The organism is Pseudomonas sp. JAI115 (assembly GCF_014200835.1).
Taxonomy (GTDB): domain Bacteria; phylum Pseudomonadota; class Gammaproteobacteria; order Pseudomonadales; family Pseudomonadaceae; genus Aquipseudomonas; species Aquipseudomonas putida_A.
This window is the reverse complement of record NZ_JACHCY010000005.1, coordinates 402386-457952: the sequence shown is the minus strand read 5'-3', so window position 1 is coordinate 457952 and position 55567 is coordinate 402386. Positions and strand designations below refer to the sequence as shown.

The following is a 55567-nucleotide window of genomic DNA, read 5'->3' as shown; positions in this document are numbered from 1 at the left end:
GCGCTGGGTTGTCGATAATCTAAGGCCGGTGGGAAGATCACTGTTAGGCGTCTTAACAGCGGGCGTCCGTTCAGGTTCGTACGCCAAAAACCTTGGTACGTACCAATCCGATGTGGACATGAGCAGGCAAAGTTTTTGCGCATTGATGCCAATGGCCGCGTCCGACACTGGCACCTTTTTTTTCGCGTCACGGACACACATCACATGCTCAGGAAAGTCAGACCTGAGCGCCCTGCACTTGAAGTAATCCGCCAAGTCGGTGGTTGTCAGTTGAAACCTGCTGCGCGCAATCAAGGGCTGCGCCACCGTTCCCACCCACCACGCGCCAGCGGTGAGAAACTCGAGGCGCTGGCCCTCATCGACTATTTCGGAGAACAGACTCCAAAGATCATAAGAGGCCGCTTTGTGGCTGCATCCTATTTCCTCGGCATAGTGAGCCACCAACGCGCAAAGCAAAATGGGGGCTGTTCGTTCTCGGGTTGAGCGATAAGTTGTTGGGGTCGAGGTGTGTGAAAAGCTTTCCAAACATTGCGCCTACACAATCTCCAGCAGAAAGGAACGGCCAGCCGGGCGGCTGGAGGCGCCATTCACCCGTCTGGCTAGGCTGGCCGTTGATTGATTCTAACGTGTAAGTCAGTCCTACGACCGCTCTTTACGCTCGCAGGCCAAAGTCACCCGTCACGACATTGCTGCCTGACTCCAGTGTGTCTAAATAGTCTGCATACCACTGAAGCATTTTTTTGCGTCCGTCTAGGTATTGGGCATGGTTGTAGGTGCCTCTGACGGTGTTTCTATCCGTATGGGCGAGCTGGGTTTCTACCCAAGCGCTGGAATAGCCCTGATCGTGAAGAATGGTTGACATGGTGTGTCGAAAGCCGTGGCCGGTGGCCTTTCCGTCGAATCCGCTTTTTTTCAACAGCTGATTGATAGCGGCTTCGCTCATGGGTTTGCCGGGATCGTTTCTACCGGGAAACACGAGGGTGTAACCGCCAGAAATTTTTTGCAGCTCTCGCAGCGTTTCAAGGGCTTGCCGTGACAGCGGTACGAGGTGTGTTCTACGCTTTTTCATGCGCTCGGCGGGAATTGTCCAGATCCCAGCATCTAAATCAAATTCGGCCCATGGCGCCGCTCGCAATTCAGATGTTCGCACCCCTGTCAGCATGAGGAGGCGCGCGCCCAATCGGACTAGCAAACTGCCTTCATAGCCACTAATGGCTTGCAAAAGCGGCGGCAGTTCGTGGGCTCGAAGAAAGGGATAATGCTCAGGAATCGGGGCCTGTAAGGCGCCGCCGATATCGCTCACTGCGTTGTATGTGGCCCGCCCCGTAACGATGGCGTATCGATACACCTCCGCGCAGCGTTGGCGTACCTTACGCAGTTTCTCCAGCGCTCCGCGTGATTCAATTTTGCGGAAGACGGCTAACCATTCAAGAGGCTTTATCTCCTCGATGGGTCTGCCGCCTACATGTGGGAATATGTCATTCTCAAACGCGGTCAGCGTGTCAGCAGCATATCCTTCAGACCAGCGAGCCGATTTGTGCTCGTGCCATTCAATGGCCAGTGCTTTAAACGTCGTCGCTCGCGCTGTCGCTGCCATCAATCGATCTACTTTACGCTCTATGCCCGGATGCTTGCCCTGTGCCACAAGCGCGCGAGCTTTGGCGGCTAATTGCCGCGCTTCAGAGAGCGTCACCCGATCAACGGTGCCTAAAGAAATATGAGACTGTTTCCCGTCAAGGCGGAAGCGGAATCGCCATGATTTGCCTCCGGCAACCCGAACCCACAGGCACAAGCCATTTCCATCAGGCAGCCCATAATCTGTAGCGCGTGGACTGGCACCTTTAACTTGCAATGCGGTGAGCGGCATGCGACTGAGTACCCTAAACATTATTGAATAGAGAAAGATACTCAAAGGGTACTCGTTCAGCAAGCGCACGCTGTGCACTTCTATAAACGAGCAGAAACAAAAAGCCCCGCACTAGGCGGGGCTTTCGGTAGGTTCTGGAACGTCTGGAGACTTTCGAAAACTCTTTATTGGTGCCGGCACCAGGAGTCGAACCCGGGACCTACTGATTACAAGTCAGTTGCTCTACCAACTGAGCTATACCGGCGTGTGGGCGACGATTATAGCGATTGGGTTGGTTCTGTAAACCCCTGAATTCAGACTATTTTTACGCAGGCGCTGGATCAGGCTTGGCGTGAGCGGTGTCGCCGAGTTTTTAGCCGCAAAACCGAGGTGCTACGCGATCAAGCCAGAATGAGCGTGAGGGCAGGATTTCTGCACCGTTCATGCACCCATTTCACCCGTTTATGTCGTTTTGATTGGAAGCTTATGCACAACGGATCGACGCAACTGCAGTATTGCAGGGGATTTTGTGGACACGTTCTCATTTTGTGCGCAAATCCCTGTTTTACAGGTTTTTTATCAACATGAACAAAAAATGACCAATGCTGTTTAAGCGGTCTAACGGCCGTGAATATTGGATCCACGGGAAAACCATCAACAGAGTTATCCACAGGCTGTAAAGATTTCAAGCGCGCTCGGCCAGCAGCATGAAATTACGCGGAGTCAGCGGTGCGTCGCAGAAGGTGCCGAGGCTTACGACGTATCCCTGTTCGGCGAGAAAAATGGCTCGATCAAGATTCAGCCAAAGCTCCAGCGGTCGTCGGAACAGTCCGCGCAGTAATTCCAGGTTGCGAACTTCGGCCAACCGCTGCCAACCGGCCGCTTCCAGTGCCTGCCAATCTGGTGTGCTGATTGTGGATAACTCTTTCAGCGCTGCCAGATCGCGGCAGTAATCGGCGAAGGGTTTTTCCAGCCAGGCGCTGGGCAGGGACGGGGTGGGCAGGTATTCGTCTACTCCGCGCACTTGTCGTTGCAGCAGATCAAAGGCCAAACGTCGGGCCATGGAGGTGTCGCGCTGACGTCGGACTCTTGCACCGGCGGTGACGGTTTCGCTCATGGGCAGCGCCAGATCTTCGAGCGAGAGCTGTAGGGCGGATCGCAAGCCCGCTGAGGACAATGCCTGGTACTCGCTGCGATCGATCCGGTTGTAGCAGCACGGGGCGATGGCCATCTGCTGACATCCGGCAGCGCTTGCCAGTTGCATCAGGCGCACATGCAGGTCGCCGCAGGCATGCAGGGCGACCGGGGTGTGCTGAGCGCTTATAACGCTCGCTGCGTCTGCCGCCAGTACATCCTGCTCGACATGCAGGGCGTGCAAATGATGGCGCTGACTTAATGCCTGACCACTGGCGACCAACGCCGGATCGTATTCGACACAAGTCAGTTGTTGCCCCGTACCCAACAGGCGTCGGCCCAGATGTCCCTTGCCGGAACACCAGTCCAGCCAGTGCGTCGGCTGCGAGGCGAAAGACAAGCGACTGGCGAACGCCTCGATCTGCTGCCACTTGCGCCCCGGCACATCGACATTCAATCGATGGCCTGGGGTTTCCAGCGCATGCTCCGGTAGCTCACCAACCGCGCTCAGCTCAATCGACAATGCCGCCAATGAAGCGAACGGCTCCGGCGCATCGACGAGATCGGCAGGATGGTTATGCGCCCGCTCTGCATCTTCCAGCGATCGTCCGCGTAGCCACTTGGACAATTCGGGGTAGTCGGTTTCCCATGGAAGCGAAAGATGGGTGAACGGACGAGGTTTCCACAGCGCCTGATGCTCAATCAGAAAAGCATCCAGCGCGGTGAAGCGGGCGAGTAGGGCCTCGCCCGTCAGCACGTGTGAAGTTTCAACGCCCTTGGCAGGCATCGACGCGCAGCCAGCGCTCCAGCAGCTTGAAGCCGCGCACCAGCACGTAGGACATCAGCAGATAGAACACGCCGGCGGCGAAGAAGATTTCCACCGGCAGGTAGGTGCGAGCAATGATCGTGCGGGCCATGCCGGTCAGTTCCAGCAGGGTCACGGTGCTCGCCAGCGCGCTGGCCTTGAGCATCAGGATCACTTCATTGCTGTAGGCCGGCAGGCCGATGCGCGCCGCTCGCGGCAGCATGATGTAGAACATCGCCTTGGGTTTGGACATGCCCAGCGCTCGCGCCGCTTCGATCTCGCCGGGTGGAATCGCCTGAATCGCGCCGCGCAGAATTTCGGCGATGTACGCCGCCGTGTGCAGGGTCATGGTCGCGGTAGTACACCAGAACGGATCGCGCAGGTAAGGCCACAGCGCGCTGTTACGCACTGCATCGAACTGCGCCAGGCCGTAATAGACGAGGAACAGTTGCACCAGCAACGGCGTGCCACGGAAAAAGAAGATGTAGGCGTAGGGCAAGGCGCGCACATACCACAGCTTTGAGGAGCGGGCGATGCCCAGCGGAATGGCCAGCAACAGGCCGGCAATCACGGCAATCGCCACCAGCTCCAAGGTCAGGGTCGCGCCCTGCGCCAGTTTTGGCAGCCATTTGATGATCACTTCCCAGTTCATGAAGCGCTCCTCGCAAAGCCGCGAGCGGCGCGTTTTTCCAGGAAGTGCATGCCGGTCATCGCCAGCACGGTGAGGCCCAGGTACATGACCGCCGCCACCAGATAGAAGGTGAACGGTTGTTTCGACACGGTCACGCCGATCTGCGCGTGGCGCATGATTTCTTCCAGGCCGATCACCGACACCAGCGCGGTGTCTTTCATCAGGATCATGAACAGGTTGCCCAGGCCGGGCAGGGCGATGCGCCACATCTGCGGCATGATCAGCTTGGTGAAGATCCGCCATTTCGACAGGCCCAGCGCCACGCCGGCCTCACGGTGGCCCTTGGGAATGGCGAGGATCGCGCCGCGGAACACTTCCGTGGCGTAGGCGCCGAAGCACAGGCCCAGCGCAATCACGCCGGCGGCGAAGGCGCTGAGTTGCAGGTCGGGATTGCCGAAAAACTCACCGAGGCTGCGCATCAGGTTGACCGTACCGAAGTAGATCAACAGCGCCCAGAGCAATTCCGGGACGCCACGCACCAGCGTCGAATAAGTGCCGCCAAGCCATTGCAGCGGCTTGTACGGGGAAGTCTTGGCCAAGGCGCCGAGCAGACCGAGCACCAGTCCCAGGCACAGGGCCGTCAGCGCCAGTTTGACGGTCATCAGCGCACCGGCGGCGAGGGCCGGGCCGAATCCGTAGAGGTCGATAATCATGGATTTCTTTTCAAATCGCGGCAGGCAAGGCCGGGAGCCGGCGCCGTCGGATCACGGTGCCGGTCCCGCAGGTCAGATCAATAGATGCTGAACGGGAAGTACTTGTCGTTGATCTTCTTGTAGGTACCGTCAGCGACGATTTCCTTCAGCGCGGCGTTCAGCTTCTCACGCAGTGGATCACCTTTGCGCACGGCGATGCCGATTTTGTCGCTTTCCACGACCGCGTCGCCCTTGAACTCATAGTTCTTGCCGGCGTCGCTTTTCAGCCAATCGTAGTTGGCGTACTTGTCGGCCAGGATGGCGTCGACACGACCGGAGGTCAGGTCCAGGTAGGCGTTTTCCTGGGTGTCGTAGAGTTTGACTTCGATATCGCTACCGTAGGTGTCCTCCAGCCAGGTACCGGCGAGCGTTGCGCGCTGAGTGCCGATGATCTTGCCTTTGAGCGAATCCTTGTCAGTTTTGAACTCTTTATCTTTCGGTGCGATGAACTGCAGTTTGTTCGAGTAGTACGGGTCGGTGAAATCCACCGCGCCCTTGCGCTCTTCGGTGATCGACAGCGAGGAGACCAGGAAGTCGAACTTCTTGGCGTTCAGCGCAGGAATGATGCCGTCCCAATCGGAGGTGACCACGCTGCACTCGACTTTCATCTTGGCGCACAGGGCGTCGCCGATGTCTTTGTCGAAGCCGACCACGTTGCCGCTGGCGTCTTTGTTGTTGAACGGCGGGTACGCCGCTTCGATGCCCATCTTCAGGGTCTCGGCCATGGCTCCGGCGCTGAACGCGAGGGTGACGGCGGCGGCCAGGAAGACCTTTTTAAAATTCTGCATGCATGTTGCTCCGTTAGCGGTTGCTGGACATGAATTGTTTGCAGCGCGCCGAAAGCGGGTTTTCGAACACCTGCTGAGGCGATCCTTGCTCTTCCACCAGCCCCTGGTGGAGGAACACCACTTCGCTGGAGACCTGACGGGCAAAGCCCATTTCGTGGGTCACCAACAGCATGGTGCGGCCTTCTTCGGCCAGTGCGCGGATGACACTAAGTACTTCCTGAACCATTTCCGGGTCAAGGGCGGAGGTGGGCTCGTCGAACAGAATCACCTTCGGCTGCATCGCCAGCGTGCGGGCAATCGCGGCGCGTTGTTGTTGACCGCCGGACAGTTGCGCCGGGTAGGCGTGGCGCTTGTCGGCGATGCCGACCTTGGCCAGCAGCGCTTCGGCGACTTCGATTGCCTCGGCCTTGCTCTGGCCGAGCACGCGGCGCGGGGCTTCGATGATGTTGTCGAGCACACTCATGTGCGGCCACAGATTAAAGTTTTGAAATACAAAACCTATCTCGGAACGCAGGCGATTGATCTGTTTGCCATCAGCGGCAACCAGTTCGCCATTCTTGGCGGGCTTGAGCTTGAGTTCTTCCCCGGCCACCAGAATCTGACCCTGGTGCGGGTTTTCCAACAGGTTGATGCAACGCAGGAACGTGGACTTGCCGGAACCGGAGGAACCGAGGATCGAGATCACATCGCCGTCGCGGGCGGTCAGCGAGATGCCTTTGAGCACCTCAAGCTGTCCGTAGCGTTTGTGCAAGTTGCGGATTTCAAGCGCGGGCGTGGCCTCAGCCATGTGCGTTCCTCATATATGTTGCGCTCCTGCTGTTGGCGGGCCTTCCTGGCGAGGCGGCCAAGCTAGCATAGCGTTTCAATGGCAGCCAACAGCGCTACGGGCGGTAAGCGGATGGCGTGTGGCAGGTTGTCGCATCGGCACAGCAGACTGTCGCCCCATCAACAACCGAACGGGTGTTTGATCGTGCAAACCCGTGGGCGTCGCGTAAAAAAAGGCGCGATGTTGCCAGCTTTGGCGGGGTGTTGGAAGCGCTATCCGGCCGAACGTTCCTGAATCGCCCTTTTATTGTGCATCCCACACTTTTTCAGTGTGTTTCTGGTGCGCTGAATCGTCTGAAAAGTGAGTCGCAGGGTAACGCTCTGGCGAATTGCCATTCATTCCAATGACTTGCGATGACTGTCCGGTCTCGCTGAAAACCGCGGCCCAGAAGAGTTTGAAACATTTTGGCGCATTTATTGCGTGCAGAATCTGGAACGCCCTGTTGGTTTCTTTTTACGAGAAGGAAAACCAGACAGGACGGACGCAATCGCTTTCCTCGCAAAGGTAGTTCCGATGAGCAGTACCCCAAGCTCCAATGGCCTCGAACAGGGGCTCAAACCGCGTCATGTGACCATGTTGTCGATCGCCGGTGTTATCGGCGCAGGTCTGTTCGTTGGCTCCGGCCACGCGATCGCTGCCGCCGGCCCTGCCGTGCTGCTGGCCTACGCCGCCGCCGGTACCCTGGTGGTGCTGGTGATGCGCATGCTCGGTGAGATGGCTGTCGCCTCGCCCGACACCGGCTCGTTCTCGACATACGCCGACCGCGCCATCGGGCACTGGGCCGGTTTCACCATCGGCTGGTTGTACTGGTGGTTCTGGGTATTGGTGATTCCGTTGGAAGCCAACGCCGCCGCGACCATCCTCCATGCCTGGTTCCCGGGGATCGAGATCTGGGCGTTTGCACTGATCATCACCATGCTGCTGACGGTCACCAATCTGTTCAGCGTGAAAAACTACGGTGAATTCGAATTCTGGTTTGCCTTGATCAAAGTCCTGGCGATCATCGGCTTCATCGCGCTGGGTCTTGCGGCCGTTTTCGGCTTCCTGCCGAACAGCCAGGTCAGCGGTGTTTCGCACCTGTTTGATTCCGGCGGCTTCCTGCCAAACGGCATGGGCGCGGTGCTGGGTGCAATCCTGACCACCATGTTCTCGTTCATGGGTACCGAAATCGTGACCATCGCGGCTGCGGAATCGAAGAACCCGGGCAAGCAGATTTCCAAGGCCACCAACTCGGTGATCTGGCGGATCGGCCTGTTCTACCTCGTATCGATCTTCATCGTTGTGGCCCTGGTACCGTGGAACGATCCTACGCTGGCCAACCTCGGTTCCTACCAGACCGTGCTTGAGCGCATGGGCATTCCGAACGCGAAAATGATCGTCGACATCGTGGTTCTGGTCGCGGTCACCAGTTGCCTGAACTCGGCGCTGTACACCTCGTCGCGCATGCTGTTCTCCCTCGGCAAGCGCGGTGACGCACCGGCCATGTCGACTCGGGTCAACAAAAGCGGTACGCCTTACTGGGCCGTCATGCTGTCGACCGGCGCGGCGTTCCTCTGCACCTTCGCCAACTATGTGGCCCCGGCTGCCGTGTTCGAATTCCTGCTGGCCAGCTCCGGCGCCATCGCGCTGCTGGTGTACCTGGTGATCGCGTTCTCGCAACTGCGTATGCGTAAACAACGCATGGCTCGCGGCGAGAAAATCGTCTTCAGCATGTGGCTGTTCCCGGGCCTGACCTACGCGGTGATCATCTTCATCGTCGCCGCCCTGACCATCATGCTGTTCCAGGAAGCCCACCGCGTGGAAATCCTCGCAACCGGCCTGCTGAGCCTCATGGTAGTCTCCGCCGGCCTGCTGGTGGCGCGCCGCCGCAAGCTGGAAAACCGTGGTGCGGTGGTGCTGAACTGATCCGCAACGCGTAATGCAAAACGGCCGCTGTCAGTGATGACGAGCGGCCGTTTTTGTTTGTGCGCGGGGTTTATTCGCCCTTGTCTTCCTGGGTGTCCAGCGACTTGCCGTAAGTATCCAGCGCAATCCCGAAATCGGTGATGAACTGTGGCTCGGTCAGCCAGGCCTGGGCGGTTTCGATGTCCATGCCGTCGGCCCACATACGGTAGTCGATCAGCATGTCGGCGGCCAGGTGAGTGGCGGCCATGCCTTCGTTCTCGGCATTTTCCATGTCCAGCAGCTCTGGATGGTCAACGATGATGAACGCCAGTTCGCGCAGCAGGGTCAGCAGCATTTCGTTGCGACTGACGGCTTCGGCGTCGCGCATTTTGCTGAACATTGCGAGGGTGTATTCCGGGATCGGCTCGTCCAGATGCCCGAGGTTGTCGTCCTGGTCCAGCGGCTTACGGCCGACCATGCGGATGTGCTTGGCTTTGGCCTTGGCGCGTTTGGCGCGTTTCTGTTGCTTGTTCAGGGATGCCATGGGAACTCAGTTCTTCTGTTGGGTTTGTGCGGCGATCGCGTCGGACGCCGCCACATAGTCGGCCTGGAAGGCCGGGGATTCGATCCACGCCAGGGCGCCGGCTTCGTCGGTTTCCTGGGACCACTGGCGATACTCGATCAGCGCGGCGAGGATGAAATCCATCGCGCCTTCTTCGCCTTCCTGCTCGTAGACCAGTTCCAGCAGCGGGTCTTCGAGGAACGCGGTGCACATGGCTTGCTGGCTGATCTTCTCGGCGTCGATCATTTTCTTGAACAGCTCGGTCAGGTCCACCGACTCGAAGTCGATACGGTCATCGTTCGGGTCGAGTTCGACCGGCGCCTCGGCGCGTTTGCTGCGGTTTTGCTTGGCCTTGGTCTTGGCCCGGGCGGCGCGTTTTTGCTGCTTGTTGGCGGAGGCCATGGTGTGTTCCGTCGTGCGTTGAAAGGGCTCAGCTGCGTGGCACTGGCCGCCCGGGTGTGTCGGGGGCCAACTCGCCGGTTTGCAGCCAGGTCAGAGCAATGGGCCATAGTGTGGCTTGGTATGCGCTGCGAAAAAAGGCGAAATGTCCGACTTGTTGTTCGCCGATGTCCTGCGGCGCGATGCGCAAGTGGGTTTTGTGCGCATGACTGAAGTAGCCGAGCAGGCGTTCGATGGCCGGGATCGTGCCGTAAGGGTCGTCGCTGATGCTGATCGCCAAGGTCTTTGCGCGGACATTGGCGAAGGGCAGTCGACCGCTTGCTTTCAGCAGTCGGCGGCCGCTCGGACGCTGCTCGTAGCGCGCGGCAGGCGTGCTCCAGTCGCGTACGACGCCTGCTGGCGTGTCCTCGAGCCAGCCGAGGCGTTTGCCCGGGAAATAGCCACAGAGCCGCGTCAGCAGCGGCATCAGCAAATGCCATTTACCAAACATGCGCCAGCGCTGTGCCGGCGCATAGTCGCGCCAGTAAGCGAACTGCGCGCCGACTGTCACCAGTCGACGAATGACCTGCCCGGACTCGCCGAGCCCAGCCGCGCAACCGCCGAAACTGTGGCCGACCACATCGATTGGCTGGCCGGGAAACTCCCGTTGCGCGCGTTTGACCATCGCCTCGAAATCCAGCGCGCCCCAATCGGTCCATGAAGCCTCGAGGCCTTTCAGGGTTGCCGGACGCGATTCGCCGATGCCTCGGTAGTCGTAGGTGATCACGTCGAAGCCGTTGGCGAACAGGTAATCGGCGAAGCGCGAGTAGTGGCGGCAGCGGACCGAGGTGGCGGCGTTGATGATGACTACCGGGCGTTGCGCATCGGGCAGGGCGTGACGCCAGGTGAAACCGCCGAGCACAAAGCCATCGGCGGCAACGTCCTTGAAGGCCTCACCTTGTTCGCCAGTCAAAACCGATGACGTTGACTGTTTGTCTTGCGTTGCTGGCGCATCCTGACAGCTCATCGCTTTCGACCCTTTCGCGGAGCTGTCAACAATAGCCTTCGCGCCACACGGGAACAATCCGCCGTTTCTATTCAGCGGATTGCAGGAGCAGGCGTTCTTCGATCAGAGCCTGTTCCCGATTGAGTTCGGCGCGCAGCTCTTCCTCACTCGGCAGTATGGTTTTGTAACTGCTGGCGAACAGTTGCTCATTGCCCTTGAGCATTGAGTAACGCGCGACCGAGTCATTGCTCTCTGCACACAGAATGATCCCGACTGTCGGCTTGTCGCCTTCGCTGCGCTTGAGTTCGTCGTACATGCGCACGTACATGTCCATTTGTCCGACGTCGCGAGCGCTGAGCTTGCCGCGCTTGAGGTCAATGATCACGAAGCATTTGAGTACGTAGTTGTAGAACACCAGGTCGATGTACAGATCGTCACCATCGGTGCTGATGCGTTGTTGTCGAGCGACAAAGGAAAAGCCTTTGCCAAGTTCCAGGAGAAAGCCCTGCAGGTGGTCGATGAGAGCCTGTTCGAGACGACTCTCCCTGACTTTGCCAGCCGACGGTAGCCCAAGGAATTCAAGCATGACGGGATCACGTATGAACTCGCGCGGATGGGGTTTCATGGCTGCAATGTTGGTGGTGGCTTCTTCGATCACATCGGCCTTGTCCCGACTCATCAACAGTCGCTCGTAGTAGAGCGTATTGATCTGGCGATCAAGGGCGCGGCTGGACCAGTTCAGGTTGGCAGATTCTTCCATGTACCAATGACGAGCCTTGTCACTGGTGACGCCCAAAAGCCGCCGATAGTGTGTCCAACTCAATTCGGAACGCACTGCGTTCCAAATGGGAAACAACTGATAAAAACTCCGCATATAGCGCAGATTTCGATCATCAAACCCCCTCCCGAACTGCGCCGTCAGATCCTTTGCCAACAAGGCCAGCAACCGCTTGCCATACCCCGCCCGCTGCGCCCCTTGCTGTTCAAACTCGACAATATGCCGGCCGATCTGCCAACAGGTCTGGACTTGAATCGTATCAACCGCACGCAGCACTTTTTGCCGCGCCTGGCGGATCAGTTCGCCCAACTCTCCCAGCAATGAATCGATTTTCGGGTCTTGCGCATCATCAGGTTTTAACGGGCTCATCGAGTCTTCCGCATCATTGGAAACAGACGCAAAAGCATGCCGGGATTCACCGCTCGGCGATGTCGGGCGAGCCTGTGAAGTCAGCAGGAAGGCGGGATGGGTAGTGCAGGACGTTGCCGGCAAAAGGCGTATTGATAGCAATGGTCTGTAGTCCATTTCGTACATGCGCCAAGTACCAATCAATCTAAAACAAGCCTTGCGGTGCCAAATCTAAAAAAGGGTAACGATTGGGTTCTTCAGAACCCGGGAGTCGCCATCATGAAAAACATTCGTTCATTCATGCTGCCGCTCGCTGCTGTCGGTTGGCTGCTGTTGCCTGGCATGTCCCAGGCCGCCAACCTGGAACCGATCGACAGTGCCGGCGTGCAAGTCCAGCAACAACAGCAAAACGGCATCAACTACCTGTCCGGCGGGATTGGCCTGGACGAGTCAAAAGCCATTCAGCAAACCCCCGGCTACAACCTGCACATGACGTTCGCGGTGGGCGCGCAAGACCAGTACACCGCTGATGTCGATGTGGTGATTCAAAAGTCGCCCGGGCAAACCGTGCTGACCCTCAGCCAAACGGGGCCGCTGGTGTACGTGCAACTGCCACCCGGTAAGTACACTGTGGTCGCCACGCGCAATGGCGAAACACGGCGTGACGTGACAGACGTTGGCAGCGGCACTGCACGCAATCTGGTGTTCCACTGGAATGACGCTGGATAACCTCGGGTGCATTGAGGAATCGAGGCGCGGGTATCCCGCGCCTTCCTTTATCCCCGCGTACGCTTGGCCTGCTGCTTGTCACTGGGCTCTTGCGCCATTCGGTGAATCCACAATCCGATCCAGCCCACGGCTATGAAAAACAGGGTGCCAACGCACTGCGACACGATCTCGAACCAGAACATTCGGGGTTGCTGCGCGAGGGTGTAGGTATGGCGCGGGCCGGTTCGGTTCCAGGTAGTGATGGAGCCGCTGATCAAGCTGTGGATGATCAGATAAGTCGACGCGGCGATGAGGAAGGCGATCAGTACGCCGACCAGCACCGTCAGCCAGAATGCCACCCGGCTCTGGCGATAGGGTGGCGGATGGGGCAGGGGCACGCGGGTTCTTTTCTGGTTCATCGAGCGGATGACCCTCTTCCATAAGGTGCGGCCAAAGTAGCGCGGATTGCCTTTGTTCGAAACCCGTCGCGCATTTGCGCAGCCCAGAAAAAAGACTGGATTGAGCCGCCATCAAATCACAGGCATAAAAAACCCTGAATCTTGCGATTCAGGGTTTTCGGTATTTGGTGCCCAGAGACGGAATCGAACCGCCGACACGGGGATTTTCAATCCCCTGCTCTACCGACTGAGCTATCTGGGCAACGGGGCGCATTAAAAGGGTTTTTCGGATTTACGTCAACGACTTTTTTAAAATTTCTTAAATTAATTCCGTCGCTTACGATCCGCCCCCCGATTTTGCGGGTTTACTCCGCAGGCGGAACGTAGCCTTCCGCCTTGGCGTAATCCTCGCCGGAGAAGTACTTGTCCATTTCGCCCTGCAGATATTTGCGGTCTTCGGCGTTCATCATGTTCAGACGCTTTTCGTTGATCAGCAGGGTCTGGTGTTTCTGCCAGTCAGCCCAGGCTTTGGCCGAGACGTGGTCAAAAATATCCTGACCTTTGGCGCCCGGGAAAGGAGCGCGTTCCAGCGCGGGCAGTTCTTCTTTGTACTTGCGGCACATGATGGTGCGGGTCATGACGACTCTCCTGCGTTCAATACGGCGGCCGCGCGTTCGAGCAAGGTTTTGACCGGGGCGGCAAGGCCCAGGCGCGGCGGGGTGGCGAGGTTATACCAGAGCCAGTCGGCCTCGGCCACGTGCTGACCGGCCTCCTGCACCTGAACCAGCCAGGGTTCAATGGACAGCTGGAAATGGCTGAACGTGTGGATGAGGCTTGGCAGCGCCTGCTGCTCGCCCATGGTCAGCGAGTGCTGGTCGGCCAGATGTTGCAGGTCGTCGAGATCGTCGAGTTCCGGCAGGCTCCATAAACCGCCCCAAAGCCCCGTGGACGGGCGGCGATAAAGCAGAATCGCGCCTTCGCCGTTGGCCAGCAGCGGCATCAGCGTGCGTTTTTGCGGGATGGCCTTGCGCGGCTTGGGGATCGGGTAGCGCGTCTCCAGGCCGAGCATGTGCGCCTCGCAGCCCTTTTCCAGCGGGCACAGAAGGCAGCTCGGTTTGCTGCGCGTACACAGCGTGGCACCGAGATCCATCATCGCCTGGGTGTAGGCGTTGACCCGATCGTGCGGCGTGAAACGCTCTGCGTTGGCCCACAGCTGTTTGGCGACCTTCGGTTCCCCCGGGTAACCCTCTTGCGCGGTAAAACGCGCCAGAACGCGTTTGACGTTGCCATCGAGGATAGGCGCGCGCAGGCCCATGCTGATGCTGGCGATGGCGCCGGCGGTGGACAGGCCGATCCCCGGCAGATCCGTCAGCTTTTCGACGTCCCGCGGAAATTCGCCGCCGTACTGACTGACGACGATCTTCGCGGTTTTTTGCAGATTGCGCGCGCGGGTGTAGTAACCGAGCCCGGTCCACAGGTGCAGCACTTCGTCCTCCGGCGCTTCGGCCAGCGCTTGCACCGTTGGCAGCGCGGCCATGAAGCGGTCGAAGTAATTGAGCACGGTGCTGACCTGGGTCTGCTGCAACATGATCTCCGACACCCACACCCGATACGGATTGATGTCTTGCTGCCAAGGCAAATCGTGGCGGCCGTGGCGGTCAAACCATTCCAGCACCGCCGTGGAAAACTGCTCCGCTGTCATCGCTTGAACAGCCCCTTCAATGCGTTTTTCAATTCCGGGCTGACCTTGTCGCCAAGTTTTTCATCGATCTTCTCGCTGAGTTTGTCACCGGCCATTTTGGTCGCGACCTGGCCGAGGCGTTCGTTGTCCACACGGCAGGCCTTGGCGCCCAGTTCCAATGGGCCGCGGCAGCGCAGCGGCCACTCGATGCCGACGAATTTCTCGCCGACCTGACAGGCCGGATCCGGCATCGCGCTGGTGTCGCCTTCGACGATGATGCCGACGCGGTAATCCATGCCCAGCACCCGCAGGTCGATGTCGCCATCGCCGTTGACGGTCATGCCGGGGATGCGCACTTTCAGGTCCGGGTTGCTGGCGATGCCGTTGCGGAAGGTCAGGTTGCCCTTGAGTTCCTGGAACGGCGTGTCCTTGCCCCGTGGCTCGCCGCTGAGGGTTTTGCGGTTGAGGGTGGCGATGCCTTTGCACAGTTGCTGTTCAAGGTTGGCATTGAGCAGCACACCGTTGTTGATCACGAAGCTGGCGTTGCCGTTGAGGGTTTCGATCAGCGCCTGTTGGCTGTTGCCGCTGCCGGTGAGGCTGCTGGTCAGCGTGACCAGACCTTTGACCGGCGGATTCTTGCCCTGGCTTTCGAGGATTTTCTCGGCCGGCACGCGGTTGATCCTGGTTTGCAGGTTCAGCACCGGCGCACTTGGGCGTACGTCGAGGGTGCCCTTGGCTTCGAAGTCGCCGTTGTACAGGCCGCCACGCAGATTCTCCAACGTCAGCAGGCCGCCCTGGCCGGTGGCTTTGAGCGCGGCGTTTTGGATCGGCAGTTTGTCGAGGGTCAGTTGGCCGAAGCTCAGATCGGCATCAACGTCGAGTTTGGCCAGACGCTCGACCGGCAGCAGACGCTCGGTGCTCCAGGCGCTTTTGCTTGGTTTGTCCGGCAACGGTGTGCTGCCAGCGCCGGCCATGGCATCGGCTTCGGTGCTGGCGACTTCGGCCTGACGCACTTGCGTGGCGTTTTTGGCTTTTTCCGATTTCGGCGGCAGGTAGCGGTCGACGTCGAACGTGTCAGCCTTGAGGATCGCGCGCAGCGACTGCTTGGCGAAATCTTCCACGGCAATGCGCCCGCTGAAGCTGCTGTCGTCGAGTTTCAGGTTGATGTTGTCGAAGGCGACGCTGGTTGGCGTGGCGGCCACGCGGCTGACCAGTTCGACCTTGCTCAGGCTGCCGGGCGCCATGGCTGGCAACGTCTGGCCGATGCTGTCGACAAATTTCGCCAGATCGAACTGGGCGATCGAGATTCCGCCAGTGATCTGCGGGGTCTTGTCGAGGTCGTTGGCTTTCAGCTCACCGAGGGCACGCAACTGGTTGGCGGAGATCTTGATCCCGGTCCATTCGGCGACGTTCGCTGCCTTGTCCAGGGAAATCTGGCCTTGGGCGGAGAAGGTCATGGCCTTGCCTTGTAGTGGGTCGCCGGTCAGTTCGCCGGACAGTTTCATGTCTTCGAACTTGTAACGTTGCAGGGCGCGTTCGATGCGCAGCTCGCCGTTGAGCTCGGTGCGCACCCGCAGCACGGGCTGATTGGTGCTGAGGAACGCCGTGGCTTTCAGCGGAATGTTGGTCGAGTCGTGTACTGCACCGGTGCTCAGCTGGATGCTTTCGGCGCTGTACTGCTTGCCGGTCTGCTCGTCGGTGTATTCAACACGGGCGTTGTTGACGGTCAGGCTGTCGATGTCGAGGCGGATCGGCTGCGGCGGTTTTTCCGGCTGGACGGGGGCCTCTGCAACAGGCGGGCCGGCAGGCGTCGGGCTGCCGGCAGGCGTGGCAGGAGGTGGCAGCTTGCCGATGTCTTCCCAGTTGCCGTGGCCGTTCTTGTCGCGTTTGAGGCGCAGGTTCAGGCCTTCGACGCGCACATCGCTCATCTGCACTTCGCGGCGCAACAGCGGCAGCACGCGCACGGACAGGCCGAGCATCTGCAGGTCGGCATACGGTTCGGTCGGGTTGATCAGGGTGGCGATGCTGGCCTCATGCAGTTCCAGGCCGAGCCACGGGAACAGGCTCCAGCCGATATCGCCATTGAGCGTCAGCTCGATGTGGGCCTTGTCGCGGGCTATCTGGCGGATCTCGTCTTTGTAGTCGTTGGGATCAAACAGGTGGGTCAGGGCGAAGCCCGCCGCCACAATGATCAGCAACAGCCCGAGAAGTACCAGACCCAGGATTTTGCCGAACGCTTTCATGGGCGAGTCCTTGTAGTTAGTCGAATTCGTAATTTAGCCGGGGAGTATAGCGCTGCATCCGCCCGGTTCGGGGCGCTGTCATGTCGCGATCACGTCCAGCGGCAATTGCAATCTGGCGGCCAGCGCCTGGATTTCAAGGTGCCCGGCCGGTGCCAGCAGGCGCAGTTGGGCACCCGCTTGCGACGCCATTTTCTGTGCTTGGTTCACCAGTCTCTCGGCTACCCCACGGCGCCGGGTGACTTTTCGTACACACAAATGTGACAAGTACCAAATCCTGTCGTGCCTTGTCAGGCGTGCTGCACCGAGCAGGCGATCGTTGAAACGTCCTGCAATCAAAGAGCCGTCAGCCAGGCTGTTTTCGATCAGTTGAGCGTCCCCGGAATACGGTGCGAACAGCCATTGCGGAGCGTCACGATAGATTTTTTGCAGGTCCTGTTGATCCTGGTAACTGGCATCGTTCAGCGCTTGGACAGCGATCGGCATGGCTTTTTCCTGTGGGGACGAGATCAGATGACATGAAAAAGGTGATATCAGTTTGGTTTTTCTGTCACGTGCAAATGGTAACCTTCGCCGGTTCGTCCGTCCTTCTGCGACTTAACGTCGCGCCTTCAAGGAGCTTCACCCGAAAAAACGGTCATGCCTGCGTGCATAAAGGCCGAGGGTGAGCAGTGGCTGGCGAACCATACTAATAATTGGGGGATACACAATGAGCACGAGCATCACGGCGGACGGCCTTCGCGCCGACCAGCCTGCGTTCCTGTCCAAGGAACGCATCATCGCCAAGCCCGGTTTCAACCGCTGGCTGGTTCCACCGGCCGCTCTGGCCATCCACCTGTGCATCGGCATGGCCTACGGTTTCTCGGTGTTCTGGTTGCCGCTGTCTAAGGCATTGGGCGTCACGGCCCCGGTGGCTTGCGCACCGGACATGAGCTTCATCGCTCAGGTCTTCTCTTCGCAATGCGACTGGCCGATCTCCATGCTCGGCTGGATCTACACCCTGTTCTTCATCTTCCTCGGCTGCTCGGCAGCAATCTGGGGTGGCTGGCTGGAACACGCCGGGCCACGCAAGGCCGGTGTGGTGTCGGCACTGTGCTGGTGCGGCGGTCTGCTGATCTCTGCACTGGGTATCTACACCCACCAGATCTGGCTGATGTGGATCGGCTCTGGCGTGATCGGTGGTATCGGTCTGGGCCTGGGCTACATTTCGCCGGTCTCGACCCTGATCAAGTGGTTCCCGGACAAGCGCGGCATGGCGACCGGCATGGCGATCATGGGCTTCGGTGGCGGCGCGATGGTCGGTGCACCGTTGGCGACTGCGCTGATGAGCCACTTCGCTTCGCCTGCCGGTGTCGGCGTGTGGCAGAGCTTCGTGGCCATGGCGGCGATCTACTTCGTGTTCATGATCGGTGGCGCCCTGGCTTACCGTGTGCCGCCAACCGGCTGGAAGCCTGAAGGCTGGACTGCTCCGGCGAAAAAAGCCTCGAACGCGATGATCACCCACCGTCACGTGCACGTGAATGTGGCGTGGAAAACCCCGCAGTTCCGTCTGGTGTGGCTGGTGCTGTGCCTGAACGTGTCGGCCGGTATCGGCATCCTCGGCATGGCCTCGCCACTGCTGCAGGAAGTGTTCGGCGGCAAGTTGCTGGGCGTTGACGTGCCGTTCGGTCAACTGGATGCCGGGCAACTGGCTTCGATCGCTGCGATCGCTGCCGGCTTCACCGGTCTGCTGAGCCTGTTCAACATCGGTGGCCGCTTCTTCTGGGCTTCGTTCTCGGACTACCTGGGTCGCAAAAACACTTACTTCGTGTTCTTCGCCCTCGGTTTTGCCCTGTACGCGCTGATCCCGAACATGGGCCATCTGGGCAATGTTGCACTGTTCGTGGCGGCGTTCTGCATCATCCTGTCGATGTACGGCGGTGGTTTTGCGACCGTTCCAGCGTATCTGGCCGACCTGTTCGGCACGCAAATGGTCGGTGCGATCCACGGTCGTCTGCTGACTGCCTGGGCTGCGGCCGGCGTGCTCGGCCCGGTGCTGGTGAACTACCTGCGTGAGTATCAGTTGAGCATCGGCGTTGAACGCGCTGCCGCTTACGACATCACCCTGTACATCCTCGCCGGCCTGCTGGTGCTGGGTTTCCTGTGCAACCTGATGGTGCGTCCGGTGGCCGACAAGTACTTCATGACCGACGCTGAACTGGCCGCCGAACAGGCGCTGGGTCACGACAAAGGTGCTGATGCCAGCACCGTGCTGGAGTGGAAAGCCGCACCGGGCAGCAAGCCGCTGGCAATCGCTGCATGGCTGGTGGTGGGTATTCCGTTGGCGTGGGGCGTGTGGGTGACCCTGCAGAAGACGGCGGTACTGTTTCACTAAGTAAAAACGTAATACCCCTGTAGGAGTGAGCCCTGCTCGCGATAGCGGTCTGACAGTCGACAGAAATGTTGACTGTGAGGCCCTCATCGCGAGCAGGCTCACTCCTACAGTTGTTTTCGGGGTGGCTGTAATGGCTTGTATGGACATGTCTACCCGCGACAGCCGGGCGTTCTATCCGTCAGCCATCTCACGTCGCGTGTTTCTGTTTCGGCCTCGCGTGCCTATAATGGCTGCCTTTTTCGCCCAATGATTTTGCGGAGCTGGTGATGGCCGAACGTAAGGCGTCTGTCGAGCGCGACACTCTGGAAACCCAGATCAAAGCCTCGATCAACCTTGATGGCACCGGAAAGGCCCGATTCGATATCGGTGTTCCTTTTCTTGAGCACATGCTGGATCAGATCGCCCGTCACGGGTTGATCGACCTGGATATTGAATGCAAGGGCGATCTGCATATCGACGACCACCATACCGTGGAAGACGTCGGTATCACCCTCGGCCAGGCCTTCGCCAAAGCCATCGGCGACAAGAAAGGCATCCGTCGCTACGGTCATGCTTACGTGCCGCTCGATGAAGCGCTGTCGCGTGTGGTGATCGACTTCTCCGGCCGTCCAGGCCTGCAGATGCACGTGCCCTACACCCGCGCCACCGTGGGCGGCTTCGACGTCGACCTGTTCCAGGAATTCTTCCAGGGCTTCGTCAACCACGCACTGGTCAGCCTGCACATCGACAACCTGCGTGGCACCAACACCCACCACCAGATCGAAACCGTGTTCAAGGCTTTCGGCCGCGCGCTGCGCATGGCCGTCGAGCTGGATGAGCGCATGGCCGGGCAAATGCCATCGACCAAAGGCGTTCTGTAATGCAGACGGTTGCAGTTATCGACTACGGCATGGGCAACCTGCACTCGGTGGCCAAGGCCCTCGAGCACGTCGGCGCCGGCAAGGTGCTGATCACCAGCGATGCGGACGTGATCCGCGAAGCCGACCGCGTGGTGTTCCCCGGCGTTGGTGCGATTCGCGATTGCATGGCGGAGATCCGTCGTCTCGGTTTCGACGCACTGGTGCGTGAAGTCAGCCAGGATCGTCCGTTCCTCGGCATCTGCGTCGGCATGCAAGCCCTGCTCGACAGCAGCGAAGAGAACGACGGCGTCGACTGCATCGGCCTGTTCCCGGGCGCCGTGAAGTTCTTCGGCAAAGACCTGCATGAAGACGGCGAGCACCTGAAAGTCCCGCACATGGGCTGGAACGAAGTGCAGCAGAAGGTCAGTCACCCGCTGTGGCACGACATTCCGGACATGGCGCGTTTCTACTTCGTGCACAGCTACTACATCGCTGCCGCCAATGCGCGGCAGGTAGTCGGTAGCGGTCATTACGGAGTCGATTTCGCTGCCGCGCTGGCCGAAGGCTCGCGTTTCGCCGTGCAATTCCACCCGGAGAAGAGCCATACCCATGGCCTGCAATTGCTGCAGAACTTCGCCGCGTGGGACGGTCGCTGGTAAATGGCTGCCAAGAAGTCCAAACCGCCGATCCTGACCCTCACTCCCGAACAGGAGAACGAGGTCAACCGCAAGATCCAGCGGTTCATGGAGGATCGGTTCGAACTTGACCTGGGTTCGTTCGAAGCGGCGGAAATTCTTGAGCTGTTTACCCGCGAAATTGCTCCGCACTATTACAACAGGGCGATTTTCGATGTGCAGACCCACCTCAAAGAGCGGTTTGAAAGCATCGAAAGCGACCTGTGGGCGCTCGAGAAAAACTGATTTCCGAGCCAAGCTGAACATTCAAATTTGAAGGTTTGCCAGATGCTGATTATTCCCGCTATCGATCTTAAAGACGGTGCATGCGTACGTCTGCGCCAGGGCCGCATGGAAGATTCCACAGTGTTCTCCGAGGACCCGGTGAGCATGGCTGCCAAGTGGGTGGAGGGCGGTTGCCGCCGTCTGCATCTGGTCGATCTGAACGGCGCATTCGAAGGCCAGCCAGTCAACGGCGAAGTGGTGACCGCGATCGCCAAGCGCTACCCGAACCTGCCGATCCAGATCGGTGGCGGTATCCGCTCGCTGGAAACCATCGAGCACTACGTCAAGGCGGGGGTCAGCTACGTGATCATCGGCACCAAAGCCGTTAAAGATCCGGCGTTCGTCGCTGAGGCCTGCCGCGCGTTCCCGGGCAAGATCATTGTCGGCCTGGATGCCAAAGACGGGTTCGTCGCCACCGACGGCTGGGCTGAAATCAGCACCGTGCAGGTCATCGACCTGGCCAGGCAGTTTGAAGCCGACGGCGTGTCCTCGATCGTTTATACCGACATCGCCAAAGACGGCATGATGCAGGGCTGCAACGTACCGTTCACCGCTGCGCTGGCTGCAGCGACGAAGATCCCGGTGATCGCCTCCGGCGGTATCCACAATCTGGGTGACATCAAGTCGCTGCTCGACGCCAAGGCGCCGGGCATCATCGGTGCAATCACTGGCCGGGCGATCTACGAAGGCACCCTCGACGTCGCCGAAGCGCAAGCTTTCTGCGATGCGTACCAAGGCTGAGGACTGACCATGGCGCTGGCCAAACGCATCATCCCTTGCCTGGACGTGGACAACGGCCGGGTCGTCAAAGGTGTGAAGTTCGAGAACATCCGCGATGCCGGCGACCCGGTGGAAATCGCCCGTCGTTATGACGAGCAGGGTGCCGACGAGATTACCTTTCTCGACATCACCGCCAGCGTCGATGGCCGCGACACCACGCTGCACACCGTCGAGCGCATGGCCAGCCAGGTGTTCATTCCGCTGACCGTCGGCGGTGGCGTGCGCACCGTGCAGGACATCCGCAACCTGCTCAACGCCGGTGCGGACAAGGTCTCGATCAACACCGCTGCCGTGTTCAACCCGGAATTCGTTGGTGAAGCGGCGCAGCATTTCGGCTCGCAGTGCATCGTCGTCGCCATCGACGCGAAGAAGGTCTCCGGCCCGGGCGAAACCCCGCGCTGGGAAATCTTCACCCACGGCGGGCGCAAGCCGACCGGTCTCGACGCCGTCGAGTGGGCGAAGAAGATGGAAGGCCTGGGTGCCGGCGAGATCCTGCTGACCAGCATGGATCAGGACGGCATGAAAAACGGCTTCGACCTCGGCGTGACCCGCGCGATCAGCGATGCGCTGGGCATCCCGGTGATCGCTTCCGGCGGCGTCGGCAACCTGCAGCATCTGGCCGACGGTATCCTCGAAGGCCACGCCAGCGCGGTACTGGCGGCGAGTATTTTCCACTTCGGCGAATACACTGTGCAGGAAGCGAAAGCGTATATGGCCAAACGCGGCATCGTGATGCGCTAAACCGTACAGGCCAGTGGACAGCATGGCGTACCCAAGGCACTCTTGGGCACGCCATGGATTCCGGTAGCCCGACATGATCAAACGCCTGCTTCTTGTTCTCGCCAGTGCCTCTGTGTTGTTGCTCAACACGGCGCGGGCCGAAAACAGTCCCGACACCGATCTGGTGCTCCTCACCGAAAACTTTCCGCCCTACAACATGGCGAAAGACGGCAAGAATTTCGCCAAGGGCGAGAACATCAACGGCATTGCCGCCGACATCGTCCGCGAAATGTTCAAGCGCGCCGGGCTCACCTACAGCCTGACCCTGCGCTTCCCATGGGAGCGCGTCTACAAACTGGCGCTGGAAAACCCCGGTTATGGCGCCTTCGTGATGGCCCGCCTGCCGGATCGCGAAAACCTGTTCAAATGGGTCGGCCCGATCGGTCCGGACGACTGGATCATGTTGGCCAGGGCCGACAGCAAGATCACCCTCGACACCCTCAACGATGCGCGCAAATACAAGATCGGCGCCTACAAGGGCGACGCGATTGCCGAGACGCTGGCCAAGCAGGGCTTGAAGCCTACTGTCGTTCTGCGCGATCAGGACAATGCGAAAAAACTGGTCAATGGCCAGATCGACCTGTGGGCCACGGGTGATCCTGCCGGGCGTTATCTGGCGCGGCAGGACGGGGTCACTGGACTCAAGACCGTGTTGCGCTTCAACAGCGCCGAGTTATATCTGGCGCTGAACAAGGATGTGTCGGACGCAACGGTCGCCAGGCTGCAGGCGGCGCTGGATCAGATGCGCAAGGACGGGGTTGTCGACGAGATCATGGGGCGCTATCTGTAGCCGTCGGCAACGACTTGTCTGTTGCCTGGTGGGTGCATTCTTGCGGCGGATACTGCAGCAGACTCAGGTTATCGTTCTGGGTGTAAGCCAGATTGATCCCCGCTTGCGAGCCGTCAGCACGACGCAGCTCGTAGAAACTCTCCAGCTGATACACCGCGACGAATTTGCCTTTGCCGGCCATGGCGATCACATAGGTAGCAAATGGAGTCTGCCAACCACTGGTTGACGTCTCGCTGTGAGTGAACTGGCTGTCCAGTCTTGCCGAAAATGGGAGTGACGGATGAGCGTCTGCCTTCGTTGCCCACGGACTCACAAAACTGATCGCGGTAAGTTGAGTGAACAGACGCAGCATCTTCGGATTCTGCAGCCGCTGCGCGGTCCACTTGAACGCCCGTGCCTCCTCGCCCGTGTTGTGTCCGCTCCCAACCAAATAGTACTGGTCGGTTCTTTCCAAACGATAAAACGGCGTGGTGCGTAATTGATCAATTGGCGACAAGTCATCCTTGACCACGAACCATGGCAGCTTGATGACTTGGGAGAGCGTGGCCGCGCCTTTGGTTTCTGGGGCTTGCGCTGCGGAGAGCGTTGGTAGCTGTGGCGGTGACTGGATCAGCGGCGCGATCTGCATGCTTAGTGAATAGGCACCGACATTGCCCTCTGGCCGGTTGAAACTGCTGGCCGCAACAAATGTTCCCGGTGCGAAATGAATCTCCCCCGGCGGTGCATTGGGTGGTATGACACTCCATGCACTGAAGCTCTGCTTGGCGCCGCTGCCCCTGTCATTCCAGATCAGTTCGCCAACGTCCGAGGCGATCACCAGATCGGCCCGTACACAGCGAACCGCGTTGAGTGAAGGTTTTTCGTGATCATTGGAGCAGACCGCGCCCATGGCCACATAACCTTGCGGGGCGATCGGTCGCCATACGGCCCCGTCTTTCTTCGAGCCTGAGCCGGAATCTTTCCAGATCAGCTCGAAATCGTCCGGGCGCCTTAATGCCGGGCCCCTGGCCGGATCTGCACTGGGTGCATCGCCTTCGCAAACCACAGCTACCACGGTGCTGCCGTTAATGTTGTCGTGCCCGGCGACGAACACGTCGCCGAGCGGGAAATAGCCCGGCAATACATCCGGAGCCGGAGTCGGGCGCCAGAAGGCTGCGGGTTTTGCCCGCGAGCCGGTGCTGTCCCAGATCCGGTGAAATTCCGTGGTGAAATGGATCAGCAGATTGTCGTGTCGGATCGGCTCGATTTGCCTGGATGGCGCTGCGGCCTGGTCATGAATGGTCATGGTCACTCCTGATAGTTGAACGGCGACTCAAGGGAGTCGCGACCCGTTGCAGGTCTCACTATCGGTAATCGCAACCGGTCTCTGGCGGTAACTATGTATGACGTCGTGACCAGTTATTTCCAAAAAAACCGTTCCTTGCCATGGGCAGCCTTGCGCTCCTGTTTTGCCTATTGATGCAGAAGCACAAGGCCGACGTCACTGATCAGCTCAGGGGGCGCTGTTTTTGAGCGCTTCCCATTCCAGGATGTATTCCTTCAATTCTGAGCGCTGATTGTTGGGGTCGACAGCGTAAACGCAGAGTTTGAGGGGGAAGTTGCTTTGCGGGCGTAGCCAATTGGAGGTCACATGCCTATAACCCTGCGGGTCTTCGCAACTGACTTTTTCAGCAAGGCCGCCTTTTACCTCGTATCGATCAAGACCCTCGTTCTTGCGTTCCGGCCACAGAATCAGTGCCCTGTTTATCTCTTTGTTAAACGAAGTCTCTATGGTCGGAACAGGCGTCGGGCCCGCATCAATCAGATAAGTGGGAACAGTGACGGCATTGCGATAAGTGCCTGCGGGTAATATGTCCTCAGTACTGTTTGTGGCGATGATGCAAAGGTTGCTAGGCCCGGTTTCAGGTCCCATCGGAACATTTAATCGAGTCGGCGCAGTGCCGGTGGTGATTGGCTGGCTGTAGCCTTGCGGAACTTCGCAGTCGACCGGGTCAGCCGTCCGTTTAGTCCGGATAAACCGGGTGCTGGCGGTTATTTCGAAGTTCCATTCTGGATAAACGTAGTTGCCCTGAGCGCTTACGCTGATCTTTGCATGCGTTGGCAGTTGGGCAGGCAGTCTGATAGAGGCTGCCGGAAATAATTCGCACACCTGCGGATCCGTATTGAGTTTGCCATCGAAAAAGCAGTTGTTGAAAACCGAGGTGGGACTGCCGTAACTGCCGCTCGGCATCTGACCGTATCCAGGCAGCGGCGTCAGATGGTGAGCCAAGGTCCCGAGGACGCCATAGACCTCGTTGGTCGCTCGAACGATGACCGGACTCCCCGAGCTTCCGGAAGCAATATCTTTGCATTTGTTGCTGACGGTATGCCGCCAAACCCAGGGCTTTTCGAAAATCGCCGGGGAGGGCATGTGGGTGCAGGCGGACATTTGTAATGGAGAGCCAACGGGTTTGTGCACAATCAGAATGTCGCTCTCTTCTGCCGGCGCCTGCCGGGCCAGTTTCATGGGCGTGATGCCCTGAGCCAGAAGTTCGCCCTGTGACACTCCAAGCTCCAACAGAGCCAGGTCGACACCCTGAATACTGCTCCAGGCTACTTTCTGCAGAGAAACGGTCCTGGAGGCAGCAGTCGTATCGATGAAGTTGTTGAAGGTAATGCTGGCTTCGATAGGGTCATCTGTTCGCATGACCCCGTTTTCCTTGCCCACGCAGTGGGCGCTGGTCAGTGCATAGGCGGAATCGGACGGTCTAGAGCTGTTAGTGTCGATCAGGAAGGCGGTGCAGGAACCGTGCTCGCGGCTTTTGTACTCGCCGATTCCCATCCAGTGGTTATTTTCGCCATCTTTGTTAGTCAGGTGTTGCGACGGTGAGAAGTTTTCAGCGCCCTTGCCGTAATCGACAGGGCTGGAACAGGCAGGAAGTGAGAAGGCAGTCAGTAATAAAAAGCTTGGGTGGATATATTTAAAGTTCATGGCCAGTCCTTGGCTAATATATGGGTGCAAGACTGGCGCAGAATAAGACAGTTAGGTTTGAGTCGGTTCTATAAGTTATTGCTGCTTATTTTGGTCGTAGAGGCTTATGAGAATTTAATAAGTTTATAGCTTAACGATAAATTCCATTTTTCCCGTGTGCAGCTGTCGCTTTGTTACTCCGCACGCTGATCATCTGCTTGATATCGATCCACTCGATGCCTTGCGCCTTGAGCTTCGGCAATTCACGTTCCAGCACCGCCAGCGTCTGCGGGTAAGGGTGGCCGATCATCACTGCCGAGCCCTGCTTGCGGGCCAGGCTGATCGCCGTCTGCAGCTGGTTGAAAATGGCGGCTCCGGTGCGTTCGTCATCGAGAAACACATCGCGCGAAACACTCGCCAGATCGATCTTCTGTGCTTGTTGCGCGGCCACGGTCTGGGCGCTGGTGCGGCTGTCGACGAAGAACTTGTGCCGACGCTGCAACTCGCCCATCAGCCACGCCATCGCCACCGGCTGGGCGGTCATGCGACTGCCCATGTGGTTGTTGATGCCCGCCGTGTAGGGGACCATTTTGAAGGCGGCGTCGAGGCGCTTTTGCAGCTCTTCGAGCGGCAGTTCGGGATGCCAGGCGTACGGGCCGGTGGCCGGATCCATCGGCATGTGCAGGATCACGATCTTGCCGGCGCGATGTGCTTCGCGGGCAAATTCGGTGGCGTGCGGGGTGTCGGGCATGATCGCCGTGGTCACCGGGCCGGGCAGGGCCAGCACACGGCGATCCCGGGGCAGGCTCTGCCCCAGGTCGTCGATGATCAGCGTCAGGTAGGCTTTTGGCGGTGGCGTCCTGGCGGGTTCTGCGTGAGCAGCACCCGCCAGACAGCACAGTAGGACGAAGAGCAAACGCAAAGACATCCTCAACGGCCGGACGTGATGCTCAAGCCCTTAAGCAGGCTCAGGGCCTGGGCCAACTGGTAATCGTCATCCTGCGGCATGGCCTTGGCCTTGGTGCCGGAACCGGTCGGCTTGTCCGCGCCGCCGTTGCCGTTGCCCAGGTGGCCTTGCAGGTCGGCTTCCTTGAAGTAATCGCCGTCCGCTTCGTTGGTGATCTTGGCCTTGCGCACTTCGATGTCCGGGACGATGCCCTGGGCCTGGATCGAGCGGCCGTTCGGCGTGAAGTACAGTGCCGTGGTGATCTTCAGCGCGCGGTCGTTGTTCAGCGGCAGCACGGTTTGCACCGAGCCTTTGCCGAAACTGGTGGTGCCCATGACTACCGCGCGTTTCTGATCCTGCAGGGCGCCGGCGACGATTTCCGAAGCCGAGGCGCTGCCACCGTTGATCAGCACGACCATCGGCACCGCTTCGCTTTCGTCTTTGCCGGTGGCGGAGAAGCGCAGTTCGGAGTTGGCGATCCGGCCTTTGGTATAGACGATCAGGCCTTTCTTGATGAAGTGGTCGACCACTTCCACTGCCGCCTGCAACACGCCGCCCGGGTTGTTGCGCAGGTCGAGGATGATGCCGTTGAGCTTTTTGCCGTTGTCCTTGCGCAGCTTGGCCAGGGCCTTGGAGACCTCTTCGCCGGTCTTGACCTGGAACTGGGTGATGCGGATGTAGCCGTAGCCCGATTCCAGCAGCTGCGCCTTGACGCTCTTCACCTGAATCACGGCGCGGGCCAGGGTCACGTCGAACGGCGTGCCACCGTCGCGCACCAGGGTCAGGGTGATTTTCTGACCGATCTTGCCGCGCATCTTGTCCACGGCTTCGGTCATGGTCTGGCCGCGAGTTGGCGCACCGTTGATCTTGACGATGAAGTCACCGGCCTGGATGCCAGCCTTCGACGCCGGGGTGTCGTCGATCGGCGAGACGACCTTGATGAAACCGTCTTCGGAGCCGACTTCGATGCCCAGGCCGCCGAATTCGCCGCTGGTGCTTTCCTGCAGTTCGGTGAAGTCTTCAGGGCCGAGATACGCGGAGTGCGGATCGAGGTTGCTGAGCATGCCCTTGATCGCGTTTTCCAGCAGAGTCTTGTCATCCACCGGCTCGACATACGCCGCCTTGATCCGGTCCATGACCTCGGCAAAGGTGCGCAACTCTTCCAGCGGCAACGGGGCCTTGGCGGTCGCGGCAGTGCCTGCCGGAGCGACGGCCGGGGCCGGTTGAGCGGCGAACGCCAGAGGCGCGCCGATCACCAGAGCGATCGTCAGGGCCAGCGAGGTAAGGCGGGACAAATGCAGCATGTCGAACGAACTCCTGAATTAGGCGACGCGCTTATCCTTGCGCGTGACACCATTGCGCCGGATCACTCGGGTGACCCTGCTGACGAATTGCGAAATACAGCGCTGGTGTGTCCTGACCGCCACTGTTACCCACAGTGGAGATCGACTCACCGGCTTTTACCACGTCACCGGCCGACTTGAGCAGTGTCTGGTTGTGACCGTAAAGACTCAGATAACCATTGCCGTGATCAAGGATCACCAGCAGCCCGGCGCCACGCAACCAGTCGGCGAACACCACGCGCCCGCCATGCACGGCATGCACTTGGCTGCCGGCAGCGGCGCTGATCATCACACCATCCCACTTGGTGCGGGCATCGTCGCCACGGCTTTCGCCGAAGCGTGCCAGCAATCGACCATCAACCGGCCACGGAAGTTTTCCCCGGGTTGCAGCAAAAGGGCCACCGAAGGTCTCGCCGCTGCTGGACACCAGTGCGCCGGGGGTTGATTTGACGGGTTTTCGTGGGGCGTCGCTGTTGTCAGCCTGCGCCTCACGCAAACGCTTTTTTTCCGCTTCCTGCTGGGCGATCAGCGCTTTCTGCCGCGCTTCTTCTGCCTCACGGGCCTGACGGGCCAGGGTTTCTTCAATGGTTTTAAGGACTTTAGACAGGTCTGCCTGATCCTGCTCGCGGGCGGCCAGTTTCTGGTCGCGGGCTTTCACGTCATCGTTGAGCTTGGCGAGGACTTGCTGGCGTTCCTTGCGGACCTTTTCCAGTTCGTCGCGCTGGGTGTCGAGGCTGCTTTTCTGCACCAGCAATTGCGCCTGCTGCATGGCGATGTCTTTTTCGACATTGGCCAGTTGGCGCAGGGTTTCGTTGAAGTTCTTCAACTGCTCCAGGCGGGCCTGGCTCAGGTAATCGTAATAGGTGAGGGTGCGGGCGAATTTCTCGGGATTCTGCTGGTTGAGCAGCAGCTTGAGGTATTCCTGACGGCCATTCTGGTAGGCCGCGCGGGCCTGGATGGCGATCAGTCGCTGCTGTTCAGTGCGCGCGCTCTGGAGTTTTTTTTTCTCCGCATCGAGCCGCTGCAGCTCGGATTCGCTTTTTTTCAACTCTTTCTGCAGGGCATCGACCTGCTTCTCGAGCTTGCCCATCTCGGTTTCAGTGCCCTTGAGCTCTTTCTGCACACCGGATTTTTCTTCCTGCAGCTTGCCCAGCAGCTTTTTCAGCTCGGCAATGTCCTGACGCGTGGCATCCAACTGCTGTTGGGTTTGCGCGCGCTCGTCAGCGAAGGCCGGTTGGAGCAGGCAGGTCAGAGCGAGGGCGATCAGGACGCGGAGCATAGAGGCGGGCGGCACCAGGGTAATGGACGGCCTAGTATGCCCGCCCGAGGCTGCAAAAAAAACGCCCAATTGGGCTTGTGTGATAACTGGAGCGGCGGAGAGGCTCATTTCCATTTCGAAAACCCCATAAACCACTGTGGGAGCTGGCTTGCCAGCGATGGCGTCTGCACATTCAACATAGCTGTTGGCTGTCAGATTGCTATCGCTGGCAAGCCAGCTCCCACAGGGTTTGGCGGTGTTTGATCTGGCGATTACACCAGAATCGAAGTCCCCGTCATTTCCGCCGGTTTTTCCAGGCCAAGCAGCATCAGCATGGTCGGCGCGACGTCCGCCAGTACGCCGCCTTCACGGACCTTGAGGTCACGCTTGCCGACATAAATGAACGGCACCGGCTCGGTGGTGTGCGCGGTGTGCGCCTGGTGGGTTTCTTCATCGGCCATTTTTTCGACGTTGCCATGGTCAGCGGTGATCAGCGCTTCGCCACCCACCTTTTCCAGAGCTTCGACGATACGGCCGACGCAGGTGTCCAGGCATTCCACGGCTTTTACCGCAGCGTCGAACACGCCGCTGTGGCCGACCATGTCGCCGTTGGCGTAGTTGACCACGATCACGTCGTAACGCTGATGCTCGATGGCGTCGACGATGCGGTCGGTGACCTCGGGTGCGCTCATTTCCGGTTGCAGGTCGTAGGTGGCGACTTTCGGCGACGGGATGAGGATGCGCTCTTCACCCGGGAACGGTTCTTCACGGCCGCCGGAGAAGAAGAAGGTCACGTGCGCGTATTTTTCGGTTTCGGCGATGCGCAGCTGAGTCTTGCCGTTTTTCGCCAGATAGTCGCCGAGCACGTTTTCCAGGCTGCCGGCGGCGAAGGCCGATGGCGCAGGGATGCTGGCGGCGTACTGGGTCAGCATGACGAAACCGGCCAGTTTCGGCTGGCGCGCACGTTCGAATTCCTTGAAGTCGTCTTCGACAAATACGCGGCTCAGCTCGCGGGCGCGGTCGGCGCGGAAGTTCATGAACACCACGGCATCGCCGTCTTCGACCTTTACCGGCTCGCCGATGGTGGTGGCCTTGACGAACTCGTCGCTCTCGCCACGGGCATAGGCGGCGTCGAGGCCTTCCTGAGCGGTGGCAGCGTTGAATTCGGCGTTGCCGTCAACGATCAGGTTGTAGGCCTGAGATACGCGGTCCCAACGGTTGTCACGGTCCATCGCGAAGTAGCGACCGATGAGGCTGGCGATGCGGCCCTTGCCGAGCGCCTGGAAGGTCGCGTCGAGCAGTTCGATTGACGACGCGGCGCTTTTCGGTGGAGTGTCGCGACCGTCGAGGAAGGCGTGCAGGTAGATTTTCTCGGCGCCGCGCTTGAAGGCCAGTTCGGCCATGGCGATCAGGTGATCCTGGTGGCTGTGCACGCCGCCATCGGACAGCAGACCCATGAAATGCACAGCTTTGCCGGCGGCCACGGCTTTATCCACGGCAGCGCAGATGGTCGAGTTGTCGAAGAACTCACCGTCGCGGATCGCTTTGGTCACGCGCGTGAAGTCCTGATACACCACGCGCCCGGCGCCGAGGTTCATGTGGCCGACTTCGGAGTTGCCCATCTGGCCGTCCGGCAGACCAACGTCCATGCCGCTGCCCGAGATCAGGCCGTTCGGCACCGTGGCCCACAGACGATCGAGCACAGGCTTCTTCGCCGCATACACGGCATTGGATTCGTGGCTGTCACTGTGACCGAAGCCGTCGAGAATCATCAGGACCAAAGGTTTAGGCGTGGTAGTCATGGAATCCACTCGTGGCTAATAAAGAAGAGGGCGATGGAAAAGGGAGTGGCGAGTTTAATGCTTAGTTCCGACCACGTCACCGCCGGACGGGGTTTGGCCCACCATAGTGGCTGTGTATACTGGCCGACATTTTAACGCCCTGGAACCTCCTTCGATGGTTGCTCACCTGATTGAATTTGCCACTAACCACTACATTCTTGTCGGTATCTTCGTCGTACTGCTGGCTCTGCTGCTGGCGCACACGATGCAGGGCGGCGGTAAAAGCCTGAGCACCGGCGAACTGACCGCACTGGTCAACAAGGACGCAGGCGTGGTGGTGGACATCCGTCCGGCGAAAGATTACGCCGCCGGTCATATCGTTGGCGCGATCAACATTCCTCAAGACAAGCTGGCTGCACGTACCGGCGAGCTGGAAAAGCACAAGGCCAAGACCATCATTCTGGTCGACGCCCTGGGCCAGACCGCTGGCACCCACGCTCGCGAGCTGATGAAGTCCGGCTTCACTGCCGCCAAGCTGTCCGGTGGGATCTCCAGCTGGAAAGGCGACAACCTGCCGCTGGTGAAGTGATATGAGCGAAGTCATCGTCTACTCCAGCGATTACTGCCCTTACTGCATGCGAGCCAAGCAATTGCTCGCGAACAAAGGTGTGGCCTTCGAAGAGATCAAGGTCGATGGCAAGCCGCAGATTCGTGCTGCCATGAGCCAGAAGGCCGGACGCACGTCCGTGCCGCAGATCTGGATCGGCGAAAAGCACATCGGCGGTTGTGATGATTTGTATGCCCTGGAGCGCGCGGGCAAGCTCGACGCGCTGCTCAAGGCCTGAACGGCTGCACCCACGTACAGCAATCCCTAAAAGACCCAAGATCAGAAAGGATCTGAGATGACTGACCAACAGAACACTGCAGCCAGCGAAGAAGAAACCGCACCGCAATTCTCCTTGCAGCGCATCTACGTACGCGATCTGTCCTTCGAAGCCCCGAAAAGCCCGGCGATCTTCCGCCAGCAGTGGGACCCGACCGTCGGCCTGGACCTGAACACCCGTCAGAAAGAACTGGAAGGTGATTTCTACGAAGTGGTACTGACCCTGTCCGTGACCGTGAAAAACGGCGACGAAGTGGCTTTCATCGCTGAAGTGCAACAGGCCGGTATCTTCCTGATCAAGAACCTCGACGCGGCTTCGATGAGCCACACTCTGGGTGCGTTCTGCCCGAACATCCTGTTCCCGTACGCGCGCGAAACCCTGGACAGCCTGGTGACTCGTGGTTCGTTCCCGGCCCTGATGCTGGCGCCGGTGAACTTCGACGCCCTGTACGCGCAAGAGCTGCAGCGCATGCAGGAAGCTGGCGAGACGCCGACCGTTCAGTAAGTATCTGAGCGACGACGCAAGTCCAATGTGGGAGCGGGCTTGCTCGCGAAAGCGCAGTGTCAGGCGACATCAATGTCATCTGATCCGACGCCATCGCGAGCAAGCCCGCTCCCACAATTGTTTTGCGTGTTATTTGAAGTCGTTCTGCCGCCACGCTTCGTAAACAGCCACCGCCACGGTGTTGGACAGGTTCAGGCTGCGGCAGCCTTCACGCATCGGCAGGCGCAGGCGCTGTTCGGAGGGCAGGGCGTCGAGCACTTCCGCCGGCAGGCCACGGCTTTCCGGGCCGAAGATGAACGCATCGCCCGGGACGAACGCGGCGTCGTGAAACGGCCGCGAGCCCTTGGTGGTGAACGCGAACAGCCGTGGGTTGCCGAGGCTTTCCAGGCAACTGGCGAGGTCGGCGTGGCGCTGCAACGTGGCATATTCGTGGTAGTCGAGACCGGCCCGGCGCAAGCGCTTGTCGTCCATCTCGAAACCCAGCGGTTCGATCAAATGCAGGTGGCAGCCGCTGTTGGCGCACAGCCTGATAACGTTGCCGGTGTTCGGCGGAATTTCTGGTTGAAAAAGGATGACGTGAAACATGCACGGCTCCGAAGGTAAAGATGACGCGCATTCTACGCCGCAAGCCGACCCGCGTTCGAAACTATTCCCGCGGGTGATCGGTTCGCTGGCGATTTTCGGGCTGATGATCGGTTTGATGATCGGTCGCCTGACCACGCCGGACCCCAGCGTGCTGCAGCAGGTCGACGTGACCGGTGACGGCTTGGTGGTGTGGTTCAACAACGAACCGAACCTGCACGGTGAAATCATCGATGGCACCGTGGCCCTGTTGTTTCAGGCAGAGGGCAAGGCGCAAAAGGGTCAGCTCAAGCTCAACGGCAAGGACGTGAACTGGCGAACGCGCGTGAGTGACGGTGGGTTGTTGCTGACGGTGCTGGCGGCGCGGCCGCTGCAAGGGGAGTGGGCCGGCAGCAAGGTCGATGACCGCTGGCGGCTGGAGATCCATCTCCGGGAGCAATAAAAGCGGGAATCCCCGGCCTGCCTGTACCAGGGTTCCCAAAACGGGGTGGACTTCGCTGAGAGCGTCGGTCCGGTGTAAAGAGGGAACCCCCGGCCTGCCTGTACCAAGGATCCCAAAAGGGTGGGTTCGCCGCGTTGCGGTTTGAACCCGGTGTAAAGAGGGGAATCCCCGGCCTGCCTGTACCAAGGTCCCCGAAACGGGTGGTGAATCGAATCACCTGTAAGGGTTATTGCAGGCGGCGTGCCAGTTTTAGTATTTGGAAACAGAAAAATCCCTCAAATGCACCAAAGCCCCGAAAATCGGGGCTTTGGTGTTTTTACTGGCTGGGTTTTTCAGTCTTGCCTGGATGTTTTTTGCACAGGTTGCGATGCCCGATCACGGGTCAAAGTGCATTAGGTTGGTGCACGGCGGGACCACTGTGGGAGCGGGCTTGCTCGCGAAGGCGTCGCGTCAGTCACTGATACGTTTCATGAATAGCGCTTTCGTGAGCAAGCCCACTCTCACAGAGGGCGTGGTTGATCAGCCCTCATCCCCCTCATCATCATCCCCACCGTCCACTTTCATCCCCAATTCCTTGATCTTGCGCGTCAGGGTATTACGCCCCCAGCCGAGCAATACCGCCGCATCACGACGGCGACCGGCCGTGTGCTTCAGTGCGGTCTCGATCATGATCCGCTCGAACGCCGGCACCGCGCTGTCGAGCAGGCTCGACTGGCCGCGGGCCAACGCTTGATCGGCCCACTGGCGCAGCGCCTGCTCCCAGTTGGTCACTGGCGCCGAGTCCTGCGGCAGGCTCAGCAGTTCCGGTGGCAGGTCACTGATGTGCACTTCGCGTCCGGAGGCCATCACGGTGATCCAGCGGCAGGTGTTCTCCAGCTGCCGCACGTTGCCCGGCCATGGCAGGTTCTTCAGGTATTCCTCGGTCTCGCTCTTGAGCAGCTTCGGCTCCACCGCCAGTTCTTGCGCGGCGCGGCTGAGGAAGTGCTTGGCCAGGGTCGGGATGTCTTCGCGACGGTCCGACAGGCGTGGAATGTGGATGCGGATCACGTTGAGGCGGTGGAACAAGTCCTCACGGAATTTCCCGGCATGCACCAGGGTTTCCAGATTCTGGTGAGTTGCAGCAATGATCCGCACATCGACCTTGACCGGCACATGCCCGCCAACGCGATAGAACTCGCCGTCCGCTAGCACCCGCAGCAAACGGGTCTGGGTGTCCGCCGGCATGTCGCCGATTTCGTCGAGGAACAGCGTGCCGCCGTCAGCCTGCTCGAAGCGCCCGCGACGTAGGTTAGCCGCGCCGGTGAATGCGCCTTTCTCGTGGCCGAACAGCTCGGATTCCATCAGGTCTTTCGGGATCGCCGCCATGTTCAGCGCGATGAACGGCGAGGCCGCGCGCGGGCTGTGGCGGTGCAGGGCGTGGGCCACCAGTTCTTTACCGGTACCGGATTCGCCGTTGATCAGCACGGTGATGTTGGAGTGGCTCAAGCGGCCGATGGCGCGAAACACCTCCTGCATCGCCGGCGCTTCGCCGATGATTTCCGGGGTGCGGGTCAGCGCCGGCACTACTTCCAGGCCTTGCTGCTCTTGCGCATGCTGATTGGCGCGCTTGACCAGCGATACCGCCTCGTCGACGTCGAACGGTTTCGGCAGGTATTCGAAAGCGCCGCCCTGATAAGACGCAACGGCGCTGTCGAGGTCGGAGTGCGCGGTCATGATGATCACTGGCAGCCGTGGGTGCTGTTCGCGGATACGTGCCAGCAGGTCGAGGCCACTGGCGCCCGGCATGCGGATGTCGGAAATGATCACATCAGGCTGCTGACGGGCCAGACGACTCATCACGCCATCGGCGCTGTCGAAGCTCTGCGTGGTCATGCCTTCCTGCTGCAAGGCCTTTTCCAGAACCCAACGGATAGAACGGTCGTCATCGACGATCCACACGGTTTCACTACGGCTCATGTCGATGTGGCTCCTTGTTCCAGTGGCAGAAAGATCGAGAACGTGGTGTGGCCGGGGTGGCTGTCACACTCGATCAGGCCCTGGTGCTGGCTGATGATGTTCTGGGTGATGGCCAGGCCCAACCCGGTACCGTCCGGGCGGCCGCTGACCATGGGAAAGAAGATGGTTTCCTGAAGTTCTGCAGGGATCCCCGGGCCGTTGTCGATGATCTCGATCTTGGTCACCAGGCGATGACGGACGTGGCCGATGGTGAACTGGCGCATGGTCCGGGTGCGCAGGCTGATGCGGCCCAGACGCAGCTCGTTCTGGCTGCTGATCGCCTGCATCGCGTTGCGCACGATGTTCAGTACGGCCTGAATCATTTGTTCGCGGTCGATCAATACGTCGGGAATGCTCGGGTCGTAGTCGCGCACCAAGGTGATGCAGCCCTGGCTTTCCGCTTCGACCAGTTGGCAGACGCGCTCCAGCACTTCGTGGACGTTGCACAGCGCCAGCGACGGCAGCTTGTTCGAGCCGAGCATGCGGTCGACCAGATTGCGCAGACGGTCGGCCTCTTCAATGATCACGTTGGTGTAGTCGCGCAGGCTGTCTTCCGGCAGTTCGCGGGCCAGCAACTGCGCGGCGCCCCGGATGCCGCCGAGCGGGTTCTTGATCTCGTGGGCGAGGCCGCGCACCAGCATCTTGCTGGTTTCCTGCTTGGACAGTTGCGCCTCTTCCTTGGTGATCCGCAGCAGACGGTCACGCGGGTGCACTTCCAGCAGGAGCATGGTCGCGCCGTTGCTGAGGATCGGCGTCACCGCGTAGTCCACGGTCAGGGTCTGGCCGGTGAGGGCGGTGAGCATCGCTTCGCGCTTGGTGAACGGGTGTGCCTGTTCGACCGCCTGGCGCAGCGAGTTGAGCGCCTCGGTGGATTCGGTAAAGAGCTCGCTGATGAACTGTCCATGGCTACGCTGACCGCTGATGGCCAGCAGCATCTCGGCCGCCGGGTTCATGTACTCAAGGCGCAGTTCGGCATCGAGCAGAATGGTGGCGGTGGTCAGGTTGTCGAGCAGCAAACGGTGGATTGCGTCGCTAATAGTCATCGGAGCCTCTTTTGGGGGCGGAGCGTGCGCAAGAAGCAGGCGTCGTTAAACGGAAAATGCAAAAACCAAACCAAGGCTCCGAAAAGAAGCGTTCAACCCGTGAAACAGGCGTTTGACGCTCGTTTGAGTGGCAGGGTGCCAGCTCAAGCGGGAAGTTTCGAACCAAAATGGGTTGGAATCTGGGTACGGTGCAGCCTATTGCACCAATATAGTGCGCAAAGCTGAATAGCGTTAGAAGAAGCGCAGGAAGGGATTTTTTTCTTCGGCGGGTTTGTCTTTCAGCGGACATTCCGGGCGCACGCCGTAGTCTTCGCTGACGCAGGGTTTGACCTGGCGTTTCTGCGCCAGCGAGATGCGTAGCATGTGGAATGGCTGGTTGGCGGTGCGCTCGACAGTGCGACCCTGCTCATCAAGGATTTCCACCGACAGGTTGTGACTGCCGCGGTCGATGTTGCTCAGCGGGAATACCGGACTCAGGCCCGGCTCGCCAGTGGCCTGGCCGTCCAGCAGCAGGCGATAGCGATGGCCCTGCTGTAAGCCAGGTTCGCTGGTGACACTGACGATCACCTCGCCCGCGCTGCTGCGAAGGGTCGCATCCGGCTCGGGGATCAGGATGCGCAGCATGTCGTAGTGAAACGGTGGTTGTTCCGCGACCTTTTTTACAGCGCTGATCGGTGCTGCAGCCGTGGGGTTGGCCGACATGCGATTGCTGGTGGCGATAGGCACGCGCTTGGCGTTGCCGCGCGGCTGGTCGGTGTAGACGCGATTGCCCTGCGCGTCGACATAGGTGAAGACCTCTGCCGAAACGGGCAGGGCGAACAGGCACAGGATCAGCCAGAAAATTCTCACGGCTTGTGCACCCGCTGTACGGTGAACGCCACCGCCGGGCTCTGCTGGATGATCGCTTCGCCGTCGATCACCTGCACCGCGAGACGATGCTCGCCGCGATCGACATTCACCAATTGCAGGATCGGCACGTTGCTCGGCTGGCCGTAAGGTGTGTCGTCCAGCACCAGCCTTAATTGGTGCGGCGCCTGCAGGCGCGGCTTGATCAGCACATTGACAGTGAAGGTGCCGTTGTTGGCGCGCAGCGCTTCTTCGCTGGGCAGGCCGGTCAGCTCCAACACCTCGTAGGCACTGCGTGCCGCGGGGCGTGTGTCGGTGCTTGAAGGCGCTGGCGCGCTCGGTGCCTGTGGCTCGACGCGGTTGAGTGGCGGCAACTCGACCGGCTGCGCCTGAACACCGTCCGGCGAGTGATCGCTGTAAACCGTGTTGCCATTGGCATCGGTGTACTTGTAGATCTGCGCGGCGGCGGGCAGGGCGATCAGCAGCAGGATGTAGAGAAAGGTGCGACCCATGAAATCGACCGGGAAAGAAAGCGATGGGGTGCAGCATAGGCCAGGTGCGGCGGTTGGCCCAACCCGGGACATATCCGGAGATCATTCAGACGCCAAAAATCCCTGTGGGAGTGGGCTTGCTCGCGAAGGCGGCGTATCAGTCGCCATCCCTGTCAATGACCCACCGCCTTCGCGAGCAAGCCCACTCCCACAGGGGTTTTGCGTAGTTTCATAAATCATGGGCAATAAAAAGGCCTCCCGAAGGAGGCCTTTTTTGTCACGCCGCGTAGCGCGGCGCTACCGGATCAGCAGCTGTAGTACAGCTCATATTCCAGTGGGTGTACGAAGGTACGGACCTTGATTTCTTCTTCGGATTTCAGCGCGATGTAGGCGTCGATGAAGTCGTCGGAGAACACGCCGCCCTTGGTCAGGAACGCACGGCCCTTGTCCAGCTCTTCCAGGGCTTCTTTCAGGCTGCCGCAAACTTGTGGGATCTCTTTCGCCTCTTCAGGCGGCAGGTCGTACAGGTTTTTGTCAGCGGCGTCGCCTGGGTGGATCTTGTTCTGGATACCGTCCAGGCCGGCCATCAGCAGTGCTGCGAAAGCCAGGTACGGGTTGGCAGCCGGATCCGGGAAGCGTGCTTCGATACGACGGCCGCGTGGGCTGTTGACGTAAGGAATACGGATCGAGGCGGAACGGTTGCGAGCCGAGTAGGCCAGCATCACCGGCGCTTCGAAACCTGGCACCAGACGCTTGTAGGAGTTGGTAGCCGGGTTGGTGAAGCCGTTCAGGGCCTTACCGTGCTTGATGATACCGCCGATGAAGTACAGGGCGGTTTCGGACAGGCCGGCATAGCCTTCGCCCGCGAAGGTGTTCTTGCCGTCTTTGGCGATGGACATGTGCACGTGCATGCCCGAGCCGTTGTCGCCGTACAGTGGCTTCGGCATGAAGGTCGCGGTGCGGCCGTAAGCGTCGGCAACGTTGTGCACAACGTATTTCAGAGTCTGAACTTCGTCAGCTTTCTTCACCAGGGTGTTGAACTTGACACCGATTTCGTTCTGACCGGCAGTCGCCACTTCGTGGTGGTGAACTTCAACGGTCTGGCCCATCTCTTCCAGTGCGTTGCACATGGCAGTACGGATTTCGTGGTCGTGGTCGAACGGCGGAACCGGGAAATAGCCGCCTTTGATACCAGGACGGTGGCCTTTGTTGCCGCCTTCGATGTCCTGGTCGGACATCCACGAGCCTTGTTCGGAGTAGATCTTGAACATCGAGCCGGAGATGTCCGACTTGAACTTCACTTCGTCGAAGATGAAGAATTCTGGTTCTGGGCCAGCGAAGACGGTGTCACCGATACCGGTGGTCTTCAGGTATTCCTCGGCGCGGTGAGCGATGGCGCGCGGGTCGCGATCATAACCTTGCATGGTCGACGGTTCGATGATGTCGCAAACCAGGATCAGGGTTGCGTCTTCGGTGAACGGGTCGAGAACGGCAGTATCGTCGTCCGGCAGCAGGATCATGTCGGAGGCTTCGATGCCTTTCCAGCCAGCGATGGAGGAGCCGTCGAACATCTTGCCGACTTCGAAGAAGTCGTCTTCCAGCGCATCGCGAGCCGGCATGGTCACGTGGTGCTGAGTGCCTTTGGTGTCCGTGAAGCGCAGATCAATCCACTTGACGTCATGATCTTTGATGAGTTGAACCGACTTCGACATAGTGTCCTCCGGGTGGCTTAGGGCTTGGTAGTGGATGCCCTTAATAGGGGTGATGCCGGCGCAGATACTCTGCCAAGGCAACCTGCCTCACAAGGGAGCAAATTGCATGCCAGTGCCCCAGCATGGGTTTTTTGCCCCAATTTCACGCTTTGAGCACCGCAAAGTGCCATAAGGGTGAAAATCTCGCCCCTTAATGTAGCGCTTCAAATCAGAAATGACCCGTTTTGGTGCAAGTGAAACCTTCTGCATATTAACTGGTTAAACCTTGAGCAATTTCCGCTATAATCCGCGCCCCCCTTTTTCGGCTGGCCCTGCGCGCGCTGTTTTCATGAAACTAATCGTAAAAGTCTTCCCCGAGATCACCATCAAAAGCCGCCCTGTCCGGATGCGTTTCATCCGCCAGTTGGCCAAGAACATCCGCGCCGTGCTCCGCGATCTGGACCCGGCCGTGGTGGTGAACGGTGTGTGGGACAATCTCGAGCTGGAAACCCGCGTTACCGACCCCAAAGCCTTGAAAGAGATGGGTGAGCGCCTGGTCTGCACCCCGGGTGTCGCGCACTTTCTGCAGATCGACGAGTACCCGCTGGGCGACTTCGACGACATCACCGAGAAGTGCAAACAGCACTACGGCGATGTGCTGGCCGGGAAGATTTTCTCGGTGCGCTGCAAGCGCGCCGGCAAGCATCCGTTCAGCTCGATGGACGTCGAAAAATACGTCGGCAGCAAGCTGCGTCGCGAGTGCGGGGCGGCCGGAATCGACCTCAAAGACCCGGAAATCGAAGTTCGCATCGAAGTTCGCGACCAACGGTTGTTTGTCATCCACAGCCAGCACAACGGCATCGGCGGTTACCCGCTCGGCGCCCTGGAGCAGACGCTGGTACTGATGTCCGGCGGCTTTGACTCGACGGTTGCCGCGTACCAGATCATGCGCCGCGGCCTGATGGCGCATTTCTGCTTCTTCAATCTGGGCGGGCGTGCCCACGAATTGGGCGTGATGGAAGTCGCGCATTTCATCTGGAAGAAGTACGGCAGCTCGCAACGCGTGCTATTTGTCAGTGTTCCGTTCGAAGAAGTGTTGGGCGAAATTCTCGGCAAAGTCGATAACAGTCATATGGGCGTCGTATTGAAGCGTATGATGTTGCGCGCATCGTCGGCCATCGCCGACCGGCTGCACATCGATGCGCTGGTCACCGGCGAAGCGATCTCCCAGGTATCGAGCCAGACGCTGCCGAACCTGTCGGTGATCGACTGCGTGACCGACAAACTGGTCCTGCGGCCACTGATCGTTGCGCACAAGCAGGACATCATCGACACGGCCAACGAGATCGGCACCGCCGATTTCGCCCGGCACATGCCGGAGTACTGCGGGGTCATCTCGGTCAATCCGAAGACTGCCGCCAAGCGCCACCGTGTTGAGCACGAAGAGAAAGAATTCGACATGGCGGTTCTCGAGCGTGCGCTCGAAAACGCCAAACTGGTGCCGATCGATCGAGTGATCGACGAATTGGGCCAGGACTTGCAGATCGAAGAAGTCGGCGAAGCGCTGGCCGGTCAGATCGTCATCGACATCCGTCACCCGGATGCGGCCGAGGATGACCCGCTGGAACTTGCCGGCATAGAAGTACAGACGATGCCGTTCTACGCAGTGAACGCTCGTTTCAAGGAGCTGGATCCGACTCGCCAGTACCTGCTGTATTGCGACAAAGGCGTGATGAGTCGCCTGCATGCTCACCATTTGCTCAGTGAGGGGCATGCCAATGTGCGCGTTTATCGACCGAGCTAAGTGCCCGGGGCTGTTTGCCTGTGGCCTGCGTCACCGGCCCCCCGACACCGCCGTCAAGCTGTAACGGCCATGCCGGACACTACTGTTAATCGCTGCCAAGACTTGTCAGCAAACCGAATCCTCTGATCGAGATACACAAGTGATCGAAAATCTACGTAACATCGCCATCATTGCCCACGTTGACCATGGTAAGACCACCCTGGTAGACAAACTCCTGCGTCAATCCGGCACTCTGGAGCGCAACGAGCTCAACGACGAGCGCGTGATGGACTCCAACGACCAGGAAAAAGAGCGCGGTATTACCATTCTGGCGAAAAACACCGCCATCAACTGGAACGGCTACCACATCAACATCGTGGACACCCCGGGCCACGCCGACTTCGGCGGCGAAGTAGAACGCGTAATGTCGATGGTTGACTCCGTTCTGCTGCTGGTTGACGCTCAAGACGGCCCTATGCCGCAAACCCGTTTCGTGACCAAGAAGGCGTTCGAAGCCGGCCTGCGTCCAATCGTGGTCATCAACAAGGTTGACCGTCCAGGCGCGCGTCCGGACTGGGTTCTGGACCAGATCTTCGACCTGTTCGACAACCTCGGTGCTACCGAAGAACAACTGGACTTCCAGGTTGTTTACGCTTCGGCCCTGAACGGCATCGCCGGTCTGGATCACACCGCCATGGGCGAAGACATGACTGCGCTGTACCAGGCAGTTGTCGACCACGTTCCGCCTCCGGCCGTTGACCGTGACGGTCCGTTCCAGATGCAGATCTCCGCTCTGGACTACAACAGCTTCCTGGGTGTTATCGGTGTTGGCCGTATCGCTCGTGGTCGCGTCAAGCCGAACACCCCGGTTGTCGCGATCAGCGCCGACGGCAAGCGCCGCAACGGTCGTATCCTGAAGCTGATGGGTCACCACGGTCTGCACCGCATTGACGTTGAAGAAGCAGCAGCCGGCGACATCGTCTGCATCAGCGGCTTCGACGAGCTGTTCATCTCCGACACCCTGTGCGACATCAACACCGTCGAGGCGATGAAGCCGCTGACCGTTGACGAGCCAACCGTTTCCATGACCTTCCAGGTAAACGACTCGCCATTCTGCGGTAAAGAAGGCAAGTTCGTGACCTCCCGTAACATCAAGGATCGTCTGGACAAAGAGCTGCTGTACAACGTTGCACTGCGCGTTGAAGAAGGCGACTCGGCTGACAAGTTCAAGGTTTCCGGCCGTGGTGAGCTGCACCTCTCGGTACTAATCGAAACCATGCGTCGCGAAGGCTTCGAGCTGGCCCTGGGCCGTCCTGAAGTGATCATCCGTGAAGTTGACGGCGTGAAGCAGGAACCGTTCGAAAACGTCACCATCGACATCCCTGAAGAATCGCAGGGCAAGGTCATGGAAGAGATGGGTCTGCGTAAAGGCGACCTGAGCAACATGGTGCCGGATGGCAAGGGCCGTGTTCGTCTGGAATACAACATCCCTGCTCGCGGTCTGATCGGTTTCCGTAACCAGTTCCTGACCCTGACCAACGGTGCTGGCATCCTGACCTCGATCTTCGATCGTTACGCGCCAGTGAAGTCGGGCCACATGTCCGGCCGTCAGAATGGCGTTCTGGTTTCGGTTGAAACCGGCAAGGCACTGACCTACTCGCTGGAAACCCTGCAGGCTCGTGGCAAGCTGTTCGTAGAACACGGCCAGGAGATCTACAACGGTCAGATCGTTGGTCAGAACAGCCGCGACAACGACCTGGGTGTGAACCCTACCAAAGGCAAGAAGCTCGACAACATGCGTGCTTCGGGTAAAGACGAAACCATCGCTCTGGTACCACCTGTTCGCTTCACTCTGGAACAGGCTCTGGAATACATCCAGGAAGACGAGCTGTGCGAAGTCACGCCTAAGTCCATCCGTCTTCGCAAGAAGATCCTGGACGAAAGCGAGCGTACCCGCGCTGCCAAGAAAGCCAAGGCATAAGATTTAGCCCAGGCTGAAAAAAACGCCCCCGGTCGCGAGACCGGGGGCGTTTTTGTTTGTCTGGGGTTTACGCGTTGTTTGTGCCGGCCCCTTCGCGAGCAGGCTCGCTCCCACAGGGGAACGCATTCCAATGTGGGAGCGAGCCTGCTCGCGAAGGCGGCGGATCAGCCGCCGCACATTTCAGGAAAGGTCAGAACTTCTCGATCGACCGCGAATTCTGCACCCGCTCGACTTCTTTCGGCTTGTACGCGCAATACCCCGGCCGCGGGCCGATTTTCGGGTGGTTGCAGCAAGTGTCCGGGCGCTTGTCATAAATGGTGCACAGGCGGCTCTTACGATCCAGGTAGTAGCAATCGTTGTTGCTCATGCGCTGCAGGGTGAAGATCCCCGACTTCTGGTTGAAGCGCTCGACCAGCCCTTCCTTTTGCAGGCGCTTGGCGATGTTCTTCGGCGGATCACCCAGTTCGAACTCGTCAACCACGCCGATGCGTACCAGGTCCTTGATCTTGACCTCGACCGGCAGGGTGCAGCAGCTGGAGACACAAGAGCCGCACATCGGGGCCGAATATTTGGCCCACGTATCGAGACGATCGATCTCGGCGGCGGCAATCAGGTTGGGCTTCATCATCGGGAATTACCAGGCGTGTGCATCAGGGCGCGCGATCATACCGGGACTGGTGGATTTTTGAACAACCTTTCGCCAGATTTTTGCAAATGCCGCGCAAATGTCATTCAGTCCGGCACGGCCCCTGCATTCATTAGCCCACTCGCCAAGGTAATGCCGGGCTATCTCACCGACTTCGGAAAAACTGCAGAACCTGCGCCTCTACCGTCGGTCAGACCGTCTAGGCTCAGACAATTCCCCGCTCGCTCGAGGTCCTATCGATGACTCAAGAACCACTAGTTCGCGAAGCAGAGGTGGCCGCATTCCGCGATGCCGTCCTGACCAAGCTCACCTATGCAGTGGGTAAAGACCCGGATCACGCTTTCGACCATGACTGGTTCGAAGCCATTGCCCTGGCGGCGCGCGACCACATGGTCGAACACTGGATGGACCACACCCGGCAGATCTACCGCAAAGGCCAGAAGCGGGTGTATTACCTCTCGCTGGAATTTCTCATCGGCCGTTTGCTCTACGACAGCCTGAGCAATCTCGGCCTGCTCGACGTCGCCCGTGAAGCGCTGACCGAGCTGGGCGTCGATCTCGAACGCATCCGCCTGCTGGAACCCGACGCGGCACTCGGCAACGGTGGCCTCGGCCGTCTGGCGGCGTGCTTCATGGAAAGCATGTCGACCCTCGGCATTGCCGGGCACGGCTACGGCATTCGCTACGAACACGGTCTGTTCCGCCAGGCCATCGTCGATGGTTGGCAGCAGGAGCAGACCGAGCACTGGCTGGACTTCGGCAACCCGTGGGAGTTCGAACGTCCGGAAGTGGTGTACTCGATCGGCTTCGGCGGCAGCGTCGAAACCGTCACCGATGCCAGCGGCAAGACCAAACAGGTCTGGTCGCCTGCGGAAACCGTGCGCGCGATTGCCTATGACACGCCAGTGGTCGGCTGGCGCGGGGCGAGCGTCAACACCCTGCGGCTGTGGCGTGCACGCGCCATGGAAGATCTGCACCTGGAGCGTTTCAACGCCGGTGACCACTTGGGTGCCGTCGCCGAAGTCGCCCGCGCTGAAAGTATTTCCCGCGTGCTTTATCCGGCCGACAGCACTGAGGCCGGGCAGGAACTGCGCCTGCGCCAGGAATACTTCTTCGTCGCCGCTTCCTTGCAGGATCTGCTGCGTCGTCATCGCAACATGCATACCTCGGTGCTGACCCTGGGCGATCACGCGGCGATCCAGCTCAACGACACCCACCCTTCGATTGCCGTTGCTGAATTGATGCGGCAACTGGTCGACGTCTACGACGTGGCCTGGGATGCGGCGTGGCAAGTCACCGTCGACACCCTGTCGTACACCAACCACACGCTGTTGCCCGAAGCGCTGGAAACCTGGCCGGTCGGCCTGATGGAACGCATGCTGCCGCGGCACATGCAGATCATTTATCTGATCAACGCCCAGCACATCGACTCGCTGCGCGCCAAAGGCATTCACGATTTCGACGTGCTGCGCGCGGTGTCGCTGATCGAGGAAGACAACGGTCGCCGAGTGCGCATGGGCAACCTCGCGTTCCTCGGTTCGCACAGCGTCAACGGCGTGTCCGGGCTGCACACGCAGTTGATGCGCAAGACCGTGTTCGCTGAATTGCACAAGCTCTACCCGGAGCGGATCAACAACAAAACCAACGGCATCACCTTCCGCCGCTGGCTGTTCCAGGCCAACTCCGAACTGACCTCGATGCTGGTCGACTCCCTCGGTCCGGAAGTGCTGGATAACCCGGAAGAACGCCTGCTCGACCTCGAACCGTTCGCCGAGAAACCCGCCTTCCGCAAAGCCTTCGCCGAACAGCGCCTGCACAGCAAAAAGGCCTTGGCCTATCTGATTCACGAGCGGCTGGGGATCGCGGTCAATCCGGCGGCGATGTTCGACGTGCAGGTCAAACGGATCCACGAATACAAGCGCCAGTTGCTCAACCTGATGCACACCGTGGCGCTGTATCAGGCAATTCGTGCCGAGCCGGAAGTCGACTGGGTACCCCGGGTGAAAATCTTCGCCGGTAAAGCGGCGGCCAGTTATCACCAGGCCAAACTGATCATCAAGCTGACCAACGACATCGCCCGGGTAGTGAACAACGACCCGACAGTGCGTGGTTTGCTGAAAGTGGTGTTCCTGCCCAACTACAACGTCAGCTTGGCGGAAAGCATCATTCCTGCGGCGGACTTGTCCGAGCAGATTTCCACGGCCGGGTTCGAAGCCTCGGGCACCAGTAACATGAAGTTCGGCCTCAACGGTGCGCTGACCATCGGCACCCTCGACGGTGCCAACGTGGAAATGTGCGAGCGCATCGGCGCCGAGCACATGTTCATCTTCGGCCTCAGCGCGCAGCAGGTTGAAGCGCGCAAGCAGAACCACGAGTTCAGCGCTGCACCGGACATCGCCGCGTCGCATCGTTTGAGCGACGTGCTGCAAGCGATCCGCAGTGGTGTGTTCTCGCCGGATGACACGTCGCGCTACACCGGGCTGATCGATTCGCTGGTGGACTACGATCGCTTCCTGGTCTGCGCTGACTTCGATTCCTATTGGGAAGCGCAAAAACGCGTCGATGCGCACTGGCACGACGCCAACAACTGGTGGCGTTCGGCGGTGCTCAACACGGCGCGGATGGGCTGGTTCTCGTCCGACCGGACGATTCGCGAGTACGCCACGGATATCTGGAAGGCACTGGAGTGATTTTCTGCAACAAATGTGCGTAAGGCCCAACGATTGTTGGGTCGGATCGATATACTGAGCGCCGGTTACCGGCAGCGCCAGTCACCACCAATCCAATGTGGGAGCGAGCCTGCTCGCGAAGCGGTTGTCACGTTAAACAGAAATGTTGGCTGACAAACCGCTTTCGCGAGCAGGCTCGCTCCCACAGGGTTGTGCCTAGACTGAAGCAATCGCCGGACTCGCCCCGCCTTGGGGCTGCTTAGGGATATCGACCATGCAATGGATGTTCATGTTGATCGGGCTGCTGCTCGGCTGGCTGCTCGATGAGTCGTTCAGTGCCGCGCTGCTTGGTGCACTGCTCGGGCTGGCGATCGGGCAAACGCTGCGCCTTGCCCGGCTTGGCTCGCAGGCCTCCGAACAACGGCGCCAACTGGAGCAGGCCAAGGTCGCCCTGCAAGCCGTCGAGCAGCGTCTGTTTCTGCTTGAAGGTGCCAGCGTGCGCACCACACCGCCGAGCGTGGCGCCGATGCCGGACGCCATCGTTGAGCCGATCATCGTCGCCGAACAATCATCTTCCCACACGCCGGATCTGGTCTGGGAACTGCCACCCGAACTCGAACCGATCTCTGCTGTTGCCAGCGAAACCAGTCAGCCGCTGCCGGCGGATGTCTGGCGTCTGGATGCTGTTACCGACGAGCCAGCAGCGCCGGCACAGCCTGCCGAACCCCGTGGCCCGAACCTGATCGAGCGTGGCATCAATGCTGCTCGCAACTGGCTGTTCGGCGGCAACACCGTGCTGCGGGTCGGCGTGGTGCTGTTGTTCTTCGGTCTGGCCTTTTTGTTGCGCTACGCCACCGAAGGCATGGTTGTGCCGATCGAATTGCGTTACGCCGGCGTCGCTGCAGCGGCCTTGGCCCTGTTGGCGCTGGGCTGGTGGCTACGCAAACGCAACAGCAGTTATGCGCTGATTCTGCAGGGCACCGGGATCGCGGTGCTGTACCTGACGGTGTTTGCGGCGATGCGTCTGCATCCGTTGCTCGATCCGTCCGCCGCGCTGGGGTTGCTGGTCGCGGTCACGGTGTTCTCGGCGATTCTCGCCATCACTCAGGATGCGCTGGGGCTGGCGGCGGCTGCAGCATTGGGCGGTTTCGCCGCGCCGATCCTGACCTCGACCGGGGCCGGCAACCACGTCGCGCTGTTCAGCTATTTCGCGTTGCTCAATGCCGGCATTCTCACCATTGCTTGGTTCAAGGCCTGGCGCCTGCTTAACCTGATCGGGTTCGTCGGCACGTTCGGTATCGGCTTCGCCTGGGGCCTGCGCTCCTATGCGCCCGAGCTGCTGTGGAGCACCGAGCCGTTCCTGATTCTGTTCTTCCTGATGTATCTGGGCATCGGTCTGCTGTTCGCCCGGCGCAAGTTGCTCGACATGTCCGATGCGCCGGCAGACGGTGATCGCGAGGCGCTGCTGCACTGGTCGGCGCGCAAGGGCGATTACGTCGACGGCACGATGCTGTTTGGCCCGCCGATCGTGGGCTTCGGCTTGCAGTTTGCGCTGGTGCAGCACCTGGAGTTCGCCGCCGCGTTCAGCGCACTCGCACTGGGTGTGATCTACATGGGCCTGGCCCGGGTGTTGATGGGCGGCCGCGCCTTGTTGCTCGGTGAAACCTGTCTGGCACTGGGGGTGATTTTCGCCAGCCTGGCGATTCCGCTGGGCCTCGATGCGCGCTGGACTTCGGCGGCGTGGGCAGTGGAGGGCGCGGGGATTTTCTGGCTCGGTTTGCGTCAGCAGCGGCCGTTCGCCCGAGCGTTTGCCCTGTTGTTGCAACTGGGTTCGGCGCTGGCGTTCCTCAGTCAGTTGCGGGTCGGCGAAAGCAGCCTGCTCGACGGCGCACCGCTGGGGGCGTTGATGCTCGGCCTCGCGCTGCTGTTCAGTTTCTATCAATTGCGCAAAGCCTCGGCGGAGCAGACTTCGCTGTGGGAGCGTCAGGGTTTGCCGGTGCTGGCGGCGCTGGGCCTGACCTTCCTGTATTTGCTGGCGCCGTTGTTTTTCTTCGTTCAGGCGACAGCGATCAGTTGGGCCTTGGCCGGATTGGTGACCTTGTTTGTCGGCCTGCGCCTGCAATCGCGTACGTTCCTGTTCAGCGCGTTCGCCATGCAGTTGCTGGGTGGTGCGTTGTTCCTGCTTCGGCTGCAAGGCGCAGGCGAGGATTCGGCGGCGGTGTTCAGCGCCGGGTGGAGCGGGTTGCTCAGCGCATCGCTGATCGGTCTGGCGTTGATCGCCGGGATGTTGCTGGCGGCGCGCGACGAGATGGTGCGCGGTGATGTGCGGCTGCTGCGCGGGTTGTCGGTGGTGTTGCTGGCGGGGTTGGTGCTGATCAATCTGGCGGTGCTGTTCGTGCTGCCGTGGCAAACCGCGAGTGCGGTATGGGCGGCGAGCGGCTTGCTGATCATCTGGCTGAGCCTGTACCTCAAGCAGCGCGTGAGTTTTGTTTTCGGCCTGTTGTTGCAGTTGGTCGGTGGCGCGGCGTTCTTGTTGGCCGGCCCCGAGTTGCTCGGGCCGCTGTCCAGCGAAGGTCTGCGGCCGTTGGCCCATGGCGGCTTCTGGACGCCGCTGGTACTGGGGCTGGCCGCGCTGGTCGGTGCCTGGCGTCTGCAACTGGGCAATCACGCCTCGGCCTTCGATGCGCTGAGTTTGCAACGCCTGTCCGAAGTGCTGCTGGTGTGGGGCGCCGGTTGGTGGGCGTTGGCGTGGGTCAGTGAGGTGCTGCGTTTTGCGCCGCTGAATCTGCAGGCGACGCTGTTGCTGCTGATTGCCGCGCTGAGTGTGGCGCTGTGGACATTGTTGGCGCTGCGCCTGAAATGGCCGGCGCTGGGCCTGCTCTGCACCTTGCTGATCCCGGCGGCGGGGCTGGTGCTGCTGGCGGCGTGGCATGCGCGTTATCACCCAGCGGCGAATTTCGGTTGGCTGGCGTGGGTATTGGTGTTCGCCGTGCATTTCTTCAGCCTGCGGCGTCTGGCGCCGATGCTACCGGCACGCGCCTTGAGCACGGCGCACGTGCTGGGTTGCTGGCTGCTGATCGGCGTACTGGCGCTGGAGCTGCGCTACGGCTTGCTGCTGTTGTCCGAGCAATACAACGCGTGGCGCTGGCTGGGCTGGGCAATCCTGCCGAGCCTGTATCTGTTGCTGGCCGCGGCTGCGCGCAACTGGCCGTGGCCGGTGGCAGCGTTCCCGCGGGAATATCGTTTGTATGCCGCCGCGCCGCTGGCAGTGCTGATGCTGGCGTGGTTCTGGCTGGCCAACGGCTTCAGCGACGGCAATGCCGAACCGCTGCCGTACGTGCCGCTGATCAACCCGCTGGAATTGGGCCTGCTGTTCGCCCTGTTCGGGGTGTACGTGTGGTCGCGCCATGCGGTGATGCAGTTTGCCCTGCGCAAGGATTACGCCGAGTACGCCACGCAACTGGTCGCCGGGGTTTCGCTGTTCGCCTTCTGTACCGCGCTGGTGACCCGCGCTGCGCACCATTGGGCGGGTATTCCGTTCGAGCTGGATCTGCTGCTCGAATCGATGCTGGTGCAGGCCGGGTTGTCCATCGTCTGGACCTTGATGGCGTTGGGGCTGATGATCGGCGGACACCTGCGTCACCGGCGCGAAGTGTGGCTGATCGGCGCGGCGTTGATTGCGCTGGTGGTGGCCAAACTGATTTTTGTCGAATTGAGCAACCGTGGCGGACTGGCCCGGATCGTCTCGTTTATCGGCGTCGGCGTGTTGCTGCTGGTGGTGGGCTATTTCGCACCGCTGCCACCGAAACGTGTCGAAGCCGAACCGGTGGCGGACAAACCCGTGCCGGATACCGAAGGAGTTTCATCTTGAGTCGCATGCTGAATCTGGGGTGGTTGGCGTTGGGCGTGGTGATGGTTGCCGGCGCCCAGGAAAAACCGGCGGACTTCGCCACGCAGGTGCCGCTGACGGTGAGCGGCAACGGCCCGTGGTATCGCCTCGACCTGCCGCTGAGCGCACAATTGCAGGCCCGCCAGACCGATCTCAGCGACCTGCGCGTATTCAACGCCGCCGGCGAACCGCAGGCCTATGCCCTGGCCCGGGAATCGGCGCAGACCCGCGACGACGGTCAGTTGCATGAGGTGAAGTGGTTCCCCTTGTACAACGCCGCCGACGCCAGCGAGCGAGCGCCGAACGTACGCGTGCAATCGACCACCACCGGCACATTGGTTGAAGTGCAGCCGTCGACTCAGCTGGAGGCCGGCGAAGAAGTGCTGCGTGGCTGGCTGCTCGATGCCAGTGCAATCAAGGCGCCGCTGCAGCAGTTGATCCTCGACTGGACCAGCGAGCGCGACGGCTTCCAGCGTTTCAGCATCGAGGCCAGTGATGACTTGCAGCACTGGCAGGCGTGGGGCGAGGGGCAGGTCGCGCGGCTGACCTTTTCCGACGAGCGCATCGAGCAGCATGAGGTGGCGCTGCCGGGGCAATCGGCGCGCTATCTGCGTCTGCTGTGGGATGCGCCAACCTCGGCGCCCATCCTCACGTCGGCGCAACTGAAAAGCAGCGATCCACGCAACGTGCCGCTGCCGTTGGTCTGGTCGCAAGCGCTGGCGGGTAGCAGCACCAAGTCCGGCGAGTACACCTGGCAGTTGCCGATGGGGCTGAATGTCGAGCGGGTGCAGGTCGAGCTGAAACAGCCGAACAGTCTGGCGCCGGTCACTCTCGCCGGTCGCCGCGAAAGCAGCCTGCCGTGGCAGACACTGAGCAACGGTTTGCTGTATCGCCTGACTCAGAATGGTCAGGACGTGGTGCAGAACGAATTGCAGTTGTACGGGCAGACTGTGCAGCAACTGAAATTGAGCGTGGATGAGCGTGGCGGTGGTCTGGGCGAGCAGGCACCGAGCCTGAAATACGCGGTGCGGGCGACGCAGGTGATTTTCCTCGCACGGGGTGACGGGCCTTACAGCCTGGCGCTGGGCAATCCGACGGTGAAAACCGCGAACCTGCCACTGAGCACGCTGATTCCGGATTTCAAAGCGGAAAAACTCGCGGCGCTGGGCAAGGCCTCGGTGCAGGGTGAGGTGGTTGCCACTCAGGCTGCGCCGGCGACTACGGCGGCAGTAGCCGAGACCAACTGGAAGAAAATCGGCCTGTGGGCGGTGTTGCTGGTGAGTGTGATGTTCCTCGGGGCGATGGCGGCGAGCCTGTTGCGCAAGCCGCCGACCAATTCCTGAGAATGGCTGGCGCTGCGCGCCATTCGCTGGCAAGCCAGCTCCCACAGGTTATTTGGTGGACACAAAACAGATGAACGACCGAAGTCCTTGTGGGAGCTGGCTTGCCAGCAATGACGGCCGATCAATCAACAAAAATCCTCAAACTGCCGCTATCAACCCCACCACCACCCGTCCCGAACCGGACTACGCTCAATCCGGTACCTGAACTCTCTCGACCCGATCACGTCTGATACAAGCAATTGCGGCCCAATGCACGTTACCGGGCGTCATCGCTCGCTACGTTTTCAGACTCCCTGTAAACTGCGCGGGTTTTTAGCCCCCCATTCCACCGGAGCCGTCCATGTCCCGCGTTACCCTGAGTCGCTATTTGATTGAGCAGACCCGCAGCAATAACACTCCTGCCGATCTGCGCTTCCTGATCGAAGTGGTGGCGCGTGCCTGCAAAGAGATCAGCCACGCCGTGTCCAAAGGCGCCCTGGGTGGTGTTCTGGGCAGCATGGGCACTGAAAACGTCCAAGGCGAAGTGCAGAAGAAGCTCGACGTGCTGTCGAACGAGATCCTGCTCGAAGCCAACGAATGGGGCGGTCACCTGGCCGGCATGGCGTCCGAAGAAATGGACAATGCCTACCAGATCCCGGGCAAATACCCGAAAGGCGCCTACCTGCTGGTATTCGACCCACTGGACGGCTCGTCGAACATCGACATCAACGCTCCGGTCGGCACCATCTTCTCGGTACTGCGTTGCCCGAACGAATACCTGAGCCAGAACGAGCCGCTGAACGAAAAAGCCTTCCTGCAGGCAGGCACCCAGCAGGTTGCCGCCGGTTACGCGATCTACGGCCCGCAGACCATGCTGGTGCTGACTCTGGGCGACGGCGTCAAAGGCTTCACCCTGGACCGCGAAATGGGCAGCTTCGTACTGACCCACGAAGACATCACCATTCCTGAAACCACCCAGGAATTCGCGATCAACATGTCCAACCAGCGCCACTGGGAAGCCCCGGTACAACGCTACGTCAGCGAACTGCTGGCCGGCGAAGAAGGCCCGCTGAAGAAGAACTACAACATGCGCTGGGTCGCGGCGATGGTGGCCGACGTGCACCGCATCCTGACCCGTGGCGGTCTGTTCATGTACCCACGCGACAGCCGTGAGCCATCCAAGCCCGGCAAACTGCGTCTGATGTACGAAGCCAACCCGATGTCGTTCCTGGTGGAACAGGCCGGCGGCGCGTCCACCGACGGTCACCAACGCATCCTCGACATTCAGCCGGAAGGCCTGCACCAGCGCGTAGCGGTGTTCCTCGGCTCGAAAGAAGAAGTCGCCCGCGCCACGGCTTACCACAAGGAATAAGCCATGACCGCACCCTGGCAGCCGTTGCTCGATTGGTGGTTCGGACACGCCGAATCACCGGACGAGATATCGGCTGACAAGGGCAAGTTGTGGTTCGGCAAGAAAGACAGCCAGGACCTCGAAGCGCGTGAGCGTTTCGGGGTCTTTGTCGATCAGGCTCTGGCTGGGGAACTGACCGAGTGGACGCAACGTCCCGAAGGCTGGCTGGCCATGGTACTGCTGCTCGATCAACTGCCGCGAATGATTTTTCGCGACTCTCCCAAAGCTTTTTCCGGTGATCTGCGCGCGCAAAAACTCGTCGCCCAAGGCATTGCAGCGGACTTCGACCGGCAACTGAAGCCGATTCAGCGGGTATTCATTTATCTGGTGTTCGAACACTGCGAAAACCTCGCGGTGCAGAACGAAGCCGTTTCGCGTTTTATCGATCTGGTAGCTGAACAGCCGGAAGCCGAGCGGACGGTGTTTGCCGACAATCTGGACTATGCCGAGCGGCATCGTAAAGTGATTGCACGGTTTGGACGGTTTCCGCATCGCAATGCGGTGTTGGGGCGGGAGTCTACGGCGGAGGAGTTGGCGTTTCTCAGTCAGCCTGGGTCACGGTTCTAAATCAAGGGTTGCGTCGTAGAAGGCGTTTCATCAACAGCGTCGGCAGGCTTTTTCGCGTATCGACAATGATATGGATGAAAACTGTTTTTTCCCGCACCTCATAAATAATCCGGTTCATTCCCAAAACAATCTGGCGATATTGGCCGAGATTGAGCTTCTCGATTTCTTCGGGAACCGGTCCTGAGTAAGGCAGATCTGCGAGACCAAGAATCGCAGTCTTTAAATCGGCATAAGTGCTTTGCCAAATATGGGTTGAAAACTGTCTGACGAGGTAGGTACGGAGTTCTTTGAGATCTGTTTGTGCGGACTGAAGAATAACGACCTTCAAACTCATTGATGATCGGCCTTATCCAGTTCGGCAAAGACATCTTCAGCAGCACTGAACTTGCCTTCCTCGATCTCCCGATTACCCATCGCCAACAGTTTCAGCAAGGCCATCGTGTCTTCTTGCTCTTCAAAGCTTTTCACATCCATAACCACTAGCTTGGCTTCACCATTTTGGGTGATGACCAATGGCTCACGGCTTTCAGTGATCGACTTGACGATCTCCGCTGTATGACTTTTGAGGTAGCTGATCGGTTTGATTTGCGATGAAAGCTTCATGGTTGAGTCTCGCCAAATTGAACAGGACTGAGTTTAGTCTTAATTCAGTCCAGCGTCATTGCGAGCTGACCAGCGTATTTCAACTCAAAATTCAATCGTCGCTAACGCCGTCATCGCCAGCAGGCTGCCTCCCAAAGGGGATCTGTGTCGTTCACAAAAACCTGTGGGAGCGGGCTTGCTCGCGAAGACGCCAGTGGCCGCGCCTTAGATCCTGAAGCTGCCTACCAGCTGCTTCAACCGCGCCGCCTGCTGCTCCAGATCCGAACAAGCGCGCAAGGTTGCCTGCAGGTTCTCGACACCTTCCTGGTTCAGCGTGTTGATCTCGTTGATGTCGACGTTGATCGACTCGACCACGGCGGTCTGCTCTTCGGTCGCGGTAGCCACCGACTGGTTCATCCCGTCGATCTCGCCGATGCGCTGGGTCACGCTGCCCAGACGTTCGCCGGCCTGGTTGGCGATGCCGACGCTGCTTTCGCTCTCGCGCTGGCTCTCGGTCATGATGCTCACGGCCTGACGCGCGCCGACTTGCAGTTCTTCGATCATCTTCTGCACTTGCTGCGCCGAATCCTGGGTGCGGTGGGCGAGGTTGCGCACCTCGTCAGCGACCACGGCGAAACCACGGCCAGCCTCACCGGCGCGGGCCGCTTCGATGG

The 55567-nt window shown here is 59.9% G+C and carries 52 protein-coding genes and 2 tRNA genes (2 of these 54 cut by a window edge); 20 read left to right on the top strand and 34 right to left on the bottom strand.

Annotation, left to right across the window (positions count from 1 at the left end; all coding sequences use genetic code 11):
• From HDC30_RS15445 to HDC30_RS15410, 8 genes are all read right to left on the bottom strand, one after another.
• Positions 1-525: the 5' portion of a hypothetical protein gene (locus HDC30_RS15445; RefSeq protein WP_183783869.1), read on the bottom strand. 192 nt of this gene lie to the left of the window's left edge; only the first 525 of its 717 coding nucleotides appear in the window; it begins with the start codon at positions 523-525; its stop codon lies beyond the left edge, outside the window.
• Positions 526-652: 127 nt separating this feature from the next.
• Complete coding sequence (locus tag HDC30_RS15440; protein ID WP_260319932.1) at positions 653-1912, bottom strand: phage integrase central domain-containing protein; 1260 nt, start codon at positions 1910-1912, stop codon at positions 653-655.
• Positions 1913-2035: 123 nt separating this feature from the next.
• Positions 2036-2111: transfer RNA gene (locus tag HDC30_RS15435), tRNA-Thr, on the bottom strand.
• Positions 2112-2531: 420 nt separating this feature from the next.
• On the bottom strand, positions 2532-3767 hold the full coding sequence (locus HDC30_RS15430; RefSeq protein ID WP_183783867.1) for a methyltransferase: 1236 nt from the start codon (positions 3765-3767) through the stop codon (positions 2532-2534).
• Positions 3748-4437, bottom strand: a complete 690-nt coding sequence (locus tag HDC30_RS15425) for an ABC transporter permease (RefSeq protein ID WP_007961692.1) — start codon at positions 4435-4437, stop codon at positions 3748-3750. Before HDC30_RS15425 ends, HDC30_RS15430 begins: the two co-directional genes overlap by 20 nt.
• Complete coding sequence (locus HDC30_RS15420; RefSeq protein WP_183783865.1) at positions 4434-5129, bottom strand: ABC transporter permease; 696 nt, start codon at positions 5127-5129, stop codon at positions 4434-4436. The genes HDC30_RS15425 and HDC30_RS15420 overlap by 4 nt, the downstream gene beginning before the upstream one ends.
• A 77-nt stretch (positions 5130-5206) precedes the next feature.
• Positions 5207-5956: an ABC transporter substrate-binding protein gene (locus HDC30_RS15415; protein WP_095137950.1), complete on the bottom strand. Its 750-nt coding sequence runs from the start codon at positions 5954-5956 to the stop codon at positions 5207-5209.
• Positions 5957-5969: 13 nt separating this feature from the next.
• Complete coding sequence (locus tag HDC30_RS15410; protein WP_007961695.1) at positions 5970-6743, bottom strand: ABC transporter ATP-binding protein; 774 nt, start codon at positions 6741-6743, stop codon at positions 5970-5972.
• 552 nt (positions 6744-7295) lie between these two features.
• Between HDC30_RS15410 and gabP the strand changes: the two genes are divergently transcribed.
• Positions 7296-8687, top strand: a complete 1392-nt coding sequence (gene gabP, locus HDC30_RS15405; protein WP_183783863.1) for a GABA permease — start codon at positions 7296-7298, stop codon at positions 8685-8687.
• 70 nt (positions 8688-8757) lie between these two features.
• Here gabP and HDC30_RS15400 read toward each other — a convergent pair whose 3' ends face one another.
• The 4 genes from HDC30_RS15400 to HDC30_RS15385 all read right to left on the bottom strand — a co-directional run bounded on the left by HDC30_RS15400 (position 8758) and on the right by HDC30_RS15385 (position 11759).
• The gene (locus HDC30_RS15400; RefSeq protein ID WP_027611244.1) at positions 8758-9210 is read right to left on the bottom strand and encodes a hypothetical protein; all 453 of its coding nucleotides are present in this window, start codon (positions 9208-9210) and stop codon (positions 8758-8760) included.
• 6 nt (positions 9211-9216) lie between these two features.
• Positions 9217-9630: a hypothetical protein gene (locus tag HDC30_RS15395; RefSeq protein ID WP_123585613.1), complete on the bottom strand. Its 414-nt coding sequence runs from the start codon at positions 9628-9630 to the stop codon at positions 9217-9219.
• Between the two features lie 28 nt (positions 9631-9658).
• Complete coding sequence (locus tag HDC30_RS15390; protein WP_183783861.1) at positions 9659-10633, bottom strand: alpha/beta fold hydrolase; 975 nt, start codon at positions 10631-10633, stop codon at positions 9659-9661.
• Positions 10634-10700: 67 nt separating this feature from the next.
• On the bottom strand, positions 10701-11759 hold the full coding sequence (locus HDC30_RS15385; protein WP_183783859.1) for a YhcG family protein: 1059 nt from the start codon (positions 11757-11759) through the stop codon (positions 10701-10703).
• Between the two features lie 258 nt (positions 11760-12017).
• Here HDC30_RS15385 and HDC30_RS15380 point away from each other — a divergent pair, with 258 nt between their 5' ends.
• The gene (locus HDC30_RS15380) at positions 12018-12467 is read left to right on the top strand and encodes a carboxypeptidase regulatory-like domain-containing protein (protein ID WP_183783857.1); all 450 of its coding nucleotides are present in this window, start codon (positions 12018-12020) and stop codon (positions 12465-12467) included.
• 47 nt (positions 12468-12514) lie between these two features.
• On the opposite strand, the gene HDC30_RS15375 is transcribed toward HDC30_RS15380, so the two are convergent.
• From HDC30_RS15375 to HDC30_RS15350, 6 genes are all read right to left on the bottom strand, one after another.
• Complete coding sequence (locus HDC30_RS15375; RefSeq protein WP_183783855.1) at positions 12515-12865, bottom strand: hypothetical protein; 351 nt, start codon at positions 12863-12865, stop codon at positions 12515-12517.
• A gap of 165 nt (positions 12866-13030) precedes the next feature.
• A tRNA-Phe gene (locus HDC30_RS15370) sits at positions 13031-13106 on the bottom strand.
• A 103-nt stretch (positions 13107-13209) separates the two neighbouring features.
• Entirely contained in the window at positions 13210-13482 is a 273-nt protein-coding gene (locus HDC30_RS15365) for an oxidative damage protection protein (protein WP_003220737.1), read from the bottom strand.
• Positions 13479-14546 carry an A/G-specific adenine glycosylase gene (mutY, locus tag HDC30_RS15360; protein WP_027611250.1) on the bottom strand — a complete coding sequence of 356 codons (1068 nt, stop codon included), beginning with the start codon at positions 14544-14546 and terminating at the stop codon, positions 13479-13481. Before mutY ends, HDC30_RS15365 begins: the two co-directional genes overlap by 4 nt.
• Positions 14543-16768, bottom strand: a complete 2226-nt coding sequence (locus HDC30_RS15355) for an AsmA family protein (RefSeq protein WP_183783853.1) — start codon at positions 16766-16768, stop codon at positions 14543-14545. The genes mutY and HDC30_RS15355 overlap by 4 nt, the downstream gene beginning before the upstream one ends.
• 78 nt (positions 16769-16846) lie before the next feature.
• Positions 16847-17251, bottom strand: coding sequence for an acetyl-CoA sensor PanZ family protein (locus HDC30_RS15350; RefSeq protein WP_096796695.1), 405 nt, complete (start codon positions 17249-17251; stop codon positions 16847-16849).
• Between the two features lie 223 nt (positions 17252-17474).
• On the opposite strand from HDC30_RS15350, the gene HDC30_RS15345 reads away from it, so the two are divergent.
• The 7 genes from HDC30_RS15345 (at position 17475) to HDC30_RS15315 (ending at position 23287) form a co-directional block, all read left to right on the top strand.
• A complete protein-coding gene (locus HDC30_RS15345) occupies positions 17475-19139 on the top strand; it encodes an OFA family MFS transporter (RefSeq protein ID WP_096796694.1) in 1665 nt (554 codons plus the stop codon).
• Between the two features lie 266 nt (positions 19140-19405).
• Positions 19406-19999, top strand: coding sequence for an imidazoleglycerol-phosphate dehydratase HisB (hisB, locus tag HDC30_RS15340; protein ID WP_007909204.1), 594 nt, complete (start codon positions 19406-19408; stop codon positions 19997-19999).
• Positions 19999-20637: an imidazole glycerol phosphate synthase subunit HisH gene (hisH, locus tag HDC30_RS15335; protein WP_027611254.1), complete on the top strand. Its 639-nt coding sequence runs from the start codon at positions 19999-20001 to the stop codon at positions 20635-20637. Before hisB ends, hisH begins: the two co-directional genes overlap by 1 nt.
• Entirely contained in the window at positions 20638-20898 is a 261-nt protein-coding gene (locus HDC30_RS15330) for a DUF2164 domain-containing protein (RefSeq protein ID WP_027611255.1), read from the top strand.
• Positions 20899-20940: 42 nt separating this feature from the next.
• Positions 20941-21678, top strand: a complete 738-nt coding sequence (gene hisA, locus HDC30_RS15325; protein WP_183783851.1) for a 1-(5-phosphoribosyl)-5-[(5-phosphoribosylamino)methylideneamino]imidazole-4-carboxamide isomerase — start codon at positions 20941-20943, stop codon at positions 21676-21678.
• Between the two features lie 9 nt (positions 21679-21687).
• A complete protein-coding gene (hisF, locus tag HDC30_RS15320; protein WP_007909211.1) occupies positions 21688-22458 on the top strand; it encodes an imidazole glycerol phosphate synthase subunit HisF in 771 nt (256 codons plus the stop codon).
• Positions 22459-22531: 73 nt separating this feature from the next.
• Positions 22532-23287: an ABC transporter substrate-binding protein gene (locus tag HDC30_RS15315; protein WP_098966748.1), complete on the top strand. Its 756-nt coding sequence runs from the start codon at positions 22532-22534 to the stop codon at positions 23285-23287.
• Here HDC30_RS15315 and HDC30_RS15310 read toward each other — a convergent pair.
• The 6 genes from HDC30_RS15310 to gpmI all read right to left on the bottom strand — a co-directional run bounded on the left by HDC30_RS15310 (position 23268) and on the right by gpmI (position 31586).
• A complete protein-coding gene (locus HDC30_RS15310) occupies positions 23268-24572 on the bottom strand; it encodes a Vps62-related protein (RefSeq protein ID WP_183783849.1) in 1305 nt (434 codons plus the stop codon). The two genes, HDC30_RS15315 and HDC30_RS15310, sit on opposite strands and share 20 nt — an antisense overlap.
• A gap of 207 nt (positions 24573-24779) precedes the next feature.
• Positions 24780-26258, bottom strand: a complete 1479-nt coding sequence (locus HDC30_RS15305; RefSeq protein ID WP_183783847.1) for a serine protease — start codon at positions 26256-26258, stop codon at positions 24780-24782.
• Between the two features lie 130 nt (positions 26259-26388).
• Entirely contained in the window at positions 26389-27165 is a 777-nt protein-coding gene (locus HDC30_RS15300; RefSeq protein ID WP_183783845.1) for a divergent polysaccharide deacetylase family protein, read from the bottom strand.
• 2 nt (positions 27166-27167) lie between these two features.
• A complete protein-coding gene (locus HDC30_RS15295; protein ID WP_027611261.1) occupies positions 27168-28487 on the bottom strand; it encodes a S41 family peptidase in 1320 nt (439 codons plus the stop codon).
• Between the two features lie 31 nt (positions 28488-28518).
• Positions 28519-29805 carry a murein hydrolase activator EnvC gene (locus HDC30_RS15290; protein ID WP_027611262.1) on the bottom strand — a complete coding sequence of 429 codons (1287 nt, stop codon included), beginning with the start codon at positions 29803-29805 and terminating at the stop codon, positions 28519-28521.
• A 251-nt stretch (positions 29806-30056) separates the two neighbouring features.
• On the bottom strand, positions 30057-31586 hold the full coding sequence (gpmI, locus tag HDC30_RS15285) for a 2,3-bisphosphoglycerate-independent phosphoglycerate mutase (protein WP_183783843.1): 1530 nt from the start codon (positions 31584-31586) through the stop codon (positions 30057-30059).
• Between the two features lie 154 nt (positions 31587-31740).
• On the opposite strand from gpmI, the gene HDC30_RS15280 reads away from it, so the two are divergent.
• From HDC30_RS15280 to secB, 3 genes are read left to right on the top strand one after another with little or no spacing between them, the layout of a single operon-like run.
• Positions 31741-32154: a rhodanese-like domain-containing protein gene (locus tag HDC30_RS15280; protein ID WP_007961724.1), complete on the top strand. Its 414-nt coding sequence runs from the start codon at positions 31741-31743 to the stop codon at positions 32152-32154.
• A 1-nt stretch (position 32155) separates the two neighbouring features.
• A complete protein-coding gene (gene grxC / locus HDC30_RS15275) occupies positions 32156-32410 on the top strand; it encodes a glutaredoxin 3 (protein ID WP_003220774.1) in 255 nt (84 codons plus the stop codon).
• Between the two features lie 57 nt (positions 32411-32467).
• Entirely contained in the window at positions 32468-32953 is a 486-nt protein-coding gene (secB, locus tag HDC30_RS15270; protein ID WP_027611264.1) for a protein-export chaperone SecB, read from the top strand.
• A gap of 129 nt (positions 32954-33082) precedes the next feature.
• Here the strand turns inward: secB and trmL are convergent, their stop codons facing one another.
• A complete protein-coding gene (gene trmL / locus HDC30_RS15265; RefSeq protein WP_183783841.1) occupies positions 33083-33538 on the bottom strand; it encodes a tRNA (uridine(34)/cytosine(34)/5-carboxymethylaminomethyluridine(34)-2'-O)-methyltransferase TrmL in 456 nt (151 codons plus the stop codon).
• Between trmL and HDC30_RS15260 the strand changes: the two genes are divergently transcribed.
• Positions 33537-33977, top strand: coding sequence for a hypothetical protein (locus HDC30_RS15260; RefSeq protein WP_183783839.1), 441 nt, complete (start codon positions 33537-33539; stop codon positions 33975-33977). The two genes, trmL and HDC30_RS15260, sit on opposite strands and share 2 nt — an antisense overlap.
• A gap of 519 nt (positions 33978-34496) precedes the next feature.
• On the opposite strand, the gene ntrC is transcribed toward HDC30_RS15260, so the two are convergent.
• From ntrC to glnA, 5 genes are all read right to left on the bottom strand, one after another.
• Positions 34497-35933, bottom strand: a complete 1437-nt coding sequence (gene ntrC, locus HDC30_RS15255) for a nitrogen regulation protein NR(I) (protein ID WP_007961729.1) — start codon at positions 35931-35933, stop codon at positions 34497-34499.
• Positions 35930-37015 carry a nitrogen regulation protein NR(II) gene (gene glnL / locus HDC30_RS15250; protein WP_007961730.1) on the bottom strand — a complete coding sequence of 362 codons (1086 nt, stop codon included), beginning with the start codon at positions 37013-37015 and terminating at the stop codon, positions 35930-35932. Before glnL ends, ntrC begins: the two co-directional genes overlap by 4 nt.
• A 231-nt stretch (positions 37016-37246) precedes the next feature.
• Positions 37247-37864, bottom strand: a complete 618-nt coding sequence (locus tag HDC30_RS15245) for a DUF4124 domain-containing protein (protein WP_115988403.1) — start codon at positions 37862-37864, stop codon at positions 37247-37249.
• Positions 37861-38373 carry a DUF4124 domain-containing protein gene (locus tag HDC30_RS15240; RefSeq protein WP_150369468.1) on the bottom strand — a complete coding sequence of 171 codons (513 nt, stop codon included), beginning with the start codon at positions 38371-38373 and terminating at the stop codon, positions 37861-37863. Before HDC30_RS15240 ends, HDC30_RS15245 begins: the two co-directional genes overlap by 4 nt.
• A 284-nt stretch (positions 38374-38657) precedes the next feature.
• Entirely contained in the window at positions 38658-40064 is a 1407-nt protein-coding gene (gene glnA / locus HDC30_RS15235; protein ID WP_003220788.1) for a glutamate--ammonia ligase, read from the bottom strand.
• 328 nt (positions 40065-40392) lie between these two features.
• Between glnA and thiI the strand changes: the two genes are divergently transcribed.
• Positions 40393-41847: a tRNA uracil 4-sulfurtransferase ThiI gene (thiI, locus tag HDC30_RS15230; RefSeq protein WP_047600876.1), complete on the top strand. Its 1455-nt coding sequence runs from the start codon at positions 40393-40395 to the stop codon at positions 41845-41847.
• A 139-nt stretch (positions 41848-41986) separates the two neighbouring features.
• On the top strand, positions 41987-43807 hold the full coding sequence (gene typA / locus HDC30_RS15225) for a translational GTPase TypA (protein ID WP_007961739.1): 1821 nt from the start codon (positions 41987-41989) through the stop codon (positions 43805-43807).
• A 190-nt stretch (positions 43808-43997) separates the two neighbouring features.
• Here the strand turns inward: typA and HDC30_RS15220 are convergent, their stop codons facing one another.
• Positions 43998-44435 (bottom strand): YkgJ family cysteine cluster protein, encoded by a 438-nt coding sequence (locus HDC30_RS15220; RefSeq protein ID WP_183783837.1) that lies wholly within the window; start codon positions 44433-44435, stop codon positions 43998-44000.
• A gap of 257 nt (positions 44436-44692) precedes the next feature.
• On the opposite strand from HDC30_RS15220, the gene HDC30_RS15215 reads away from it, so the two are divergent.
• The 5 genes from HDC30_RS15215 to HDC30_RS15195 all read left to right on the top strand — a co-directional run bounded on the left by HDC30_RS15215 (position 44693) and on the right by HDC30_RS15195 (position 54311).
• Positions 44693-47143, top strand: a complete 2451-nt coding sequence (locus HDC30_RS15215; protein ID WP_183783834.1) for a glycogen/starch/alpha-glucan phosphorylase — start codon at positions 44693-44695, stop codon at positions 47141-47143.
• Positions 47144-47396: 253 nt separating this feature from the next.
• Positions 47397-50993 carry a DUF2339 domain-containing protein gene (locus tag HDC30_RS15210; protein ID WP_183783832.1) on the top strand — a complete coding sequence of 1199 codons (3597 nt, stop codon included), beginning with the start codon at positions 47397-47399 and terminating at the stop codon, positions 50991-50993.
• Positions 50990-52354, top strand: coding sequence for a DUF3999 domain-containing protein (locus tag HDC30_RS15205; protein WP_183783830.1), 1365 nt, complete (start codon positions 50990-50992; stop codon positions 52352-52354). Before HDC30_RS15210 ends, HDC30_RS15205 begins: the two co-directional genes overlap by 4 nt.
• A 340-nt stretch (positions 52355-52694) precedes the next feature.
• A complete protein-coding gene (locus tag HDC30_RS15200; protein ID WP_183783828.1) occupies positions 52695-53705 on the top strand; it encodes a class 1 fructose-bisphosphatase in 1011 nt (336 codons plus the stop codon).
• Between the two features lie 3 nt (positions 53706-53708).
• Entirely contained in the window at positions 53709-54311 is a 603-nt protein-coding gene (locus HDC30_RS15195; RefSeq protein ID WP_150369471.1) for a DUF924 family protein, read from the top strand.
• 1 nt (position 54312) lies between these two features.
• Here HDC30_RS15195 and HDC30_RS15190 read toward each other — a convergent pair whose 3' ends face one another.
• From HDC30_RS15190 to HDC30_RS29565, 3 genes are all read right to left on the bottom strand, one after another.
• Positions 54313-54645: a type II toxin-antitoxin system RelE/ParE family toxin gene (locus HDC30_RS15190; RefSeq protein ID WP_027611274.1), complete on the bottom strand. Its 333-nt coding sequence runs from the start codon at positions 54643-54645 to the stop codon at positions 54313-54315.
• Positions 54642-54914, bottom strand: coding sequence for a type II toxin-antitoxin system Phd/YefM family antitoxin (locus HDC30_RS15185; RefSeq protein WP_183783826.1), 273 nt, complete (start codon positions 54912-54914; stop codon positions 54642-54644). The genes HDC30_RS15190 and HDC30_RS15185 overlap by 4 nt, the downstream gene beginning before the upstream one ends.
• Positions 54915-55118: 204 nt before the next feature.
• Positions 55119-55567: the 3' portion of a methyl-accepting chemotaxis protein gene (locus tag HDC30_RS29565; protein WP_371260421.1), read on the bottom strand. 316 nt of this gene lie beyond the right edge of the window; 449 of the gene's 765 nt are visible here — the last part of the coding sequence; the start codon falls outside the window, past its right edge — the gene reads right to left on this strand; its stop codon occupies positions 55119-55121.

What these genes read in the sequence shown, in the direction of transcription:
- HDC30_RS15210 (WP_183783832.1), top strand. Translation starts at nt 47,397, where the DNA reads ATGCAATGGATGTTCATGTTGATCGGGCTGCTGCTCGGCTGGCTGCTC.
- HDC30_RS15220 (WP_183783837.1), bottom strand. Translation starts at nt 44,435, where the DNA reads ATGATGAAGCCCAACCTGATTGCCGCCGCCGAGATCGATCGTCTCGAT.
- HDC30_RS15190 (WP_027611274.1), bottom strand. Translation starts at nt 54,645, where the DNA reads ATGAGTTTGAAGGTCGTTATTCTTCAGTCCGCACAAACAGATCTCAAA.
- HDC30_RS15430 (WP_183783867.1), bottom strand. Translation starts at nt 3,767, where the DNA reads ATGCCTGCCAAGGGCGTTGAAACTTCACACGTGCTGACGGGCGAGGCC.
- HDC30_RS15310 (WP_183783849.1), bottom strand. Translation starts at nt 24,572, where the DNA reads ATGACCATTCATGACCAGGCCGCAGCGCCATCCAGGCAAATCGAGCCG.
- HDC30_RS15385 (WP_183783859.1), bottom strand. Translation starts at nt 11,759, where the DNA reads ATGAGCCCGTTAAAACCTGATGATGCGCAAGACCCGAAAATCGATTCA.
- trmL (WP_183783841.1), bottom strand. Translation starts at nt 33,538, where the DNA reads ATGTTTCACGTCATCCTTTTTCAACCAGAAATTCCGCCGAACACCGGC.
- hisH (WP_027611254.1), top strand. Translation starts at nt 19,999, where the DNA reads ATGCAGACGGTTGCAGTTATCGACTACGGCATGGGCAACCTGCACTCG.
- HDC30_RS15315 (WP_098966748.1), top strand. Translation starts at nt 22,532, where the DNA reads ATGATCAAACGCCTGCTTCTTGTTCTCGCCAGTGCCTCTGTGTTGTTG.
- glnL (WP_007961730.1), bottom strand. Translation starts at nt 37,015, where the DNA reads ATGACTATTAGCGACGCAATCCACCGTTTGCTGCTCGACAACCTGACC.
- HDC30_RS15355 (WP_183783853.1), bottom strand. Translation starts at nt 16,768, where the DNA reads ATGAAAGCGTTCGGCAAAATCCTGGGTCTGGTACTTCTCGGGCTGTTG.
- glnA (WP_003220788.1), bottom strand. Translation starts at nt 40,064, where the DNA reads ATGTCGAAGTCGGTTCAACTCATCAAAGATCATGACGTCAAGTGGATT.
- HDC30_RS15425 (WP_007961692.1), bottom strand. Translation starts at nt 4,437, where the DNA reads ATGAACTGGGAAGTGATCATCAAATGGCTGCCAAAACTGGCGCAGGGC.
- HDC30_RS15290 (WP_027611262.1), bottom strand. Translation starts at nt 29,805, where the DNA reads ATGCTCCGCGTCCTGATCGCCCTCGCTCTGACCTGCCTGCTCCAACCG.
- gabP (WP_183783863.1), top strand. Translation starts at nt 7,296, where the DNA reads ATGAGCAGTACCCCAAGCTCCAATGGCCTCGAACAGGGGCTCAAACCG.
- HDC30_RS15375 (WP_183783855.1), bottom strand. Translation starts at nt 12,865, where the DNA reads ATGAACCAGAAAAGAACCCGCGTGCCCCTGCCCCATCCGCCACCCTAT.
- HDC30_RS15305 (WP_183783847.1), bottom strand. Translation starts at nt 26,258, where the DNA reads ATGAACTTTAAATATATCCACCCAAGCTTTTTATTACTGACTGCCTTC.
- grxC (WP_003220774.1), top strand. Translation starts at nt 32,156, where the DNA reads ATGAGCGAAGTCATCGTCTACTCCAGCGATTACTGCCCTTACTGCATG.
- HDC30_RS15215 (WP_183783834.1), top strand. Translation starts at nt 44,693, where the DNA reads ATGACTCAAGAACCACTAGTTCGCGAAGCAGAGGTGGCCGCATTCCGC.
- HDC30_RS15200 (WP_183783828.1), top strand. Translation starts at nt 52,695, where the DNA reads ATGTCCCGCGTTACCCTGAGTCGCTATTTGATTGAGCAGACCCGCAGC.
- hisF (WP_007909211.1), top strand. Translation starts at nt 21,688, where the DNA reads ATGGCGCTGGCCAAACGCATCATCCCTTGCCTGGACGTGGACAACGGC.
- HDC30_RS15395 (WP_123585613.1), bottom strand. Translation starts at nt 9,630, where the DNA reads ATGGCCTCCGCCAACAAGCAGCAAAAACGCGCCGCCCGGGCCAAGACC.
- HDC30_RS15280 (WP_007961724.1), top strand. Translation starts at nt 31,741, where the DNA reads ATGGTTGCTCACCTGATTGAATTTGCCACTAACCACTACATTCTTGTC.
- HDC30_RS15330 (WP_027611255.1), top strand. Translation starts at nt 20,638, where the DNA reads ATGGCTGCCAAGAAGTCCAAACCGCCGATCCTGACCCTCACTCCCGAA.
- mutY (WP_027611250.1), bottom strand. Translation starts at nt 14,546, where the DNA reads ATGACAGCGGAGCAGTTTTCCACGGCGGTGCTGGAATGGTTTGACCGC.
- HDC30_RS15240 (WP_150369468.1), bottom strand. Translation starts at nt 38,373, where the DNA reads ATGGGTCGCACCTTTCTCTACATCCTGCTGCTGATCGCCCTGCCCGCC.
- HDC30_RS15195 (WP_150369471.1), top strand. Translation starts at nt 53,709, where the DNA reads ATGACCGCACCCTGGCAGCCGTTGCTCGATTGGTGGTTCGGACACGCC.
- hisA (WP_183783851.1), top strand. Translation starts at nt 20,941, where the DNA reads ATGCTGATTATTCCCGCTATCGATCTTAAAGACGGTGCATGCGTACGT.
- HDC30_RS15300 (WP_183783845.1), bottom strand. Translation starts at nt 27,165, where the DNA reads ATGTCTTTGCGTTTGCTCTTCGTCCTACTGTGCTGTCTGGCGGGTGCT.
- HDC30_RS15295 (WP_027611261.1), bottom strand. Translation starts at nt 28,487, where the DNA reads ATGCTGCATTTGTCCCGCCTTACCTCGCTGGCCCTGACGATCGCTCTG.
- hisB (WP_007909204.1), top strand. Translation starts at nt 19,406, where the DNA reads ATGGCCGAACGTAAGGCGTCTGTCGAGCGCGACACTCTGGAAACCCAG.
- gpmI (WP_183783843.1), bottom strand. Translation starts at nt 31,586, where the DNA reads ATGACTACCACGCCTAAACCTTTGGTCCTGATGATTCTCGACGGCTTC.
- HDC30_RS15400 (WP_027611244.1), bottom strand. Translation starts at nt 9,210, where the DNA reads ATGGCATCCCTGAACAAGCAACAGAAACGCGCCAAACGCGCCAAGGCC.
- HDC30_RS15350 (WP_096796695.1), bottom strand. Translation starts at nt 17,251, where the DNA reads ATGCCGATCGCTGTCCAAGCGCTGAACGATGCCAGTTACCAGGATCAA.
- HDC30_RS15345 (WP_096796694.1), top strand. Translation starts at nt 17,475, where the DNA reads ATGAGCACGAGCATCACGGCGGACGGCCTTCGCGCCGACCAGCCTGCG.
- HDC30_RS15365 (WP_003220737.1), bottom strand. Translation starts at nt 13,482, where the DNA reads ATGACCCGCACCATCATGTGCCGCAAGTACAAAGAAGAACTGCCCGCG.
- ntrC (WP_007961729.1), bottom strand. Translation starts at nt 35,933, where the DNA reads ATGAGCCGTAGTGAAACCGTGTGGATCGTCGATGACGACCGTTCTATC.
- HDC30_RS15410 (WP_007961695.1), bottom strand. Translation starts at nt 6,743, where the DNA reads ATGGCTGAGGCCACGCCCGCGCTTGAAATCCGCAACTTGCACAAACGC.
- HDC30_RS15380 (WP_183783857.1), top strand. Translation starts at nt 12,018, where the DNA reads ATGAAAAACATTCGTTCATTCATGCTGCCGCTCGCTGCTGTCGGTTGG.
- HDC30_RS15390 (WP_183783861.1), bottom strand. Translation starts at nt 10,633, where the DNA reads ATGAGCTGTCAGGATGCGCCAGCAACGCAAGACAAACAGTCAACGTCA.
- thiI (WP_047600876.1), top strand. Translation starts at nt 40,393, where the DNA reads ATGAAACTAATCGTAAAAGTCTTCCCCGAGATCACCATCAAAAGCCGC.
- HDC30_RS15260 (WP_183783839.1), top strand. Translation starts at nt 33,537, where the DNA reads ATGCACGGCTCCGAAGGTAAAGATGACGCGCATTCTACGCCGCAAGCC.
- secB (WP_027611264.1), top strand. Translation starts at nt 32,468, where the DNA reads ATGACTGACCAACAGAACACTGCAGCCAGCGAAGAAGAAACCGCACCG.
- HDC30_RS15420 (WP_183783865.1), bottom strand. Translation starts at nt 5,129, where the DNA reads ATGATTATCGACCTCTACGGATTCGGCCCGGCCCTCGCCGCCGGTGCG.
- HDC30_RS15415 (WP_095137950.1), bottom strand. Translation starts at nt 5,956, where the DNA reads ATGCAGAATTTTAAAAAGGTCTTCCTGGCCGCCGCCGTCACCCTCGCG.
- HDC30_RS15185 (WP_183783826.1), bottom strand. Translation starts at nt 54,914, where the DNA reads ATGAAGCTTTCATCGCAAATCAAACCGATCAGCTACCTCAAAAGTCAT.